The following is a 57671-nucleotide window of genomic DNA, read 5'->3' as shown; positions in this document are numbered from 1 at the left end:
GTTTCAGCCAGGATCACCGAAAACTCCTCGCCGCCGTAGCGGGCTACCAGGTCTGTCGGACGATGGACATTGGCGCCAATGACATCGGCCAGCGAGCGTAATGCCTCGTCGCCTGCCTGGTGGCCATGACGGTCGTTGAAGGCTTTGAAGTGATCGGCATCGATCATCAGCACCGACATCGGCTTGCCGGACCGTTGCGCCCGAAACCACTCGTGGCGCAGGGTCTGGTCGAGGGTTCGGCGGTTGGCCACGCCGGTCAAGGCATCGATGGCGGCCAGTTGCGACAGTTCCTGTTCGGCGCTGTAGCGCAGGCGCAGTGCGCGGCAGAGCAACCAGGTCAGCCATAGCAGCGCGATGCACAGGACGCCGGTGGCGCCGCTGATCACAATCGCTGTGCGCTGCCAGGTGGCGAACACTTCGTCGCTGGAAAGGGCCACGATGACCGTCAACGGCAGGTTGCCGACCCGGCTGAAGGTGTATAGGCGCTGCTGGCGGTCAACGCTCGACACGCCGTCAAAGCTGCCGCTGCCCTCGCGCAGCATGCGCACGACGTTGGGCCGGTCGGCGAAGCTTTTGCCGACTGTGTTGTCTTGCAGAAACGGTTTCTGCGCCAAGAGCACGCCGTCGTCGTTGATGATGGCCAGTGTGCCGCCGGTCCCGATGTCGAGGCTGTTGAATAACTGATCGAAGTACGCCAGGCGCATCGAGGCCACCGCGACACCCAGAAACTCCCCGGTAGTCGAAGAAATGCGCCGGCTGAAGCTGATTTGCCATTCGTCGGTGTAGTCGCAGTCACAGTGAGGCTTGAAGGGGCGGCTGATGAACATGCCGGAGTCACGATTGAACGCATGGGCGAGGAAATAATCGCGGTCGGCGAAGTTGCCCGGTTTAGGCTCGATCAATGTCGAGTCGGCAAGCACTTCACCCCGCTGATCCAGCAGCAGGATGTCGCTCTTGTAGCGGGCTGTGGTGGAACGGTCGAACAGCACCAGATGACGGATTTGCGCAGAAACCTGCTTCAAGTCATCCCGTTGCGCCGCGGCAATCAGACCTTGCAGGGTCAGGTCGTAGAGCTCCACCGTGCGCAACACGTCGGCATCGATCAATTGCGCAATGGTGGTCGCGCCTCGTGTGGCTGCCTGCTGGGCGTTGGTATGTTCGCGGATCAGGAGAAAAGTGACGATGCTGAGTATCGCAATGACCGTCAGGCTGCTGCCGAGGATCACCAGAATCTCGGGCCGTCCGGCGCTGCCTGAACGATTGGGAGTGCGGCTTCCGATCATGGGGGTTGATGTCTGCTTGGATGACTGGGTAAGCGTAGTTCCATAAACGTAGCAGCCAGGAAAAAGGCCGGTTAAATGAACCAACACAGGTCTGCCAGGGTGAACAGCACTGTGGGAGCAGGCTCGCTCCCGCAGGTTGTACGGCAGGTGTCAGAGTGATCAGAACACATTGATTGGATAGTCGATGATCACCCGGTATTCATCAGTGTCCTGATCCAGTACTCCGTAACCATGGCCGCCACGGTTGGTCGCCCATTGCAGGCGCAGTACCAGATCCTTGGCTTTACCGCTCTTAATCACGTATTTCAGGTCTACGTCACGCTCCCAGTGCTTGGCATTCTTGCCATCGGCGCTGTACCACGCGCTATAGCCTGGGCTGTCAGGATCGACCTGGGTCAGGTCCAGTTTTCCTCGTGAGTACGACACGGCTGATGTCAGGCCCGGTAAACCAAGTCCGACAAAGTCGTAGGCGTATTTGAGTTTCCACGAGCGTTCGTTCGGGCCGTTGAAGTCCGAATACTGCTGGGAGTTGTCGAGGAAAATGCTGTCGCCCTGGCTGATGTAGTCAAACGGGGTGTTGCCGTTGACCCGCTGGTAAGCGGCAGTGACGCTGTGATTACCCACGCCGACGGTGAAATGCAGGCTGTACGTGTTGTTGTCGATATCGCCCAGCAGCGCATCACCGGTGTCCTGCGTGTGATAGACGTGCAGGCCTGGGTTGAGGCTGATCAGGTCATTGACCGTGTAGGTGTAGTCCAGGTCGTAGTAGTACTGGTTCCAGATGTCCTTGAGTTCGGCGGCATACAGGCTGCTGGTCAGTCCCGGGAGGCCGCTCCAGGCCATACCGGTCCAGTTCAGGTGCTGGCTGTCCTGACCATCGGGCAGACTGCCGTAGGATGTGCCGATGCGGGTATGGCCGCTCTGGTTGTACGGTTTGGTGAAGCTGGCCTGGCCGCCTTCGATCATCACACCGTCGATGCTGTGGTTGGTCAGGCTGACGCCGCGAAAAGTCTGGGGCAGCATGCGGGTTTCGCCTCCGGCAATCACCGGGTTGGCCAGAAACAGGTCGCCGGCCTTCAACTCGGTATCGAAAACGCGCATTTTCAAGGTGCCGCCGGCGGTCGAAAACGACCCCGGCGCTTTGCCGTTGCCATCGCCGACCGGCAGGATGCTCGAATTGTCTGTGCCGCCACCGCCGTCGAGCTTGAGACCGAGCATGGCGTGGGTATCGACGCCAAAGCCGAGCTTGCCCTCGGTGTAGCCCGACTCGAAGACACCCAGAAAACCTTGCCCCCATTCAATGTTGTCGTCGGCCTGCTGCAGGCGATTACGGTGCATGTAGTAGTTGCGGGCGTTGAGGTTGAGGCTCGAGCCTTCGACGAATCCTGCGGCAGACGAATCATCGGCGGCCTGGGCGCCGGTGGCCATCGTTGCAGTGATTGCAATGAACAACGGTGTGGAACGGAATGGGAAACGCACGTGCGGTAAAGCTCCTTGGATCAACTTGGAACGTCACTGTTTGGGAAGTCTGAGATGTTTTTTTCAGGGGATGGCGAAGCAAACGGGCTTGGACCCACAACGAAAAAAAGCCGCTGATAGCAGCGGCTTTGAAGACAACTTTTCAAGGGGAAGAGCCGATGAAAAGTGTCGAGGGAAACAGGAGCGATGCGCGTCGATCAGCTGTCTTTCTCGGCCTGTGGCTGGGCCTGAATGCCCGATGCTTGCGGGGCCTGGGTGCCTTCCTGTGCTTTGGCCGTCATCTCGATCTGGTGTTCTTGGTAAGCGGCGGCGCGTGCGGCGTTTTGAGCGACGAAAGCCTGCGACTCTTCAGCCATGGCCAATGGCGTCACGAACAAAGAGGACAAAACGAAAGCGCTGGCAATACCCATACTGTTGGACATCTTTAAAACCTTCTTGCTTGGCAAGTGCTGTTTGGTGCGGGCAAAGATAAGGATGTCGGTCGATGGGAAAAAGAGCGGATTCATGAAAGGACTGTTGCGCAAAAGGCAACAGTTGGATGTTCACACGTTTGTGGTCAACCCGAAACCACTGTGGGAGCGAGCCTGCTCGCGAAAGCGGTTGAGCATTCAACACGTGTGTTGACTGACACACCGCATTCGCGAGCAGGCTCGCTCCCACAAGGGTAGGGGGTCAGACCGGCAGGTGAATACCGAAGGTGTTCATGCCGTGATCGCTGCGCACGAACACATCTCCGCCATGCATCAGCGCGATCGCCTTGACGATCGCCAGTCCCAATCCGTGGTTGTTGCCGCTGTTGCTGCGCGAGGCGTCGACGCGGTAGAAACGTTCGAACAGGCGCGGCAGATGTTCGTTGGCAATCGGCGAACCGGGGTTGGCGACACCGATACTGACTTGATGCTCCTTGGCTTCGATCCGTACCTCAATCACTTGTCCGGGTTCGGTGTGCTGCACCGCGTTGCTCAGCAGGTTGATCAGCGCCCGCCTCAGGTGCGCGATCTCGATCCGCACTTGCGCATCGCCGCTGACCTGCACCTGGACCTGAGCATCTTCGAGGATGAAATCCAGGTATTCCAAGGTTGTCGCCACTTCATCGGCCAACGACGTGGAGGTCAGTTTGGTGGCCTTGCTGCCCTGGTCCGCACTGGCGAGGAACAGCATGTCGTTGATGATTGACCGCAGGCGCTCGAGCTCTTCAAGGTTCGATTGCAGGACTTCGAGATAATGCTCCGCCGAGCGTCCACGGGTCAGCGCCACCTGAGTCTGGCCGATCAGGTTGGTCAGCGGCGAGCGCAGTTCATGGGCGACATCGGCGTTGAACGATTCCAGTCGCGAGTACGCCTGTTCGACACGCTCGAGCGTGGAGTTGAACGAATTGACGAACTGGTTCAACTCCGGTGGCAGTGATGACATGCGCAAACGCCCGGAGCGCAATGGCGGGGCCAGACGCTGGGCCTCTTGAGACAGCTTGATCAGTGGCTTGAGGCCGATCCGCGCCACCCAGTAACCCAGTGCCGAGGCCAGCAGCACGCCGACAATCGCCAGGCTGATCAGGGCGATCAGCAACTGGTGTTGAGTGTGGTAGAACGTTTCGGTATCGATGCCGATCATGAATCGCAGTGGTGGCCGTTGATCCTTGGCCGGGAACTGGCTGACCAGCACCTTGAACGGGTAAGGCTGATTCGGCAACGTCATGTCGCGCATGCCCAGCGGTCCCTGGGCAAACTCACGGATCCGGGGTGTCAGGTTGCCGTATTCGTAGTGTGGGTCGCCGCTGATGATCCAGAAGCTGATGCGCCTGTCTTCTTCACCCAGCAGCTTGAGCTTGTTGTTGATCTTCACCCAATGCTCGGGCGTGCCGTAACGGCCAACGGTGGATTCGAGCACGCTGTAGCGCGCATCCAGTTCGGCTTCAGGCAGCAAATCCAGGCCTTTGTCGACCTGTTGATACAGCGCCCAGCCGATCACCAGGAACACCAATAGCGCCACCAACGTGAACATGCCGCTCAAACGCAAGGCAATCGAATTACTGGACACCACGGCTCTCCAGCACATAACCCATGCCACGGATCGTATGCAGCAGTTTCTCATCGAACGGCCCGTCGATCTTGGCCCGCAAGCGTTTGATCGCGACTTCGACGACGTTGGCGTCGCTGTCGAAATTGATGTCCCAGACCATTTCCGCGATGGCGGTTTTCGAGAGGATTTCGCCCTGACGCCGGGCCAGCACACTGAGCAGCGAAAACTCCTTGGCGGTCAGGTCCAGGCGCGTGCCGGCGCGGGTGGCCTTGCGGCTGATCAAATCTATCCACAGATCGGCGATGCTCACTTGCACTGGTTCATGGCCACCGCTGCGGCGGGTCAACGCTTGCAGGCGAGCCACCAGTTCGAGGAAGGAAAACGGTTTGCCCAGGTAGTCGTCGGCACCATCGCGCAGGCCCTTGATGCGGTCTTCGACACGCTCGCGGGCGGTGAGCATGATCACCGGAGTTTGCTTTCGCGCACGCAAGGCGCGCAGCACGCCGAAGCCGTCGAGGCCCGGCAGCATGACGTCGAGGACGATCACCGCGTAGTCGCTTTCCAGCGCCAGGTGCAGGCCTTCCACGCCATCGCGGGCCAGGTCCACGGTGTAACCCTGTTCCGTCAGGCCGCGGTGCAGATAGTCCGCGGTTTTTTCCTCGTCTTCGATAATCAGAACGCGCATGACTCAGCCTCAGTCTGTGGTCGCCAGCGCCGGCAGCGCTGTTGGTTTAGGCCGATGGAAAAGCCGCTCCAGCCATAAGTATATGACCGGTGTGGTGAACAGCGTCAGCGCCTGGCTCACCAGCAAGCCGCCGACCACCGCGATGCCCAAGGGCTGGCGCAGCTCGGCACCGGTGCCATAGCCGAGCATCAGCGGCAGGGCGCCGAGCAGGGCGGCAAGGGTGGTCATGATGATCGGCCGAAACCGCGTCAGGCAGGCCTGGAAGATCGCTTCTTCCGGAGGCAGGCCGCCTTTGCGCTGCGCTTCGAGGGCGAAGTCGATCATCAGGATGCCGTTTTTCTTCACGATACCGATCAGCAGCACCAGGCCGATCAGCGCCATGATCGAAAAGTCCTGCCCACAGATCCACAGCATGATTACCGCGCCGAGCCCCGCGGCGGGCAGCGTCGAGATGATGGTCAGCGGATGGACGAAGCTCTCGTAGAGCACGCCGAGAATGATGTACACCGCCACCAGCGCCGCCAGGATCAACCAGGGCTGGCTGGCCAGCGAACTCTGGAACGCTTGCGCTGCGCCCTGAAAATTGCCGCTGATCGCCACAGGCATGCCGATCTCGGCCTTGGCCTGGTTGAGCATGATCACCGCATCGCCCAACGCCACACCGGGTGCGAGGTTGAACGACATGTTGGCGGCCGGGAACATGCCGTCATGGGCAATGGACAACGGGCCGATGGTGGGCGCATCGAACCGGGCCAGCGCCGACAGCGGCACCATCTCACCGCTCAAGGGCGAACGCAGGTAGAAATAGTTCAGGCTTTCCGCCTTGCCGCGCTGTTTGGTGTCCAGTTCCAGGATCACGTTGTACTGGTTGATCTGGGTCTGGAATTCGTTGATCTGACGCTGGCCGAAGGCGTCGTACAACGCTTCGTCGACATCGCTGGCGGTCAGGCCGAAGCGTGCCGCCGCGCTGCGGTCGATGCTGATGTGGGTGATGCTGCCGCCCAGTTGCAGATCGTTGGAAACATCGCGGAAGGCCGGGTTGCTGCGCAGTTTTTCCGTCAGGCGCTGGGTCCAGGTGCTCAGCACCGCACCGTCGTTGCTCTTGAGTACGTACTGGTACTGGGCCCGGCTCGGGCCGGAACTGAGGTTAATATCCTGGCCAGCGCGCAGGTACAGGACGATGCCCGGGACTTTCATCAGTTGCGGGCGAATCCGGTCGATGAACTCGCTGGCCGAAACATCGCGGTCACCGCGTTTTTTCAGGGCGATCCAGAATCGGCCGTTGGCGATGGTCTGGTTGCTGCCCGATACGCCGACCGAGTGAGAAAAGGTCTGTACGGCCGGATCTGCAGCGACGATTTCGGCCATCGCCAGGTGTTTTTTCACCATGTCGCCGTAGGAAATGTCCGCAGCCGCTTCAGTGGTACCGAGGACAAAACCGGTGTCCTGTACCGGGAAGAAACCTTTCGGAATGAAGATGTAACCGCCGACGGCCAACGCCACTGACAGACCGAAAACACCGATCATCAGCTTCTGATGGGCGAGAGCGCGGCGCAGGCCTTTTTCATAGAGGTCCAACAGGCGCTCGCCGAAACCTTTCTTGCCGTGGGCATCGTGCACCGGGGCGCGCATGAACAGCGCCGCCAGGGTCGGCGCCAGGGTCAGGGACACCACCACCGAAATCAGGATGGTCGAGGTGGCGGTCAGGGCGAATTCCTTGAACAGCCGCCCGACCACGCCGCCCATGAACAGCAGCGGAATGAACGCCGCCACCAGCGAGAAGCTGATCGACACCACGGTGAAGCCGATTTCCCCGGCACCTTTGATCGCGGCCTCGCGCATGCCCTCGCCGGCCTCCAGATGACGGTGAATGTTCTCCACCACCACAATCGCATCGTCGACCACAAACCCCACGGCCACCACGATCGCCACCAGCGTCAGGTTGTTCAGGCTGAAACCCATGAGGTACATCAGGGCGAAACTGGCGATCAGCGACACGCCGAGCACCGCCGACACAATCAGGGTCGCCGACAACTGGCGCAAGAACAGCGCCATCACCGCCACCACCAGCATGATCGCGATCAGCAAGGTGATTTCCACCTCATGCAGCGAGGCCCGGATGGTCTGGGTGCGGTCGATCAGCGTCTTGACCTGTACCGACGCCGGAAGCATGGCTTCCAGGCCCGGCAGCGCTGCCTGGATGCGGTCCACGGTCTCGACGATATTGGCCCCCGGCTGGCGGAAGATCACCAGGTTGACCCCCGGTTGCGTGCCGGCCCAGGCCTGGACGTAGGCATCCTCCGAACCGTTGACGACTTTGGCCACATCCTTGAGATGAACCGGTGCACCGTCCTTGTAGGAAACAATCAACTGGCTGTAGTCATCAGGATGGAATAACTGGTCGTTGGTGGACAGGGTCGAGATGCTCGATTCCCCGTACAGTGCACCTTTGGCCAGGTTGAGGCTGGTCTGCTGGATGGCCAGGCGGATGTCCGCCAGCGTCAGGCCGATAGCCGCCAATTTGTCCGCCGACACCTGGACACGGATCGCCGGACGTTGCTGACCGGTGATGGCGACCTGGCCTACACCGTCGATCTGGCTGATCTGACGGGACAGCAAGGTTTCCGTCAGGTCGCTGAGTTCGGGGCCGGGCATCAACGATGAGTTGACGCTGAGGATCAACACCGGACTGTCGGCCGGGTTGACCTTGCGCCAGGTCGGCAGGTTGGGCATGTCCTTGGGCAGCTTGCCGGCGGCGGTATTGATTGCGGCCTGCACTTCCTGGGCGGCGGTGTCGATGCTTTTGTCGAGGGTGAATTGCAGGGTCAGGATGGTCGAGCCGAGGGCGCTACTCGACGTCATCTGAGTCACGCCGGGGATGGCGCTGAACTGCACTTCAAGAGGCGTGGCCACCGAAGACGCCATGGTTTCCGGGCTGGCGCCGGGCAATTGTGCCGCCACCTGGATGGTCGGGAATTCCGCCTCGGGCAGGGGAGCCACCGGCAGGCGCGGAAAGGCGATGGCGCCCAGCAGCACCAGGGCGAACGTCAGCAGAACCGTCGCCACCGGATGGTCGATGCACCAGGCGGATATCGAGCCGTGGCCTTTCATTGCGCAGCCTCCGATTGCACCACCTGCGGCGGGTCGGTCAGCACTTGCACCGTGACACCGGGCTTGAGCCGCGACTGGCCATCACTGACCAGCACGTCACCCGGTGCCACGCCTTTGATGATGTTCTGGCCGCTGCCCTGGAAGACCATTTGCACCGGCACGGTTTCGACCTTGTCGCCCTTGAGCCGGTAAACGAAAGGCTGGTCCAGACCGCGCTGTACGACGGTGGGCGGAACCACCAGCGCGTCTTTGTCCAAGGCTGTCTGAATCTTTACCGTCACCAGCAGGCCTGGCCAGAGTTTCTGCGCGGCATTGTTGAATTCGGCCTTGGCGCGAATGGTCCCGGTGTTGGCGTTGATCTGGTTGTCGATCAGGGTCAGGTGGCCTTCACCCAGCAGGTTGCCGGTTTCGCCGTCGGTGTCGGCGCCGATGTAGGCCTTGACCCGGGCATGTTGCGGATCGCTGATCAGGCCTTGCAGGGTCGGCAGCATGTGTTGTGGCAGGGAGAACTCCACGGCAATCGGGTCGATCTGGGTGACGGTGAACAGGCCTTGGGTGTCGGTCATGCGCAGGAAGTTGCCTTCGTCCACGGTGCGAATACCGACGCGGCCGCTGACCGGGGAGCGAATTTGTGTGTAGGACAGTTGAACCTGCGCCGCATCAATCGAGGCCTGATTACCCTGAGCGGTAGCCTTGAGCTGATTGACCAGCGCCTGTTGCTGGTCGTAAGTCTGTTTCGATACGCCGTCGTCGACGCTCAGCAGCTTGTAGCGTTTAAGGTTGACCTGCGCCACTTGCAGTTGCGCCTGGCTTTCACCCAGCTGCGCCCGGGCCTGGTCGAGACTGGCGCGGATCGAGCGGTCGTCGATGGTGGCCAGCAAGTCACCTTTGCTCACCAGCTGGCCTTCCTTGACCAGGATTTTGGTAAGAATGCCGTCGATTTGCGGACGCACCACGACGCTGTGCAGCGACAGCACCGAGCCGATGCCGCTGACGTAGCGAGGGACGTCTTTTTCGACGACGCTGACCACGCGCACGGGAATGGCGCTGGGCGCCGCGAGCTTTGCCTTGGCGGGTTTGGTGGCATACCACAGGCCCAGCGCTGCCAGGAGGATCAGAAGGGCGACGAGCAGGGCGGGTTTTTGCTGGATTCGCATGCGAGTGAGGCGCCAGGGCTGGATGATCGACAGGTTGGTATGTTCCTTTATAAACCTGTTTGACGGTCAGGAAAGTGACTGCTAACTGACGGCGTTGTCAGTTTTGGCCTTGGCTTGGCGGCCTTATAGCCGACCATGCTGTGGATGGGGGTGTACATATCCGTTGCTGCGGTAACGGCGGCTTATGGTTTCGCCCTTACGGCGAGTCCCTTTTGTCAAACGACACAAAAGGAACCAAAAAGTCTCGCCCCGAGCGTCCGGCCCCTCGCTGGGGCTCGGGGTTCCTTCGCTCCGGCATTCATCCGGGGGCATCGCCCTCCGGTTGGCTTCGCTGGCACCTACATGCGATGGGTTCGACTGCGTCGAACGGCGCTGCGCGCCCATCCCCGGATGAACGCCTGCGCTCAGCCTGCCGAAGGGGCGGGTGGATCAAAATCAAAAGCTTAAGGCGAGCTAACGCTCGGCCTGATGAGTGGTGAAAAGCGGGTGTACACCAGTTTGCTTTTGCTTTTGCCTTTGTAGGAGCAAGGCTTGCCCGCGAAGGCGGCCTGACAGACAACCAATCCCTCACAGATATACCCAATCCAACTGTGGGAGCGAGCCTGCTCGCGAAGGCGATCTACCTGATTGCATAGATGTTGAATGTGAAATCGCCTTCGCGACAGGCTCGTTCCCACAAGGGCTCAGACAATCAATTCGCCACCCGCGCCCCCGCCAGGCTCCCGCTCAGTTCATAAGCCGCCAGTTCCGCCTGATGCGCGGCCAACAGCTCCGGCAGCGATCCACGCAGGTACTCCACCCACGTCTTGATCTTCGCATCAAGGTATTGCCGCGAGGGGTAGATCGCGTACAGGTTCAGCTCCTGCGAGCGGTATTTGGGCATGACGCGCACCAGCGAACCGTTGCGCAGGCCGTCAATCGCCGCATACAGCGGCAGTACGCCAACGCCCATGCCGCTGGTGATCGCGGTTTTCATCGCGTCGGCCGAGTTCACCAGGAACGGCGAGCTGTTGATGGTGACCATTTCCTGGCCGTCGGGGCCGTCGAAGGCCCATTTTTCCAGGGGGATGACCGGGCTGACCAGGCGCAGGCAGGCGTGGTTGAGCAGGTCGCTGGGTTTTTGTGCGCAGCCATTGGCTTTGACGTAGGCGGGGGAGGCGCAAACGATGCTGTAGGTGATGCCCAGGCGTTGGGAAACGAAGCCTGAGTCGGGCAGCTCGCGGGCGAGCACGATGGAAACGTCATAACCCTCGTCCAGCAGGTCCGGCACGCGGTTGGCCATGGTCAGGTCGAAGGTCACATCCGGATGGGTCTTGCGGTAGCGGGCGATGGCGTCGATCACGAAGTGCTGGCCGATACCGGTCATGGTGTGCACTTTCAGCTGGCCGGCCGGGCGCGCATGGGCTTCGCTGGCTTCGGCCTCGGCCTCTTCGACGTAGGACAGGATTTGCTCGCAACGCAGCAGGTAGCGTTTGCCGGCTTCGGTCAGGGCAATGCGTCGAGTCGTTCGGTTGAGCAGACGGGTTTGCAGGTGGGCTTCCAGGTTGGATACCGCGCGCGAGACGTTGGCCGTGGTGGTGTCCAGTTGCACGGCGGCAGCGGTGAAGCTGCCGGCCTCGGCCACGTAACTGAAGGCGCGCATGTTTTGCAAAGTGTCCATGGGGTGCTCTCGGGTTCGATGGCAAATTGTGACACGAAGTTTCAGGATCTGAGACCCCAGACTTAAGGATTATCTCGTTAACGGTAACAAAGATTCACAGGAATCCCAGCTTATCGCCATTCCGGTCGCCCCATAGAATTGCGCCGATCGTTGTACCTCCCCTCCTCAGGAATCTTCAGCAGTGCCGCGTCGCATCAGTAGAGCGCTTGAGTCGCTCAGTATTCTGGCTTTAACCCTGGCAATCAGCGGCTGCATCGGAACCGGAGGTATTGCCCCGCAGGGCAAGACGCTGGAGGCCAATTCCCTGGCCACCGACGAGGCCATCCAGAGCGCCGCTCAGGATGCTCACTGGCCCACCGCCCAATGGTGGCAGGCCTATGGCGACCCGCAACTGAACCATTGGGTCGAACTCGCCGTGCAAGGCAGCCCGTCCCTGGCCATGGCCGCTGCTCGGGTAAGGCAGGCCAAGGCCATGGCCGGGGTCGCCGAAGCGGCCGAATCGTTGCAGATCAACGGTCAGTCCACGCTCAAGCGTCACAACTGGCCCACCGATCAGTTCTACGGCCCCGGCGATCTGGCCAACAGCACCACCTGGGATAACAACGCCGCGCTGGGTTTCAGTTACGCCCTCGATCTCTGGGGGCGCGAAAGCAACACCACCGAACGCGCCGTGGACATGGCCCATATGACCGTGGCCGAAGCGCGCCAGGCGCAGCTCGAATTGCAGAACAACATCGTGCGGGTCTACATCGAGCTCTCGCTGCATTACGCGCAGCGGGACATTGTCCAAGCGACACTCAAGCAGCAACAGCAAATCCTCGATCTGGCGCAAAAACGCCTCAATGGTGGAATCGGCACCCATTTCGAGGTCAGCCAGGCCGAAACGCCGCTACCGGAAACCCACCGGCAGATCGATGCACTGGACGAAGAAATCGCCTTGAGCCGCAATCAGCTGGCTGCGCTTGCGGGCAAGGGACCGGGGGAGGGCGCGCAATTGCAGCGGCCGACGCTGTCGCTGGGCTCGGCGCTGAAGCTGCCGTCGTCGTTGCCGGCGCAGTTGCTCGGTCAACGTCCGGACGTGGTCGCCAGCCGTTGGCAAGTGGCGGCCCAGGCTCGGGGCATCGATGTGGCGCATGCCGGTTTCTACCCCAACGTCGATCTGGTCGGCAGCCTGGGCTATATGGCCACCGGCGGCGGGGCATTGGAGTTTTTGACCGGCAGGAAACTCAACTACAGCGTGGGCCCCGCGATTTCCTTGCCGATTTTCGACGGCGGGCGATTGCGCGCGCAGCTGGGTGAAGCCTCGGCCGGTTATGACATCGCGGTGGCCAGGTACAACCAGACCCTGATCGATGCGCTGAAAAACATCTCCGATCAGTTGATCCGTCGCCAGTCCATGGACAAGCAGCAAACCTTCGCTGCCGAGTCGGTGGCGACCGCGCAGAAAACCTATGACATCGCGATGATCGCCTACCAGCGCGGGCTCACCGATTACCTCAACGTACTCAACGCCCAGACCTTGCTGTTCAAGCAGCAGCAAGTTCAGCAGCAGGTTCAGGCCGCGCGGCTGAGTGCCCATGCCGGGCTGGTGACGGCGCTCGGTGGCGGGCTCGGTGCAGGCTACGACGTGCCCGAAGACCGCCAGACCGCACCACCGAAAACCCCGGTTCTTTTACGTTGAACACAATCCCTGTGGGAGCGAGCCTGCTCGCGAAGAGGTCTTATCAGTCAATGATGAAGTCGTCCGGCACGCCGCTTTCGCGAGCAGGCTCGCTCCCACAAGGTTCAATTCGTCGCACACTTTTTCGGCCAATGAGCAAAATTTCATGACGCCCTTGCCCGCACCTTTGCGCTGGCTGTATTCCCTTGAATGGCGCCGGGGTTTCTTCGACTGGGCGCGCAGCGACGGCGTGACCTGGGTGTACATTTTCAAGGTGCTGATCGCGGCGTTCCTCACGCTCTGGCTGGCCATGCGCCTGGAGTTGCCGCAACCGCGCACGGCGATGATTACGGTGTTTATCGTCATGCAGCCGCAAAGCGGTCAGGTGTTCGCCAAGAGTTTTTATCGCTTCCTTGGCACCCTGGCCGGCTCAGCGGTGATGGTGGCGCTGATTGCCTTGTTCGCGCAGAACACCGAACTGTTTCTCGGCTCGCTGGCGATCTGGGTCGGCATTTGCTCGGCCGGCGCGGCGCGCAGTCGCAACTTCCGCGCCTACGGTTTTGTGTTGGCCGGTTACACCGCGGCGATGGTCGGATTGCCGGCGCTGGCGCATCCCGATGGCGCGTTCATGATGGCGGTCTGGCGGGTGCTGGAAATCTCCCTGGGGATTCTCTGCTCGACCCTGGTCAGCGCCGCGATCCTGCCACAAACCGCCAGTGCCGCGATGCGCAACGCTTTGTATCAGCGCTTCGGGGTGTTCGCCTTGTTCGTCACCGACGGCTTGCGCGGCCGCAGTAAACGCGAGGCATTCGAAGCCAGCAACGTGCGCTTCATCGCTGAGTCGGTGGGGCTGGAAGGCTTGCGCAGTGTCACCGTGTTTGAAGACCCGCACATGCGTCGACGCAACGGTCGGCTCAGTCGCCTCAACAGCGAGTTCATGGGCATCACCACCCGTTTCAATGCCCTGCATCAGTTGCTCGAGCGCCTGCGCAGCAATGGTCCCGATCACGTGGAGGTGGCGATCAAACCGGGTTTGCAGGATCTGGCCGAGTTGCTCGACGGCTACAGCGGTCGTGCCCTTACCAGCGCCGATGCAGCACGACTGGTCACGGCCCTGACGGCCTACAAGCAAGGCTTGCCGGCGCGGGTGCGTAGTCTGCGGGCAGTTTTCCAGGAGAGTAATCCGAGCGACACCGAGCAACTGGATTTCCACACTGCGTATGAACTGCTCTATCGCTTCGTCGATGACCTGCACAGTTATGCACAGACCCACGCGTCCCTGGCAGATCACAGTCATGAGCGCGAGCGTTGGGACGAGCCCTTCACCCCGCAAACCAATTGGCTGGCGGCCACGGCGTCGGGGATTCGTGCGTCGTTCATTCTTTTGGTGCTGGGCAGCTACTGGGTGGCCACGGCATGGCCGAGCGGGGCGACCATGACCCTGATCGCCGCCGCCACCGTGGGCCTGTCCGCCGCGACGCCGAATCCCAAGCGCATGGCGTTCCAGATGGCGTGCGGCACCTTGCTCGGGGCCGTGATCGGTTTCGTCGAGATGTTCTTCATCTTCCCGTGGATCGACGGCTTCCCCTTGCTGTGCGTGATGCTCGCGCCGGTCTTCGTGCTCGGCGCGTTTCTCGCATCGCGCCCGCAATACGCCGGGGTCGGGGTAGGCTTGCTGATCTTCTTCAGCATCGGTTCGGTGCCGGACAATCTCACGGTCTACAACCCCTACACCTTTATCAACGACTACATCGCCATGGTGCTAGGCATGTTGGTGTGCGCGGCGGCGGGGGCGATCATTCTGCCGCCCAACAGCCGCTGGTTATGGCGGCGACTGGCACAGGACCTGCGCGGCCAGGTGGTGTATGCCATCAGCGGCAAACTCAAGGGTCTGGCGTCGAGTTTCGAAAGCCGCACCCGTGACCTGGTACATCAGGCCTACGGCTTCGCGGCCGGTCAGCCGCAGGTGCAGCGCGATCTGCTGCGCTGGATGTTCGTGGTGCTGGAAGTCGGCCACGCCATTATCGAGTTGCGCAAGGAGCAGGCGATCCTGCCGGTCCACCCGGCGTATGCCGAATCCCAGCCATGGCGCCAGGCGATCCGCGTCATGGGCCGCGCGCTGGTGCGGCTGTTTCTGCAACCGGGGCAGAGCAATCTGGAGCGTGCCCTGATCGCGGTCGACCACGCGATCAGTCGCGTGCAGGCCACCGACGAACCCTTTGCCCCGCACTTCGATACTTCGGCATTGCGTCGGGTGAAAAGCTATCTGCACTTCATCCGCACCTCGCTGCTGGACCCGCAGTCGCCACTGTCCAGCTATGCCCCCGTCACCGCCAAGCCCCAAGGACTTGACCATGCCCCGTGAAATCGCCTTCCACGGCGTGTACATGCCAACCATGACCCTGATGTTTCTGATAGCCGCGGCACTGGCCTGGGCGCTTGACCGGTTTCTCTCCGGGTTCGACCTGTACCGCTACTTCTGGCACCCGGCGCTGCTGCGCCTGAGTCTGTTTACCTGTCTGTTCGGCGCTTTGGCGCTGACGGTCTACCTCTGAGAATGCCCTGATGAAAAAGCTTTTCAGCCTGCTCGCCACCCTGCTGGTATTGGCCCTGGCGATATGGATCGGCCGCACCCTCTGGGTGCATTACATGCAGACACCGTGGACCCGCGACGGTCGGGTACGCGCCGATATCATCAACGTCGCCGCCGACGTCACCGGCGAAGTGGTAAACGTGCCGGTGCGTGACAACCAGTTGGTGAAGAAGGGCGACCTGTTGATGCAGATCGACCCTGAGCACTACCGCCTCGCAGTCAAACAGGCACAGTCACTGGTGGCCTCGCGCAAGGCCACGTGGGAGATGCGCAAGGTCAACGCCCATCGCCGCGCGGACCTGGACAATCTGGTGATTTCCAAAGAAAACCGCGACGACGCCAGCAACATCGCCGACGCGGCCCTGGCCGATTACCAGCAGGCCCAGGCGCAACTCGAAGCCGCCGAACTCAACCTCAAACGCACCGAAGTCCGTGCGGCGGTCGACGGTTATGTGACCAACCTCAACGTCCATCGCGGCGACTACGCACGCATCGGCGAGGCGAAAATGGCCGTGGTCGACATGAACTCGTTCTGGGTCTACGGCTTCTTCGAAGAAACCAAACTGCCTCACGTGCGCGTCGGCGACGAGGCTGACATGCAACTGATGAGCGGCGAAGTGCTCAGGGGGCATGTGGAAAGCATTTCACGGGGGATCTACGACCGTGACAATCCGGAAAGCCGCGAGCTGATTGCCGACGTGAACCCGACCTTCAATTGGGTGCGCCTGGCGCAGCGGGTGCCGGTGCGGATTCACATTGATGAAGTGCCGGAAGGCGTGCTCCTGGCGGCGGGGATCACATGTACGGTGGTGGTCAAGGCTGCGGCTGGCGAGTAGAGATCGCGCTTGACTGTCCACGTCAACAGACACCCCTATCCGGGCGGATAGAGGTGTTTTTTGTGGGGGGTCAGCGTGGATAGGCTACGAGATTCGGAAGGGTGCGCAATGCGGGGTCCTGCCCCGCTGCCAACGGATAGAGAAGTTGAATGGAGACATTCAAATCCTTGCCTGGCTCCAGCAGATACCGGTCACCTGCTGGTGTGTGCAGTTCCACCACGCCTTCGGAACCGTCATGCGCCACCTCCAGCCAGGGATTGGCATGAATTTTCGTGCCCAACGGCAAGCCAGCGCAGGAAAACTTCCACTGAGTGAACGGATGTCTGGTTGCCCTGAGGACAACGTCATAACTGTAAATCCAGGCTCCGGTCAGCTGATCCTGCCACTCACCATTGAACACCTGGGAGGCTTGAATATCCTGCTCATCAATGTTCATTGCCAGGACCGGGCAGTAGAAGTCTTCCTCATGGGTGGGCTGGTAATAAACAATCCCGCATAAATCTGCGATGGATGATCCGGGCAGGTTTTTATCGGACGTCAATGTCACCGTACGTTCAGGATTCCATCCCTGTGTTTGTGCCTGCGTAATTGTCAGGGTGCTGAACCCTGAATGGGGGGGCTTGATCATTTGTGCTCCACTGACCGGCATGGAGGCGTGCAGCAGGGTTACATCCGTATAGGCCCGGAATTGGAGGCGTGATCCCACGGGGGGGGGAGCGCCATCGGTTTCAAGGGTGAAGCCTAGCGTCACGGGCACACCTTTTTTGATCCCGTTTACAACGTTGTGCATTTGGATATTCAGAAGTTTCGTCATTTCAAATTCCTTTTGAAAAAGAACTGATCCATGTTCGCTGCCGGGGCCGATCAACCCCGATAGCCATAAACATGGCCGACCGCACCACCCACTCCCAGCGTGTTGCCTGCCAGCAGTACCCGTCCATTGGCCTGTATCTGAAGTTGGGCCGGAGTCGTGATCAGTGCAGTGTCTTCCACGATGGCGCCGTATTGGCCGAAACTGCGGTCGATCAAACCGTCGGCCTGATAGCGTGCGGCGTAGAGGCGATTGGAGCCTCCGGCAGCGAGAATTTTTCCGTCAACCTGCCGTTGGCCACAGACCCATTCGTTACCATGTTCAGGGTCGAATAACGTCAGCACTGGCCGGCCACTATTGAATGCCGGGTGTGGGTTTCCAGTGGATTCCAGACCCACCAACAGTCCCCAGTTTTTTTGTGCGGTGCTGGCCTGGCCAACGCCGACGACTTTGCCTTCGCCAGTGTCGATCAGATCATGAACGATCACCGTGCCAGTCGGAATTGTCAGTGTCGAGAAACCTGGAGTCTCCAGGCTGCCGTAGTTGCTATCCAGTTCGCCTGTGTGCGAGTAACGTGCGATATAACCAAGTGTTTCGCAAGTGACTGAGCGTGCGCTTCCTGCGACCAGAATAGCGTCCTGTTGCACTAACAGAGCGTTGGCTGAAGTCTCGGAAAAAGAAGGGTGTTTAATTTGCAGCCTGCCACTTTCGTTGAAGCTTTTATCGAGGTTGCCCTTGCTATCCACGAGTATTATCTCGCCGGTTGAAGTCTCTCCATTGTGGTAAGTGGCGCTGACAAGAATTTTACCGTCCTCGAGTAATTGCAGGTTACTGGAGTCGCTGACCAGATCGCCCAGGGAACTGTTGTCGATAATTACGCATCCCTGCCCGCCAAAGCTTGGGTCAATCGCGCCCTGCTGATCGAAGCGGGTGATCACCAGGCGTTTTGGGCTGAAGACGTCTGCTTTTCGCGACCAACCCAGCATCAGGATGGATCCGTCGGCCTGTACGGCCAGCTTGCCGCCGGCTGAGTCGTAGCCATCGGGGAAGTTGCCATGTACCAGACCGTTGCCTGCGAAGGAGCTGTCCAGGCTGCCATCAGGGTTGAATCGTGCCAGGCCATAAAGCCCCTTCAAGTCACGGGCGAGCCATGCACCGACCAGTATTTTGTCGTCTGCGAGCACATGAATGCCTTTTACATGCCGATCATGGTCCAGTTCGTGCTCAAGTTTATATAAGTTGATGACACCGTTTTCGCCAAACGCTGGGTCACGATCTCCAGGCACTGAAAAAGAGAATTGGTTGTGAGTGATAACGTCCATATTGTTGCCTTTCTATAATTTGGTTGTCAGAAAGTTCCAGCCCATTTCTTTATGGGCTGGCAGGCAAGTTATAGGGCAGGTAATGGCTTGGCGAGAGGCGGGTGGGCATTGAATATTTGAGCATGTTTCTATTGCCCTGTAAGGGAGCGACATACAAAGTTGAACTTACAGGGCAGGGAAAATTTTAAAGGTTGGCGGCTTTGGGGGCGGGGACATTCAGCTGCAGAAAGTCTCCTGCAAATGCCGCCAAAGCACCTTGCCATCCGCCTGCTTTTCGAACACCACGGTCGAGCGGCGGTCCGAATGCAACCCTGTGGCGTCGGTCTGTTGTTCCCGATAACTGACCGTCGCGCCGCCGTTGTGCAATGCAAGGCCACGTAACTCGCTGAGTTGGATGCGAAACCCGAGCTTCTTGCCGCCGGCCAGCACGAACAGCTGTTCAAGCGCGTCGAAGTCCAGCACCCGGCCCAAGGGCGAGACCATGGAAAACTGCGGCGAAAAACGGGTCAGCAGGCACTCGAGTTCGGACGCATCCTGCTCCTCGGCCAGCCATTTTTCGATGGCTACGTGGGCCTGGATTACTTCGTCGAAGTAGTCGGTGAAGTCGGTCATGTTGGGTCCTCAAATTCTGTGGGGCTGTACTGACACCTTCGCGAGCAGGCTCGCGAAGGTGTCGACTCGGTCTCAAAGTTGCCCTCGCAACCCGAACCGCCTCATCAACGCCGATTCCAGCAATCCCTTGGGCAACAACCCCGCCATTAACGGCAACGCCCGACTGCCATTACCCAACCGCACCAGCCGCGGCGGCTTGCTCTGCTGCACGGCCTTGAGCAGTGCGGCGGCGAACTCGCTGGCCGGGGTCGGGTTGTCCTGGGACGCCTTGGCCCGCGCGCGAATGCCTTCACGCAGCGCAAACCACGGCGACTGTTCGCTGATCAGCTGCTCGGCCTCAAAGCCGGCGTTCTTGGCGAAACTGGAGGCAATCGCGCCGGGCTGAACTTCCATGACCCGCACGCCAAACGGCGCCAGTTCCATGCGCAAGGCATCGCTCAAGGCATGCACGGCGGCTTTGGACGCGCAGTAGGCGCCAGCGAACGGAGTGACCAGCACCCCCGACACGCTGCCGATGTTCACCACGATCCCTTTTGCCCGACGCAACACCGGAAACAACGCACGGGTCACGCCAACGATGGAAAAGACATTGGTTTCGAACTGGCGCTGCATCGCCTGCACACCGCCATCGAGCAACGGCCCCATGGCGCCGTAACCGGCGTTATTGATCAGCACATCGAGGCCGCCAAGCTGCTGGTTGATCCGTTCGCTCAACTGTTCAAGGGCCTGGCCGTCGTTGACGTCGAGTTGCACGGCGGTGAAGCCGGCAGCGCTCAGCACCGCCACGTCTTCAGCCTTGCGTGCAGTGGCCCAGACTTCGAATCCGGCGCTTTTGAACGCATCGGCGAGGGCGCGGCCGATGCCGCTGGAACATCCGGTAATCAACGCAACGGGCATGGCGCGGTCCTTGTGCAATCAGTGGGGGAAAGCTGGTTGGGGAAAGCTCAGTCAGAAAAACTACCCTGTAAACGCTCGGCCCGAAACTCCAGGGTTTCCGGGCGGTAGCCCGGGCGTAGCGGTGGCAGCGGCAAGCAGTCTTCCCAGCTGCCACCTGCCAGCAATTCGCCCGGGCCACGGTAGCGGGGGGCAGCGTATTGATTGTCGGCCAGGTTGACCGTATCGCCGGGCGCATAAGCGGCTACCCGCCAACGCAGTTCGGTCAGCGGTACGTCGTTGCCGTTGGTCATGGTCAATTGCAGCGGTCGGTCGGCGGGGCAGTGTTGCGGCGCGTAGCTGATACGCAGCTCCAGGCGTTGGAGTTGCTTGAGTTCGCGGTGGTCCATCCAGATGACCCAGGTGGCGACGATGCCCAGCCCCACGGCGGCGGCCATGGACACGGGCAAGGCCTTGGCCGGATAGCGCAGCAACAGGATCAGCCAGGTGATGACCAGCAGGACGCCGATGAACATGACGCGCAAACCTCGGGAATGGAAGGACCATCGTACCTAAGCGTGGGGTACGTTGGCGATGGGCGAGAGTTTTGTGGCGAATGTTATGGCCCCTTCGCGAGCCGGCTCGCGAAGGGGCCAGCCGAAGCAACACAAAATTCAGACAAAAAAAGCCCCCGACCACCCCACTGCGGATAGGGGACGCAGTGGACTGGGCGGGGGCTTTTGTCGTGCTTGAGGCTTACTGCGCGATGGTCTTCACCGAAACTCCACGCTCGATCGGCGTCGTACGCCCGTAGATATCCTCGAACCGCTCGATATCGTCCTCGCCCAGATAGCTGCCCGATTGCACTTCGATGATCTCGAGTGGAATCTTGCCCGGGTTACGCAAACGGTGAACCGAAGCAATCGGAATGTAGGTCGACTGGTTTTCGGTCAGCAGGAACACGTTCTCGTCGCAGGTCACTTCGGCGGTGCCGCTGACGACGATCCAGTGCTCGGCGCGGTGGTGGTGCATCTGCAGCGACAGGCACGCGCCCGGTTTGACCGAGATGTGCTTGACCTGGAAACGACCGCCCATGTCTACCGAGTCGTAGGAGCCCCACGGACGATAGACTTCGCAGTGGTTCTGGGTTTCGCTGCGGCCCTGTTCGTTGAGGGTGTTGACCATCTGCTTGACGCCTTGGACCTTGTCCTTGTGCGCGATCATCATGGCGTCCTTGGTTTCGACGACCACGATGTTTTCCAGGCCGATCACCGATACCAGTTTGCCGTTGCCATGGATCATGCAGTTGCGGCTGTCCTGGATCACCACATCGCCTTTGGTGACGTTACCGTTGGCGTCTTTTTCGTTGACTTCCCACAGCGACGACCAGCAGCCGACATCGCTCCAACCCGCGGTCAGCGGCACTACGCAGGCGCGTTGGGTTTTTTCCATCACCGAATAGTCGATGGAGTTGTCCGGGCAGCAGGCGAAGGTGGCTTCGTCGAAGGTGATGCTGTCGGCGTCTTGCTGGCTGCGCTCGAGGGTCAGCAGGCAGGTGTCGTAGATGTCCGGATCGTGCTTTTTCAGTTCTTCGAGGAAGCGACTGGCGCGGAACAGGAACATGCCGCTGTTCCAGAAATAACCGCCCGACTGGACGAATTCGGTGGCACGTTTCACGTCAGGTTTTTCGACGAAGTGCGAGACACGGCTGACGCCTTCGGGCAGCAGCGAATCGTTGGTCGATTTGATGTAACCGTAACCGGTTTCCGGTTTGGTGGCCGGTACGCCGAACAGCACCATTTCGCCGTTTTCGGCGGCAACGGTGGCCAGGGCCAAGGCGCGTTGCAGGGCCTTCTGGTCCTCCAGCACGTGATCGGCTGGCAGCACCAGCATCAGTTCGTCGCGACCTTCATTGACCAGCATCATCGCGGTCAGGGCCACGGCCGGCGCGGTGTTGCGGCCGAACGGTTCCATCAGGATGCGCTGGGTTTCCAGCTTGCGAGCGGTCAGTTGCTCGTTGACGATGAAACGGTGGTCCTTGTTGCAGACCACGATCGGGGTGTCCATGCCTTCGAATACCAGGCGCTCCAGGGTTTGCTGGAACAGCGTGTGCTCGCCGGTCAGGGCCAGGAACTGTTTAGGAAACTGCTTACGGGAAAGCGGCCAAAGACGTGAGCCGCTACCACCTGACAAGATCACCGGAATCATGTTGTTACTCCTCGAAAATCGTTTGGTTTGGCTTGTGTGGGCGCTAGCCTGCTGGCGATGGCATCATCTCGGTACATCAACAAAGCCGAGTTGCCTGCATCGCCGGCAGGCCGGCTCCCACAAAGAGCCGGGTCAGTTCGGAAAATTCTTTAGCGCGTCGACACCGGGCGTTTCACCCAGACTGGCGACAGGCTGCTGCCGTTACCGGTGACGTACAGCACCGCCGCTTCACCGCGCTCCAGGGCGACCGGCTTCACGTCGCCGACTTTCTTGTCGCCATCGTATAGCGCCAGGCTGACTTTGACCGGGTTGATTTCACGCTCGCCACGGCCCTTGGCGGCCACGTTCGGCACTACGTCGGTCTTGCCATCGGCGGTTTTCAGGGTCAGTGCCTTGTCGCTGAGGTTCTGTACGCGCACCAGGGATTTCTGTTTGTTCTTGAACGGCGGCTCTTCGATCAGTTGCGGCGCGCCGCCAGCATTGTTGACCAGGGTGTAATAGTGATCGCCGGCCAGTTTCACCGGCAGGGTCTGGCTGCCGACCTTGGCGCTGTAATCGCCGCCCGGCATGAAGCTGAAGTCAGTGCTGGACAGTGGCGCGACGTCGCTCAGGTTGGTGCTGCCGACGGTGGCGCTGACTTCAGCGTTGGCGGCGTTGTAGACACGCACGAAGGTCGAGCCTTTCGGGGCGGTCGGGCCGTACAGCGCGGAGTCGCCAGCGGCGAAGGCCTGCATCGAGAGCACACTCATACCAGCAACCAGTGCAAAGGTCTTGGCGAGACGACGAGGAGTAGTAGTGAAAGTCATGGTAGTACCTCTCTCTTTCAGTTTTGCGCCCGGTCGGGCGTCTCGGATTTAGTGTTTGCGGCTACGTTTTGTTGGCGGGCGCCGGCTTGTTTGAGCTCTGCGACCCACTGCGGGTCGGCGTCGCCGATTTCGTTGTTCACAGGCAGATAGCGTTCAGGAAACTCCCAGATCAGCACCTGTGGCGGGCTGTTCTTGAAAGCGTCGCTTTTGAGGTAGCTGAGCATCGGCAGAACCGGGCCGTGGCCGTCTTCGGCGTAACTGACCACGTCGCTGCGCAGGGCTTGTTTCAGCGCGCCCACAAAATTCCAGTTGGGGTTGGCGCTGTAGCTGGTGCCAATCAGCGCAACCGGCACTTCGGTGTTGGCGAACAGCGCGTCGTCACCGGCAGGCTGATCGCCAGCGGCTACGGTGTTGCGCTTTTGCAGTGGCTCTTGCGCCGGCATCAGGTTTTCGAACAGCGGGTCCAGCGGCAGGAACAGCCGCAGGTCGCCCTTGTGGGTGATTTTTTCCGCAGGCTCGGTGACGAAGTCTTGCGGATCGCCGCTCAAGGGAAATTTGTCGGCAATGGTTTTGGCCAGGCGGTTGGCGGCGATCTCGGCACCTTCCGGGGTCCAGTGGGTATCGGTACGCAGGAACACTTGCTTGCCGTCGTTCTTGGCGGCTTGCAACGGGCCGAGCAAGTCCGGTGCCGGAATCCGGTCGGCGGCCAGGCGCTGGTGGAAATCCTTGTAGAGGTTGGCGTGGATGCTGGCCGGTTTCACCTCACCCAGGTGTTCCGGGTACAGGCGTACCTTGGCCGGCACCACCGCCATCACCAGTTGCACGCCTTGCTTTTTCAAGGTCTGGCGCACGCCTTCGACCAGCGCGTAGTTGCCTTGCAGGTTCAGCTCTTCGTTGACGATCGGGTGGAACTCTTCATCGCTGTACAACCATTGGTCGCGACCGAGCACCACGCCCGGACGACCTTCGTTGAACAGCTTGAAGTCCAGCGCCGCCCAGAGGTTGGTGCCCAGGCGCTTGATCGGGAACTCGTCGTCGTAGTGCGTCTCCACGGCCTTGGTCCAGCGTCCGTTGAGCACCGTCGCATCGGCGTTGGTACTGAAGCCCAGGAAGCTGCGAACCGACCACAGGCCCAGGGCCAGCAGGGTCACCAGGAACAGGGCGATGTAGAAGATGCGTAATGAGCGGGTCATGGTCAGATCCCTCAGAACTGGAAGTAAAGGAACGGCGAGAAGCTTTGCGCCGAGAGTTTGAGAATCGAAGCGATGAACAGCAGCAGGACCAGGGCGCGCATCACGTAGCGCGACCAGTCAGCGGTCCAGTAGGCCGGTTGCACCTGGGCTTCGACGCCGACGGTGTAGCCAGGCTGGTGGATGCTGGCCGGGTTATCCCCAGGCACGGCCTTGATCGTTCCGGCTGTTGCGGCAGCCGGGCCATCCGCATCGACATTCACCGCAGGCTTGGTCTTCGCTGGCTGTTGATTGCTGTAGAAGTCGCGCAGGCCGAAGAACGCCAGGGTTACGTAGGCCACGATCAGCGTCGCCACTTGCAGGCCGGTGAGGCTGGCCTGGTTGAGTTCCGATAGCGACCAGTCGCCGAAGCTGAACATCGCGCCGTACATGCGACCGGCCACGTGCAGGTTTTCCGCACGGAAAATCACCCAGCCCATGACCACCAGCAGGAAGGTCAGCGCCCAGCGGATCGGGTTGAAACTGCGCGGCGAAGTGTTCAGACCGATGGCTTTTTCAATGGCCAGCCACATGCCGTGCCAAGCACCCCAGACGATGTAGGTGATGTTCGCGCCATGCCACAGACCGCCGAGCAGCATGGTCAGGAACAGGTTGCGATAGGTCGTCAGTGTGCCTTTGCGGTTGCCGCCCAGGGTGATGTACAGGTAGTCACGCAGCCAGGTCGACAGGCTGATGTGCCAGCGCCGCCAGAACTCGGTAATCGACTGGCTGATGTAAGGCTGCTTGAAGTTTTCCATGAAGCGGAAACCCATCATCAGACCCAAGCCGATGGCCATGTCGCTGTAGCCGGAGAAGTCGAAGTACAGCTGCGCGGTGTACGCCAGTGCGCCAAGCCAGGCATCGCCCGTGGTCGGGTTTTGCAGGGCGAAGCAATGGTCGGCCACCACCGCCAGGGTGTCGGCGATGAACACCTTCTTGATGAAACCTTGCATGAACCGCGTGCAGCCCTCCGAGAATTTGTCGAGGGTGTGGGTACGGTTGTTGAACTGATCGGCGAGGTCGCGAAAACGCAACACGGGACCGGCGATCAGGTGCGGGAAGATCGCCACGAACGCTGCGAAATCGATCAGGTTGCGGGTCGCCGGAGTATCGCCACGGTAGACGTCGATGATGTAGCTGATGGACTCGAAAATGTAGAACGAGATCCCGATCGGCAACAGTACGTGGGTCAGGATGAACGGCTCCAGGCCCACCGAGGTCATCATGGCGTTGATGCTGTCGACGCCGAAGTTGGCGTACTTGAAGTAGCCGAGGATGCACAGGTCGACGACCACGCCGAGCAGCAACCAGCGCTGTGCCGGTTTGGTCCTGACCCCGGCGGCGCCCACTTTCAGGCCGATCCAGTAGTTCCACAGCGTAACGGCGGCGAACAGCGCCAGGAAGTCCACACGCCACCAGGCGTAGAACATGTAGCTGGCGATCAGCAGCAGCAAATTGCGATAGCGTTGCCCGCTCAGGTAGTACAAGCCGAGAAAGATCGGCAAGAACAAAAACAGGAACACGTTGGACGAAAAAACCATCCCGATCTCTCCTTGTTTGAATCAACAGTCAAGGGCCAACGGCCCCCCCAAACCCCCCACAGTAATCTGGAGGGCAAACATCACTTCACTGTGGGAGCGAGCCTGCTCGCGAAAGCGTTGTGCCAGTCGACATTTTTGGTGAATGACAGACCGCATTCGCGAGCAGGCTCGCTCCCACAAGGGATTGCATTTGTCTTACGAGCCTTTGCCTTTTTCGTTTGCCGGGTCGTAGACCTTGGTCAGGTCCCCCCCGAGGCGGAAGGTCTTGAACGGTTGCATCTTGTGTTTCTTCTCCAGCACATCCGGGGAGCAGGTGTAGAGCGTGCAGAACGGTTCGAGCCAGGCGAATTTCGAGTCGACTTTCAGGTCGGTCATGTCCTGTTCCTTGCCGTTTTTCTCTTCGAATTCGTCAGGATCTTTCACCCCGGCGAGCACGCGATCACCCAGGCGCTTGAGGGCGCCATTGTTTTCCTGACGCAGATCCACACCGTTGACCTGGGCGAAACTGGCGATCATCGCGAGCGGCGGCAGGGCGTAGTTGTGGTAGGCGAGGGCGCGTTGCTGACGCTTGAGTTCGTTGGGCAAGAAGCCCTGGGCGTCGACCTGATTGACGCCGACCTTGTATTCCTTCACCGCCCAATCGAACAGGTCGCGGCGGTTGGTGGCGATGGACGTTGCCATCACCGACCAGGCAGCCCAGTACGAATGGTTGTTGGTTTTTTCCAGCGGCAGGTTGTCCCAGTCGCTGACCACCTGATCGGCCATTTTGCTGAACCAGGCTTCAATCAGCTGCGCCTCCTGCTGATGGTTGGCCAGCGGATGGGAGTCGGAGAACTTCAGGCGAATGTACGACGAAGCCATGCTGCCCAACGCCCATTTGCGCATGGACTTGCCGGTGTGGTTGAAGTCCTTGGACATCAACGCATCGGCCTTGGCCCAGGCGGTCAACCCATTCAAGGTGCACTCCAGCTGCTCCGGACGACCGTCACGCATGAACTGCATCACGCGCTTACTGGTGTCGCGCTCGATTTTGGTGATGTCGGCGGTGCTGTCACGGAAGGCCTTTTCCGATTGCACGTTCAGTGTCGAACGGGCCTTGTCCGAGCCTTCGTACTTGCTGCGAAATTGCAGCGAGCCGGTGTACGGCGTCGGCATGGCGTCACAGCCTTCGCTCTTGTCACCGGTTTTGACTTTCTCGATCGGCGCGAAGTAGCCCTGAGGCGGACGCAATGGCGCGGCCGCTTGAGTCGCGCCGGCGAACATCGCCAGGCTCAAAAGCGTCAGTGTTGCAAGTTTCGGATTTCGCATAGCAGACCTCATTGCCCGGCTGAAGCGGTACGTTGCTCAGCGCCCGGGAATACGTTGCGTTTGCAGATTTTCGCTTCGACTTTCTGTGGTGCGGCGCCCGCTTTTTCAGGCCCCTGGATTTCAACGGCCAGCAGATTCTGCGAGGCCCAGTCTTCGTCCGTGCGCAACTCGAAAGCGAAACGCCCGTCGGTGTCGGAGGTTTCCGGTTTCTCGATCTTGATGTCCTCGTGGCGCCCGTTCATGTACCAGAGGGTGGCTTGCAAGGTTTTCACCGAGGTGTCGGCGAAGCGGATGTCGACCTGGTGACTGCTGTTACGCAGGTCGAGGTTTTTGCTGTTGACCATCAGTTCGTTTTTGCCTGGTTTCAACGTGGTGCTGCCGGACATCTGTGCCGCCTTGCCTTCGCAGCCGTTGTCCAGCAGCGCCATCATCTGGCGGTAGATGGTTTCCTGATCGAGGCGATAAAGCGGCGAGAATTCCCAGATGAGAATCTTCGGCGGGTTCTTCTGGAACTCGTCGCTGCCCAGGTATTGCAGCATCGAACCTTCCAGACCACCGCCGGGGAATGCCACGTTGAGAATGTCGGCGCCGATGGCCTCTTCGAGGAAACCGGAGAAGTTGTAGTTCTTACCGCTATGGCTGGTGCCGACCAGCGTGATTTCCGGATTGCCGGAATCGCCGAACAGATCGCCATCGCCCGCTTCGCCTTTGGGCTCGGTGGTGAATTGATCCATGTACTGGATCGCGTAGCTGGTGCCACAGAGTTGACCGGCCATGTTGTGCAATGTTCCGGTCTTGCCCATGCGACCCGACTTATGGGTCTCGAATTCGCGCTTGGGAATGTCGGCGAAAGCCGGGATCTGCTTGACCTTTTCGGCGACGATTTTCGCCGTGCGCTGGGCACCATACGGGGTCCAGTGCTGGTCGCCACGGAAGTAGAAGTCGTGGGCGGGCAGGGTCTCTGGCAGTTGCTCGTTGGTCAGTGGCGACAGGTCCGGCACCACGTAACCCATCTGCGCGAAACGGCCGAGCATGGTCTTGTAGTTCTTCAGTGCCTTGTCGAAATCAAAGCTGGCTTTCTCGGCCGGGTTGAGCTTGTTGCGATTCACCAGGCCACGGGTCGGCTGGTAGACGATCACCAGCTCCACGCCTTTGCTCTTGAACGCATCGTGCAATTGCTTCATGCGTTTGTAGCCGGCGGGAGTGGTGTCGAACTCGGTGCGCAAGTCTTCCTGGGTACGGAACAGCCAGTCACCCTGGGCCTGCACCAGCGTGGTGAAGTTCTGCTGGTAGCGGGTGGTGTAATTCTTCGGGTCGTGGGCGGCCGGGCACAGGCTGCAGCACGGCTCGGCCGAGAATTTTGGCGCCTGGGGTTCATCGGCACGCGCGCCGGTGCTGGCGGCGAGAATGCCGGCCGTCAGGGCCGACAGGCTGAGTAATTTGATCAAGTGTGGGTGCATAAAATTATCCTCAGTCCCGCATTTCGGTCTGGCGTTCGACAGGGTCGATCAGCACGGCTTTCTGCTGGCGCACCAGCAGGTCGAGAATTTCATCCTGGCGCTCGCCGAGAATTCCCGAAAAGCTGATGCCGCTGGATTTGGTCGGGGCAAGCATGGACACGCGATACAGCTCGACACTCAGTGGTGAGTCGATGGACAGCGGGCCGCTGCCGTTGGCCGCCAGTTCACCACCGACCACGATCAGCGACACCTGGGCGTCGAACGGGTCGAGCTTGATGTCACGGTCGGTGTTGGTCAGGTCTTTGATGTGCCCGTAGACACCGGTCAGACCGTTGGCCATGGCGACGTTTTCGTAGAGGCGGATGTTCACGCTGTTACGAATACGGATACCGTGGCGACGGTTGCTGAGCACCTTGTTGCCCCACAACAGGTTGTCGGCACTCTCGTAGAGGGTGATGCCGTCGGTGTGGTTCTGGTAGATCTCGTTGTAGGCAATGATGTTGTTGACGCTGTTACGGTCGATCACGATGCCGGACAACTTGTTGTCGTAGCTGCGGTTGTTGAAGATGAAGCTGTCGTTGACCTCACGGGAAATAATGATCCCGTGTTTCTTCTTGGTACCAAACACCGTGTTGTCGGCGATGATCAGACCGTGGGAACGGTCGTGTGGGTCGATGCCGTAGACGATGTTGTCTTTGTAGGTGTTGCCCTTGACCACGAAGTCGCGGGTTTCGTAGCAGTAGAAGCCGTACCACATGTCCGAGAACTCGGAACCGACGATCCAGCCAGTCGGTTCAGGGCGCTTGAGCACCTTGGCCATGTTGGGCGTGTACTGGGAGATACTCACGCCATAGGACTTACTGTTGGCGTAGCCGAAGCTGGCCATTCTGCTATTGACGATGTAGGTCTCGGTGCCGCCCCAGGCCAGCAGGAACGGGCGAAACTCCTTCGGCGAACGGAAGGTTGCGGGACCATTGTCTTTCTCGCGCCAGCCGGTGATTTTGGTGTCGCGCACAAACAACTGGCCATCGTTGACCAGAAATGAACCGGCCTCTTGGGACAGGCGCAGTTCCTGGGTCTGCTTGTCGATTTCCAGGATGCCTTTCTCACCCACTACGATCGGCAACTTCGCCAGGAACACACCCGGCGAGGTTTCGCTGAAATACTGCTTGGGCAGCTTTTTCGCCAGGTCCTTGAGGTTCATGTAGCCGTCGTCGATGAAGATCGCCTGCGGGATACCGTGCTGACGCACCACCCACTCGGCCATCTTGTTGTCGCCGCCGATGAAGTCCTTCAGGGCGTTCTCTTGCATCATCCGGCGCACGCTGATTTTGCCGGCCTTGCTGCGCACGATTTTCGCGGCGACGGCCTCGGCGGTGTAGCCCGAGACGTCTGGCAGTTTCGGCTGCGCCAGCTCCAGCGGCGCGGTCGGTGCGCTGCTGACGGTGTAGGTTTTGGCTTGTTGCAGTTCCTTGGCCATGGTTGCAGGCTTGGCCGGCTCCACATTGGCGAAGGCAGCCGCACTGGCCAGCAACATCGCGCCGGCCAACAGGCTGATCGAGCCTTTTCGGGCTTGATGATTCATCTGGGAGACTCCCTTCGCAATGTGCATCAGAAGCGCCAGATCACGTCGATGAACGCGCGGTGCATATACGAATCGACTTCCTTGCCGTAGGCGTCGCCCGGCTTGAACACGCCGCCACGCAAGCGCACCAGGGCCGAAGGCTCGTCGATCGACTGGCTCAATCCTGCCGGCAAGAGGCCTTGCTTGAAGTACTTGGTGACCACCAGGTCCATTTCCTGACCCATGTCTTTTTCGCCATCGGCCAGCGGCAGCGAGGTGCTGGACAGCACGGCACCGGTGATGTCGTCGGTGTCGTTCTGCACGGCATCGATGCCGTTGCTGCCGACCGGCTTGTTGCCGTCGACGCGCCAGAATTTGTGGTAGATCAGGCTGGCGTCGTATTCGTCGTTGAGCATCCACGAACCGAACAAGGTCGCGGTTTGCAAGTTGTTCATTTCGCCGCGGAAGGCCTCGCCGAAACGGTGTACCCGCGAGCGAGTACCGGTGAAGTTCGAGCGGTTGCTTTCCAGGCCGTTCTGTTCGTAATCGGCGCTGGCACGGGCGTAGGCCGCACCGACTTGCCATTGCGGATCGAGACGCAGGCGCACACCCAGGTCAGTGGCCCAGCCGTCGACATCACCGCTGCGCTTGGCTTGGGCGGGTGCGGTGCCATCGGCGTTCAGCGGGTTGACCGTGTCAAGGTCGCCGCTCATGCCGGTGATGCTGCCCCAGTAATTGACGGTGTTGGTGTTGCGCCAGTTGTAGGCATCGCTGTTGGCCTGCAAGCCCAGCCAACTGATGTCGCCATTCTGTTTTTTGTCCAGCGAATCGCCAGGTACGCCCGGTTCCGGATAGTCGAGCTTGCCGTCATCGTGGGTGTGATGACCGCGAATGCCGGCCCAGTGACCCGGTGTCCATTGGTATTCGGCATCGGCGTAAGCGTGCAGGCGATCCTTGTCCTTGGGGGCCAGTTCTTTGAGGTCGGTGCGGTACTCGCTGAAGCGTTCGGCGATACCGACATTGGCGCGCAACAGGGTGGTGTCGAAGGTCCAGTTCAGGGCTTCGATGTTGGTGTCGCGCCATTGGCCGTCGTTGTTGTGCAGGCGCTGGCGACCGAACTTCAGGATCTCGCCGGGGTAGGGCGTGAAGCCGCTGTAGCCGACCCAGAACTCGCGCATCGCCAGGTAGTTTTTCTTGGTCTTGCGATCACCGTTGTCGGTGGTCTGGGTACCGTCGTTGTCGGACTCTTGAAGCGTGTCGGTCTCGATGATGTCGGTGGACGTCACGGCCTGACCCATGGCGTAGGCACTCCACGCGCCGCTCTCGCCATAGACCCACGGACGCAGGTCGAGACCCAGGCCATTGACGTCGCCACCGCTCTGGGTACCCAGGTCGCGGTCGTCTTCGGACTGGCCGGTGATTTTCACGTCCAGGCCGTAGTTCTTGGTTTTCTCAGTCATCGCCGCCAGTGTCGGGCACGACCAGATCAGCGCGAACGTCAGGCCGATGCCGGCCTTCATGAATGGATTCAATTTCATAGGGATTCCTCGCCGTCTTCTTGCAGGGCCTGCAGTTGCGGTGTGTTCTGGCTCAGGGCACCACGGGTTGCCTGTTCCTGTTTCAACAGGCGCTGGGCCTCGGCCAGCTGCGCAGGCGGCAGTTGGGCTTCGAGTGTTTGCGCAAGCTCGGTGGCTTGCGGGGTGTTCTGGGCTTTGGCGAGCTGGCTGAACACATACGCATTGAGCGGGTCAGGCTTGGTGCCTTTGCCTTGGGAAAATAGTTGGGCGATGGCGAAATCGGCGCTGTTCTGGCCGTTACGCGCAGCGGTCAGCAGATGGTCGAGAGCCTTCTGTGGATAGACCTTGCCCAGATACCCACGGCGATAGATCTGGCCGAGGTAGTAATCGGCGGCGACTTCGCGGCCAACGGCTTTCTGGAAATGTTCTTCGGCGACCTTGGCGTCGGCCGGAACCATCTTGCCTTCGTAGTACAGCTTGCCCAGCAACAGCTCCGCGCGCGGCTGGTCGGCGGCGCGGCCGTTGTCCAGGTACTTCATCATCTGGTCGACGTCGCCCAGTTCGGGGAAGTCGTAGATCAGCTGTGCGAGGGTGACCCACGACGCCGGGTAACCCGGGGCGATGGGTTCGAGCAGCGACTGCGCGGTTTTTTCGTCGGTCTGACCCAAGGTCGAATCGGCCAGCACGCGGGCGACGCTGTCGACTCGCTGAGCCGAGACGGCGCCGCGACTGTGCGCCGCCTGCATCTGCTTGATCAGCGCGGCCTGTTGCTCCGGCTGGGCCTTTTTCTGATAGACCGTGGCCAGTTCGACGTAGCAGATGTCGGTGGTGTTGAGCGCGGCCTTGCAGACCTTTTCCACGTCATCCAGATGCTGGTCGTAGGTGCCCTGGGTGCGATACAGCAGCACTTGTGCCAGACCCGCTTCCGGCTTGCCTTCGGCGCGCCATTGGCTGATCTGCTGTTGCGCGTTGACGTTGGGGAAGCTGTGCGGGTATTGCAGGTACAGCATCGCCAACGGGATCAAGGTGTTGCCTTCGCCGGCGGCGGAGGCTTTTTTCAGCAGGCCTTCGGCTTCCTGATGTTCGGCTTCAGTGGCGCCGGGTTTGGCCACCAACAGACGACCGAGACGCGCCTGGGCGCGAGGCGAAACACTGGCCGCCGCACGGTAGGTGGCTTCGGCCTGTTTCATCTGCGCCGGGTCGCGGCTGTCGACCTGAAGGTCGGCCAGACCAACCTGGGCTTCGCTGTAGCCCAGGTCCGCCAGTTGCTGATAGTTCGCCGCGGCGGTGGCGGTGTCACCACGCTTGAGCGCTTCGTTGGCCAGGCGTTGATCGGGCAGGCCGGCGCAACCGGCGAGGCTGACTGCCAATGCCACTGCACACAGAGATCCCATGTGGGAGCGAGCCTGCTCGCGGAGCAGGCGGCGCGGTGCATCAGACAAACCGAGTTGACCGCTTCGCGAGCAGGCTCGCTCCCACAGGGTCGGCGGTGTATTGAGGGTGGGAATACTCACAGGCATGTCCTCCGGTTACAGACCAGCTGCCATGGCTTTTTCGATCAGCCAGTTCAGGTTCGGACCACGGTCGCTGTTCACTTCCACTGGACGGCCGGCCAGGCCGCTGTCCAGTGCTTCGTCCGGCTGAATCAGCACGCGGATATCGGACGACAGGTCGGCGCTTTTCAGGCTGGTGCTGCTGACGATCTTGCCGGTGCGGGTCTTGTCTTCACCGGCGATCTGGAAGCGCACCGGGGTGCCTGGCAGTACGTCGCCGAACTGACGGTAGGAGAAGCGGGCTTCGACATTGGCTTCGGTGTTGCGCGGCACCAACTGGAAGATCACGTCGCCCTTGCTGGCGTATTGGCCGTTGGCAACCATTTGCTGCGCGACGGTGCAATCGCATGGCGAAGTCAGGGTGCCGGTCATTTGCTTGCCGAACAATTCTTCAACCTTGGCCGGTGCCAGTTGGTCGTCTTCCAGGTGGCCCTTGAGCACGTCGAGCATGCTGGTACTGAAGGTCGCCAGCGGAGCGCCTTTGGCGGCCACGCCATCGGCTTTCACCAGGCTTTGCACTGTGCCGTCACGGGGCATGGTGATGTTCACGCCCGGCACACTGACCAGGCCGGCCTGGGCGTGGCTGACGAAGTACATGCCGTACACCGACTTGAAAATGAACCCGAATGCGGCCAGGCCGACGACGAAAATACCCAGGCTGAAGGTCACGGCTTTCATGCGCCCGAACGCGGTCATGCCATGGCCGCCGTCCTTCATCTTGCGCGCCTTGGTGAAGTTGTCGCGCTGCAGGGTCGCCAGCACTTCGCCGATGCTGACGATGTCGCCGGCCAGGTGCGAAGTGATCAGGTGACGCAGGGTCGAAATGTCTCGTGGTTCCAGGTTCTGGAACTGGCAACCGGTACGGCCGGTCTCGCGATCGTAGGAACGCACTTGCAGTTCCACATCCATGGCCAGGCCGAGGTTGTCGATGACGAATTGCAGGCGGGCCTTGTACTTGTCGCCGATGTTCAGTGGCAGCTGCCCGGCATTGAAGGCCAGGCCTCCGGCGGAAAGGTCGATCACTCGCGCTTCGACCGGTGTACGGTCGGGGCCGAAGAAACGCAGCTTGGCCGGGATTTTCACGCGGGCGTGCTGGCGCTGGGCTTCGGATTCATGCACTACGTTGGCGTTGACGGCGGTATTCATAAGGGCGGTTTCCTAGTTAATTCAGGCGAGTTCGGTCAGACCATCATCAACAGCACGGCGACGAAAATGCTGCCGGCGGAGAAGGTCATGGTCCGAGACGACCAGGTGTTGAACCAACGTTGAAAGCTGGCGAGATCACGGGATAGAGACGTGGGTTGGCGAGTCCAGGACTGTTGGTCGAGGCGGAAGAACACGTAGATCTTCACCAGTGCGCCGACGATCTGGTTGTAATAGAGAATCGCCGGGTAAGCCGGGCCGATCCGGTGGCCGGAGCAGGACAGCAACAGGGTCAGGATCAGGCGGGTAATGCCGATCCACAGCAGGTACACCAGGATGAACGCGGTGCCGTACTTGAAGGTGGCGATCAACGCCACGGTCAGGCCCAGCAGGGAGGTCCACATCGACACGCGTTGATCGAACAGCACCACCGAGGTGAACGCACCGAGGCGTTTGATCCCCAGGCCCAGGGCACGGGAGTTCTGCCGCAGGTTGTTGCCGTACCAGCGGAACATCAGCTTGCGACTGGCCTTGATGAAGCTCTTTTCCGGTGGATGCTCGACGGTGTTGATCGCTGCATCGGGCACGTAGAAGGTGTCATAGCCCAGACGCATCAGGCTGAACCAGCTCGACTTGTCGTCGCCGGTGAGAAACTTGAAACGACCCAGGCGCCAGTGCTGCAGCGAGTCGCTTTCCACGTCGGCGATGAATTCAGGGTTGGTGACCACAGTGGCACGGAACACCGACATCCGCCCGGTCATGGTCAGCACGCGCTTGGACAGGGCCATCGAGCACATGTTGATGTGACGCTGGGCGAAACGCAGCTTGTGCCATTCGCTCATGATGTAGCCGCCGCGCACTTCGCAGAATTCGTTGGTGGTCAGGCCGCCAACGTTGCCGAACAGTTGGAACCAAGGCACGGTCTTGCGCACAACGCCTTCGCCAAGCACGGTGTCGCCATCGATCACCGCCACCACGGCGCGGTCATCCGGCAGGTGACGGGAGATGGCACGGAAGCCGTAGGCCAGGCCATCGCGCTTGCCGGTGCCGGGGATGCGCACGAAGTCCAGCTTCACCCGTGCAGGTGGATTCATCCGGCTCCACAGGCTTTTCACCAGCAGTTCATCGGACATTTCCACGATGGAGCAGACCACGGTGGTCGGCAGCTCACAATCGATCGCTTCACGGATCACCGAGCTGTAGACCTGCGCAGTGGTCAGCGCGTCGATACGGAAACTGGTGACCATCAAAAAAACGTGGGACGGGTCCGCCGCCTTACCCAGCTTGCGCACTTTGCGTCGCAGGTGCGGGTAGACCACGTACAGAAACAGCATGCCGCGCAGAAAGTGCGTGGCACCCATCGAGTAACGCCAGATACCGACGATACCGATCAGAAAAATGAAGTCCTTCGACTCGGAGTCGAACGTGGACGCAGGCAACACCATGGCGATGCCCATCAGTAAACTTAAGTAAAACAGCCAACCGGCGGCCTGGAGTAGGCCGTGCTTTAGCCTGTGCATAATCGGAATCCTGAAGTCAGTTGCCTGAAGGCAGCTGCTAGCTTCAAGCCGCAAGCTGCAAGTGAAGAGCGGTTTACTTGCAGCTTGAAGCTTGAAGTTCGGAGCTTGTTGCTGTGTTACCAGCAGATACCTTCAGCCCGGACAGCCGGGCTGGTGGCCTTGGACATGAAGCCCACCAGGTCGATCACCTGCTTGCCGTGTGGAACGTCCTTGACCAGAGCGCGGAATTTCTCGTCACGGTTGCCGAGGATGATCACGTCGGAGTTGTTGATCACCGCGTCAAAGTCGGAATCGAGCAAGGACGAGACGTGCGGGATCTTCGACTCGATGTAGTCTTTGTTCGCGCCGTGGACACGGGCGTATTCGACGTTGCTGTCGTAGATTTTCAGGTCGAAACCCTTGCCGATCAGCATTTCCGCCAGATCAACCAGCGGGCTTTCGCGCAGGTCATCGGTACCGGCCTTGAAGCTCAGGCCCAGCAGGGCGACTTTGCGTTTGTCGTGGCTGGAGACGATGTCGAAAGCGTTCTGCACCTGGGACTCGTTGCTGCGCATCAGCGAGTTGAGCAGCGGCGCTTCCACGTCCAGGGAACTGGCGCGATAGGTCAGGGCACGTACGTCTTTAGGCAGGCAGGAACCGCCAAAGGCGAAGCCAGGGCGCATGTAGTACTGGGACAGGTTCAGGGTCTTGTCCTGGCAGACCACGTCCATCACTTCACGACCGTCGACGCCGACCGCCTTGGCGATGTTGCCGATTTCGTTGGCGAAGGTCACCTTGGTGGCATGCCACACGTTGCAGGTGTACTTGATCATCTCGGCGACAGCGATGTCCTTGCGGATGATCGGTGCGTCGAGCTCTTCGTACAGCGATTGCAGAACATCGCCCGATGCCTTGTCGAACTCGCCGATGACCGTCATCGGTGGCTGGTCGTAGTCGGCGATGGCAGTACTTTCGCGCAGGAACTCAGGGTTTACGGCAACACCGAAATCGACACCGGCCTTCTTGCCGGAGCAGTCTTCGAGAATCGGGATGACAACGTTTGCGACAGTGCCTGGCAGAACGGTACTGCGCACCACGATGGTGTGGCGGGTGGTCTTGTCACGCAGGACAAAACCGATCTCGCGGCACACCGCTTCGATGTAGTTCAGTTCAAGGTCGCCGTTCTTTTTGCTCGGCGTGCCGACACAGATCATCGACAAATCGGTGTCGCGGATCGCCTCGGCGAAGTTGGTGGTGCCGCGCAGGCGGCCCGTCTGAATACCTTGCGCCAGAAGTTCGCCCAGGCCCGGTTCAACGATTGGCGATTTGCCTGCGTTGATCATATCGATCTTGTCTTTGGCAACATCAACGCCAACGACGTCATGGCCCCGTGCAGACAGGCAACCGGCACATACAGCGCCAACGTAACCCAAACCAAATATGCTGATGCGCATCGCAAATTACCTCTGTGTTTATCAAGCCATTAGATGGCCGGAGTTAATGGTGTTCAGCGGTGATAGTGCACTCGCAAGTGCGCCTGATAGGCGCAGCAATACCTTGTGCTGGCATTAAAGTTCCGAGTGTCTAAATAAATGCACTCAAAGTGTGCGCAACTTGGGCTTGTTGTTATGACTTGCCCTGTTATGCAGCCGATCCTCTGTTCCGAAGATATTCGTGCAATGTTCCTGCGCGCCCGATCTCAGGCCGTAAGCCCGTGGATCAAGCGGTTGGGTGCTCGGGTGAGCACGTTATAGGGGCGCTGCCTTGGCCCTGTAGGGGATAGATCTCATCAGTTATCTCCTGTCCTTACTATGTTGCCCAAATCAGGGATTAGTCCGCGAAAGTTGATGTGACAACTTCGCTACTTGGATCTCTGCTCTGCGTAAGTCATCTCCTACAAGATCTGTGAGAATCGTTACCGGTGGTATGAGCGGTGCATTCGGACGAAGTTCCAGTCCGCCCATCGCGAATTCTGAAATTTCTTGAAATATTGAAAAAGATGGCACTGCTCTCATATTGATAGCACTTGCCGTTTCGCCCTTTATATATAGGCGGATTATTGGAAGGGATAGTTTTTTGCCACTATCGATAAAAATTTTCAGTGCCACTACTGAAAAAAAAGATCAAAGTCGAATGAAACTAAAGTTAAAAAAACGAATGATGTATTTCTGGCGCCATAAAAATGGCGATTAGGGCGGGAAACGCGGCGTCAATCAATAGTCGGCGCAGGCGGGATTTGCATGCCATGCGCCGACCGGATGGATCACTCGGGGGCGTGATCGCGCAGGAACACCAGATTGTCCGGTTTAGACTGCTCGGCGCTGTAGCGATAGCCCTGGACGTCGAACTGTTTCAGGGCAGCAGGATCGTTGATGCGCTCCTCGATGACGAAGCGACTCATCATGCCCCGGGCCTTTTTCGCGTAGAAGCTGATGATCTTGTACTGACCGTTCTTCAGGTCCTTGAACTCGGTATTGATGATGCGCGCGTTCAGGGCATTGCGCTTGACCGCCGAGAAATACTCGTTGGAGGCCAGGTTCAGCAGCACGTCATCGCCCTGATCGGCCAGGGCTTCGTTCAGCCATTCGCTGATGCGCGAGCCCCAGAACGCATACAGGTCCTTGCCCCGCGCGTTGGCCAGTTTGGTGCCCATTTCCAGGCGGTAGGGTTGCATCAGGTCCAGCGGTCGCAGCAGACCGTAGAGGCCCGAGAGCATGCGCAAGTGTTGCTGGGCGTAATCGAAATCGGCTTCGCTGAAGGTTTGCGCGTTCAGCCCGGTGTACACGTCACCCTTGAATGCCAGCAATGCCTGTTTGGCGTTTTCCGGAGTGAATGCTGGGGTCCAGCTACCGAAGCGCGCGGCATTGAGCCCGCCGATCTTGTCGGAAACGTGCATCAACTCACTGATCTGTGCCGGCGTCAGGTCACGCAATTGCAGGATCAGCTCCTGGGAATGGTCGAGGTACTGCGGCTGGGTAAAGCGCTGGGTCGCCGGCGGTGTTTCGTAATCGAGGGTCTTGGCGGGTGAAATCACCATCAGCATGAAGTCGTCTCCTTTAATCGTGGGGGCGATTCTAGGGGGTTGTCCGTGTTGACTCCAGCTATAGGGGTAATAGGTGATCGGTGGCTATCCTCGCTCCCACAGGACTTTGGTGCGGCTGCGGTAATAGGAGGTGGATCGGCTATAGTGCCGCGCGGGTTTTGTTATGGAGACATCCCATTGCGTATCGTTCTTCTGTTCTCGGTGTGGTTTCTGAGCTTTGGCGCCATGGCGGCGCCGGGCGATGTGGCGACGCTTGATCGCGGCACCTGGCCGGAAAAGCTCAACAACCCGACGCTGTTCGACGTGGCATCACGCGCTGAAATTCTCATGTTCGCCCGAGGGCTGCTGGCCAGCGAATCCCTGGATGAACCTGCGCTGGCTCAGCGCCTGGGTCTGCGCACGGTCAATATCGAATCGGTCAACCGCGTTCGCCAGCGCATGTGGCAACGTTTGCTGGCCAACTTCGAATTCGCCCAACAAAGTTGCGATCAGGATGCGTCCTTCTGTTTTCTGGTAGAGGACATGCCTACCCTGCGTGAGCAGGCCGGAAAATTCCAGATCAGCGAGGACAGCTACTACATCAAGTGGGCAGAACCGAGTCGCCTGTTTCATGCCCGGTACCTGGACGAGCAGTTGCGCAAGGCTGCGCTGTTTGCGCAAACCAGCAGCGAAGTCGATCATTTTGGCGACTACGAACGCAATGGCGACACCATGCATGACCGGCTGTTTCTGCTGACCTTCGACAGCGCCGCCAATGCCGCCCCTGACAACACGGCCTGGGTCGCCGAGTACCTGCGCAGGGCGAGCATGAACGGCACCTTCTTCGTCCTTGGCAAGGACATCCAGGCGCGACTGGCACAGGGCGCGGTCGCCAGCTTGCAATCAACCTATTCAAGCCAGTGTGTCGGCGTGCAAGGCTGGGAGTTCCGCTCCCACAGCCACTGGCAGGACTGGCAGGATTCGGTACGGCGCAGCGTCGATCTGGTCAAAAGCAAATTACCGGAAAACTACGTGCCGTTGTTCCGCCCACCCGATGGCCAGCGACGGTCGGATGCCGAAGCCTTTTTCAAGTCCCAGGGCTTGCAGGTGGCGCTGTGGGACATCGATGCCCAGGACGGCGCCGGCAAGCTCAAGGCCAGCCAGAGCGCGCAACGTGTGCTGACCCTGATGCTGCTGTGGCGTCATGGCGTGATCAATTTCAATGTGAAGCAGGAGGGGATAAAAACGGCGCTGCCTTGGCTGATGTCGCAAACATCACAGAGCGGAATCGGTTGGGAGGACTGTCAGAACGGTTTTCGATGAAAAGCGCCGAAAGCCCATGAACGTTGGGCGAAGAGCAATTTTTGGAGGTTTTTTGCTGCAGGTTGATCTCCGACTGTAAACGGGTGATGGCAGTCCGCCAAGGGCTTTTCGTCACTCTGCAAAATAAACTTCAAAAAAGCGTCAAAGTACTTTTTTCTGTCACACGTTTTGGAGTATTAGGAAGACAGACCGCCGAAACCTGCAACACAGGTGGCGTCTTCCAAGACCCGTTTGTTTGCAGTCACTTAAGTCTCCGTAGGTGAGATCGGCGGCCACTTCGAGGCGCAGCACCGCCAAGGTATTGCGTCCACTGGCTCTGACAAAGGTGACCGAGTATGGATGATCACGGACGTAGCTCTTCTTCCAACCAGCCAATCCTTTATGTACTCGATACCAACGTATTGATTCACGATCCAAACGCGCTGCTCAACTTCGAAGAACACCACGTCGCCATCCCGATGACCGTGCTGGAAGAGCTCGACAAGCTCAAGAGCGGGCATCACAGCGTTGCCGCCGAATGTCGTCAGGCCATTCGCCTGATCGACAATACCCTGGGCGATGCCTCACCCGAGGATGTCGAACAGGGTGTGCCGATCCAGCGCGGCAAGAGTGGGCCGAAAGGTTTGCTGTCAATTTTGATGAGCAAGCAGGCCGAGCCTCACCTCGTTCTGCCCGAACACCTGAACGACAACAAAATCATCAATCAATTGATCGACCTGCACACTCGCGATCCGAAGAAGCCTGTCGTGCTGGTCACCAAAGACATCAACATGCGCCTCAAGGCCCGCGCTTGTGGGATCGCGGCCGAGGACTACAGCACCGACCAACTGGTTGATGACGTTTCGCTGCTGCCCAATGGTTATCACGAGATGAGCGGCTCCTTCTGGGACCGCGTCAGCAAGGTCGAAACCCGCCAGGGTCATGGTCGCACCTGGCATCAGGTGCAATTGATCGACAACCTGCCGGCGGTGCATATCAACGAGTTCATTATCGACGAGCAGGGGTTTGTCGGCTGGATCAAAGAGATCGAGAACGACCAGCTGCTGATCCTCGACCTGCACCAGGAACCGCTGCTGCACCAGGAAGCCTGGGGTCTGAAACCCCGTGACATCTATCAGAGCCTGGCGTTGTTTGCCTTGCTCGATCCAGACATCCACCTGGTCAACCTCTCCGGTGCCGCCGGCTCCGGTAAAACCATCCTGGCCCTGGCGGCGGCCATCGAACAAACCATGGTCAGCAAACGCTACCGGCGGATCATCGCGACCCGCAGCGTGCAGGGCCTGGATCAGGAAATCGGCTTCCTGCCCGGCACTGAAGCGGAAAAAATGGAGCCTTGGCTGGGCGCCATCACCGACAACCTCGAAGCCTTGCATATGGATGACGAAAGCACCCATGGCAGCGTCGACTACATCCTCAGCAAAGTGCCGTTGCAGTTCAAATCCCTCAACTACATCCGGGGCCGCAGCTTCCAGCAGAGCCTCATCCTGATCGATGAATGCCAGAACCTGACACCGCACCAGATGAAAACCATCATCACCCGTGCCGGCGCTGGCTCCAAAGTGGTGTGCCTGGGCAACCTGGCACAGATCGACACCCCTTACCTGTCCGCGACCAGTTCCGGGCTGACGTACCTGACCGAACGCTTCAAGGATTTCCCCAACGGCGTGCACATCACCCTGCAAGGGGTTCCACGCTCGATTCTGGCCGAATACGCCGAATCGCATCTGTAAACCTTCACCCAAACCGGGCGGCCTCAAAACCACCCGGTTTTTTCATGCCTGACCCTTAACCCCCTGTGGAAGCGAGCAGGCTCGCTTCCACAGGGGAATGTGCTGATCGGATAATCTTGCGTGCGGAAAATTGACCCGCAGGTTTACAATCGACGCTCCTGATCAGGAGTAATCCCGTGCTGACTCATCTCGATTCCCTAGGTCGCGCCAACATGGTCGACGTCACCGAAAAAGCCGTGACGTTTCGTGAGGCGACGGCCCAAGCGCTGGTGCGCATGCTGCCCGAAACCCTGCAGATGATTGTCAGCGGCGGTCACCCCAAGGGTGATGTGTTTGCCGTGGCGCGCATTGCCGGCATTCAGGCGGCGAAGAAAACCAGTGATCTGATTCCGCTGTGCCATCCGCTGATGCTCACGGGTGTCAAGGTCGAACTCAGTGCCGAAGGCGATGACAGCGTTCGCATTGTGGCTCGCTGCAAATTGTCCGGGCAGACCGGCGTGGAAATGGAAGCGCTGACCGCTGCCAGTGTCGCCGCGCTGACCATCTACGACATGTGCAAGGCGGTTGATCGCGGCATGACCATTGAAAGCGTACGGCTGTTGGAGAAGGTCGGCGGCAAAAGCGGTCATTTCCAGGCGGATCAACCATGAATGTCACCGTAAAGTTTTTTGCCCGCTATCGTGAAGCGCTGGGTGTGGATTCGCTGAGGGTCGAAGGCCAATTCGCCACCGTCGACGACGTGCGGGCGTTGCTGGCGCAACGTGAGGGGGCTGACGTGCTCCGCGAACAGAACCTGATGTGCGCGCGCAACGAAGACCTGTGCCAACTCGACGAGCCGGTGAGCGATGGCGATGAAGTGGCGTTTTTTCCGACGGTGACCGGGGGCTGATCATGGCGATTCGGGTGCAGTCCACCGCGTTCGATCCGGGTGCCGAAGTCAACGCCATGCACGCTGCCAATGTCGGCGTCGGCGCGGTGGTGAGTTTTGTCGGCTACGTGCGTGATTTCAATGACGGGCTCGACGTGGCCGGGATGTTCCTCGAACACTATCCGGGCATGACCGAAAAGGCTCTCGGCAAAATTGCCACCGAGGCCGAGCAGCGCTGGCCGCTGCTCAAGCTGGAAGTGTTGCATCGCATTGGTGCACTGGAACCCGGTGAGCCAATCGTCTTCGTCGGCGCCGCCAGCGCCCACCGCCAGGCAGCGTTCGATGCCTGCGCCTTTGTCATGGATTACCTGAAAACCCGCGCACCGTTCTGGAAAAAGGAAAATACCGCCGATGGCCCGCGCTGGGTCGAGGGACGGGACAGCGATCATGCGGCGGCGGATCGCTGGAAGCAGTAGGTCCTGCATCGTTCTCAAGTAAGTCTTCGCGAGCAGTCTCGCTCCCACAGTTGATTGCATTCCCCTGTGGGAGCGAGCCTGCTCGCGAAGGCGTCATATGCACTACTAAAAATCCTGATGATTCACCACCCGACCATCGGCCGGCACGGGCTGCATTTGCCCGATTGACGCTTCATACATAAAAGTCCAGTATGGAATTATAAGTACAAAAAAAGGCTTTCCTCCGTTTCTGCTTTTTCTTCTGTCTTGCCAAACCAACAACAAACCCGCGAGAGAACGAATATGAAGAAGTTCCCCCTCATCACCGGTCTGGCCCTGAGCCTGTTGGCGTGCAGTAGCCTGTTTGCCGCCGAGAAAACCCTGCGCATCGGTATCGAAGCGGCTTATCCGCCGTTTGCCTCAAAAACCGACAAGGGCGAGATCGCCGGTTTCGACTATGACATCGGCAACGCTCTGTGCGCGCAGATGCAAGTCAAGTGCGTGTGGGTCGAAAGTGAATTCGACGGTCTGATTCCTTCCCTGAAAGTGAAGAAAATTGACATGGCGCTGTCGTCCATGACGATCAACGAAGACCGCAAGAAGTCGGTGGATTTTACCCACAAATACTACTTCACCTCGTCGCGCCTGGTGATGAAGGAAGGCGCGGTGGTGGATGACCAGTACGCCAGCCTCAAGGGCAAGAACATCGGCGTGCAGCGTGCGACCACCACCGACCGTTATGCCACTGAGGTGTTCGAACCCAAGGGTATCAACGTCAAGCGTTACGGTAACAATGAAGAGATCTACATGGACCTGGCGGCCGGTCGCCTGGACGCGATTTTTGCCGACACCATTCCGCTCAATGACTTCCTGTCGATGCCGCGCGGCAAAGGCTACGCGTTTGTCGGGCCGGAATTGAAGGATCCGAAATACGTGGGCGAGGGTGCCGGGATCGCCGTGCGCAAAGGCAACACCGAGTTGGTCAGCCAGTTGAATTCAGCCATCGATGGCATTCGTGCCAGTGGTGAGTACCAGAAGATTTCCGAGAAGTACTTCAAGTCGGACATCTACGGCGACTGATAGCCCGCCTTCGCGAGCAGGCTCGCTCCCACAGGGGAATGCATTCAACTGTGGGAGCGAGCCTGCTCGCGAAGAGGCCGGATCAGCCAATGCACATCTGAAGGCTCAGCCCTTCAACTCCTTCAAATGCTTGTACACCGTCGCCCGCCCCATGTTCAGTACATTGGCCACATAGTTCGATGCGCTCTTGCCCTTGAATGCGCCCTCGGCGTGCAGCGCCAACACCAGTTCGCGTTTGTGATCGCGTGTCAGCAGGTTCAGGCTCAGTTGGCGCTCGCGCAGCCAGGCGTGGAGGAAGGTGTTGATCCGCTCCTGCCAGTCATCGCGGAACAGTGAATCCGGTTGCGGGATCAATTTGGTTGGCGACAGGAACAGGTCCAGCGCAGCCTTGGCATTCTCGAATAGCGAAATATTCAGATTGATGCACAGCACACCCAGCGGATGACCTCCGCTGTCGCGCAGCACGGTGCTTACGCTACGAATATTCTGACCATCCCAATTGAGTTTTTCGTACGGCCCGATATTTCGTTCGCTGACCTCTTCGCTGAGCATGTCTTCCAGCGACGAGTCATCGCCGATCTCCCGTTTCGACAGGTTGTTGGCAATGTAGTCGACCTTTTGCGTGCGCAGGTCGTGCAGCACCACTTCGGCGTGAGGGAAGAACAGCGTAGCGATGGCATCGGCGATCGCCCGAAAGTTATCCAGGGCGGCATCGTTTTGGGCCGGGTCTTTTTCGGGGGCATTCATGCAGTGGGCTCCGGGCGGCTTCAGTGCCCCGTAGAACGGGGCTCTGAAAGTGTGACGCAATCGTGGAGGCGCGTCACCTGAAGACAATGTCAGCCCAGGCGGGCAGGGGAGAGCATGTCGGCGCTCAGGCCGAAGCGGGTGAGTTGCTCGGGCAGGATTTCACCACGTACCAGGGCAGCGCTGGCCTGACCCATGGCCGGCGATGTCTGGATGCCGTAGCCGCCCTGTGCCGCAACCCAGAACAGTCCCGGCACCTGTGGATCGAAACCGGACAACAAGTCGCCGTCGCTGACGAAACTGCGCAGGCCGGCCCAGGTGCGGGTCGGGCGGCGGATGGTCAGGGTCGTGGCTTCTTCGATCTGGTAAATGCCCATGGCGATGTCCAGCTCTTCGGGCTGCACGTCGTGGGGTTCCACCGGGTCGGCGTTGGCGGGCGAGCCGAGGAACATCCCGGCGTCGGGTTTCATGTAGAAGGATTCGTCGAGGCTGACCAGCATTGGCCAATGATGGATGTCCACGCCTTCGGGGCCGGCGAAGATGAAGGCCGCGCGACGCTTGGGTTGCAGGCCCAGCGGCTTGGCGCCGGCAAGCGTACCGATCTTGTCGGCCCAGGCGCCCGCGGCATTGATGACGACCGGCGCACTGAAGGTTTGGGTGTTGGTCTGTACCTGCCAGATACCTTCGGCGTCACGGCTCAGGCCCTGTACTTCGCAGTCGGTGTGCACTTCGCCTTTATTGCGGCGGATGCCTCGCAGATAGCCCTGGTGCAGGGCGTCGGTATCGATGTCGCTGGCGGTCGGGTCGTAGATCGCACCGTGGACTTTCTCCCGGCGCAGGATAGGCAGGCGTGCGCAGGCTTCTTCGGCGCTGAGCAGTTGCATCTCTGGCACTGTGGCTTTCGCGCTCAGGTACTGGTTGTTCAGTTCGGCTGGATCACCGGTGAAGTCCACGGTCATCTCGCCGCGCGGGGTCAGCAGCGGGTGTTCGCAGAATCCACTTGGCGGGGCGTCAAAAAAATCCCGGCTGGCCTGGGTCAGGGCGCGAACCTGCGCAGTGCCATAGGCGGCGGTGAACAGCGCGGCTGAGCGTCCGGTGGAGTGATAGGCCGGATGGGATTCGCGTTCGAGCACGATCACGCGCCCATGCTGCGACAGCCAGAAGCCGGTGGAAGCGCCGGCAATCCCGCCGCCGATGATGATGAAGTCTGCCTGGCTCATGAACGTCTCCTGATCAAGCGTAAAATGCCAATGTCGTAGAGATTTTCTGTGGGAGCGAACCTGCTCGCGAAAGCGTCGGATCAGTCACTATCTAGGTTGAATGAACGATCGTATTCGAGAGCAGGCTCGTACCCACAGGTGAATTGGGGTGTCAGTGCTGCAGGCGGTAGATGGCATTGGCCAGCGCAATGTCTTCCAGGCCCAGGCCGATGGAGCGGAAGAACACGTGGCGGTCGTAGTCGGGGCGCGGCACCTTGTTGCTGAGCAGGTCCGGCAGGTCGCCGACGATCGCGTTTTTATTCCAGCCATGTTGTTCGCCAGCGATCAGCATTTCGCCGGCCGAGCCCGGGGTGGTCAGGCGATAATCGCAGAACACCCGCATGTCGTTGAGACTCTGCGGCGGCACTTCATGGGCGCGCGGTGCGTTGGTGCTGATGGAGGTGATCAGCGCTGGTTTGCTCAAGTCAGACGGGTCGATCACGGGACCTGCGGACGAGGTGCAGAGCATGATCACGTCGGCGTCCTGGATCGCGGCATCACGAGTGTCGGCGATGGTCAGGCGCGAATCGAACTGTTTGAGCCGCGCCAGTTCTTCAGGATTCTTGTCGCTCAGGCTGGGCGAATACAGGCTGATGCTCTGCCAGGCCCGCAGGTTTTTCACGTAATGCAAGTGCGCCTGGGCCACTTTGCCGCTGCCGATGATCGCCAGACGAGCCGCTTTCAGCGGTGCGAGGGCATCGACGGCCACGGCGGTGGTCGCGGCAGTGCGTGCCGTTGTCAGCTCACTGGCATCACAGAGCAGCAGCGGTTGGCCAGTCTGCATCGACATCAGCAAAGTCCAGGCGGTCACCAGCGGCCCCTGTTCGCGCACGATATACGGCGAAGTCTTGACCCCGTACACGCCATCTTCGGCCAGCACACCCAGATAGTTGATGAAGTCGCCGGCACCCTGTGGAAACTCCACCAGCTGCTGCGCCGGTTGCACCGCTCGCCCGGCAGCCAGGTCGCGGAACAGTTTGCGCAGAACCTGCGGCACGTCGACTTGCGTCAGCAGTTCGCGAGCCTGGGGTTGGGTGATCACGTAAGGGGTGCTGGACATGGTCGGCTCCGGGAACGGCAATTAAACTAATTTGTCCATTATGGACTTTTAAATATGCCTAGCAAGCTCTTCACGACGAAAAGACAGACGAAAAAAAAGCGCAGTCCGTTTCCGGCTGCGCCTTTTTCTGCACATCGTCAGTTAGTGACGTTTGCGCTCTACCGCCCGCAATAGATGCGTTGGTGGTGTTTCGCAGCTGATTTTGCGACCCAGCAGTGCCTCAATGGACGGTAGCTGATAGGAGTCGTCTTCGCCGGCAAAACTGATGGACACACCATCGGCACCGGCGCGACCGGTACGACCAATGCGGTGCACGTAATCGTCCGGGACTTCAGGCAAGGTGAAGTTGATCACATGGCTGATGCCGTCGATGTGGATGCCGCGACCGGCCACATCGGTGGCCACCAGCACGCGGATCTTGCCTTCGCGGAAACCTTCCAGTGTCTTGATGCGCTTGTGCTGCGGGACATCGCCGGACAGCTGCGCGGCGTTGATGCCATCGCGCACCAGGCGTTCTTCGATGCGTCGCACTTCATCCTTGCGGTTGGCAAAGACGATGACCCGCTCCCACCCGTTGTCGTTGACCAGGTTGTAGAGCAGTTTGTATTTGTCGGCACCGGCCACCGCGTAGATGTGCTGCTCGACGTTTTCGCTGGCCACGTTGGTGACTTCGATTTCGACGATCGCCGGGTCAGTGGTCCACTGCTTGGCCAGGTTCATCACGTCTTCGGTGAAAGTCGCGGAAAACAGTAGCGTTTGACGCTCGCTCTTGGGTGGGGTCTGGCGAATGATCTGGCGCACCTGCGGGATGAATCCCATGTCGAGCATGCGGTCGGCTTCGTCCAGCACCATGACTTCGACCATGTCCAGGTGCACGTCGCCGCGCTGGTTGAAGTCCAGCAGGCGGCCGGGGGTGGCCACGAGGATGTCACAGTGACGGGCTTCGAGGTGCTTGAGCTGCTTGTCGAAGTCCATGCCGCCCACGAACGTCATGACGTTGAGGCCGGTGTATTTGGTCAGGTCCGCCGCATCCTTGGCGATCTGCACCACCAGCTCGCGGGTCGGCGCGATGATCAATGCCCGGGGCTCGCCCATGTAGCGCTCTTTCGGCGGCGGGGTTTGCAGCAACTGGGTGATGATCGAAATCAGGAACGCCGCGGTTTTGCCGGTGCCGGTCTGGGCGCGGCCGATGGCGTCTTTGCCGGCGAGGGTGAAGCCCAGCACCTGCGCCTGGATCGGCGTGCAATACGGAAAGCCCAAGTCCTGGATGGCGTGCATCAGTTCCGGAGCGAGTTTGAAATCGTGGAAACGGGTTTTGCCTTCCTGAGGTTCGACGACGAAATCTTCGAGCTTCCATGGAATGACCGGCGCCTTGGGCTTGGGTTCGCGACGCGGTTTGGCGGGTTTGGGTGTTTCACTGCGCACAGGATCGGCAACGGTAACGGCGGCGGAAACAGGTTTGGGTTCATGTTTCGGTGCGGCTGCGGGAACGTGGCGGTCGGCCGGGCTGGCGTCGCTGCGATGGCCGTGGGAGTGCGACGGCGCGCTGGGGACTGGCGCGAGTTGCTCAGTCTCGCTTTTACCGAACATTTTCTTGAGTGCTTTGAGCACGGTCATCTCATTAATTGGTTAAGGAATATACGCCGGCCAGTGTAATGCAAGAATCGGGCGCGGCGTAGAGGGATGGATCAAAGGGCGCTTTTAAACAAAAAGAGCAACATAAAGGCTTAACGCAAACGTTCGGCCAGCCAGACCCCGATGTCGCGAATTTCCTCGGGTAACACTTCGTGGCCCATTGGGTATTCCTGCCATGTCACGGTGACACCATGCTGCTTCAGATACTCATAGGCGGTACGGCCCATCGAATTCTGCACCACGTCATCGTACTGGCCATGCAACGACAGCACGGGAATGCGCTGCTGGCTGGCGGACAATTCAAGCTCATCGCTGAAGGTCGGTGCATAGGTAGAGAGGGCAAGTACGCCACCCAACGGTCCCTGCCATTTCACAAAAGCGGCGTGTAGAGCCACTGCGCCGCCCTGGGAAAAACCTGCCAGGAAAATCCGCGAGGCGTCTATTCCAACGGTTCGCTGCACATCGATCAAATGAGTGATCCTCTGTGCCGACTCTTCCAGTTGGTCGCGGTTGATCGCGCGCGCCGGGCTCATGGCCAATATGTCGTACCAGCTGGGCATCTCGTAGCCACCGTTGATGGTAACGGCGCAGGTCGGAGCCTGAGGCAGAACGAAGCGGGTGGACAGCAGCGTTTCCTGCAGCGCCTCGGCGACCGGCAGGAAGTCATATCGATCGGCGCCGAGGCCATGCAGCCAGATGACGCAGGCGTCTGCGGGCTTGACGGGTTCTAGAATCAGGGGCTCGGTCATGGCTGCTCCAAATGTGTGCGTGCGCTCTCATTGAGTGCGGGGCGTGAGTGCGCGTCTGGTTGATCAGTTACGAAGATGTCGCAAGGTTACAAGTTTTGCTATTGACCTGTCGCTTAACCGCTTTAGCGGCCGGTGTGGTACGGGCTTTGCTATAGGGAAGCTGGTACGAAAATCCCACATCTGTCGGTAACACTATCAGGCCATTTTTGGCAGTGGGATAGCAAAAAATCCGGTGATGGATGTTCGCCAGTGGCCGCTACGGGCTTCGCGAACTTGAAAGGGCTACAGCCCGTTCGGCCGATTGGTGAGAAGTGAGTTGTCCATTTTGTGGATTTTCTCTTACTAGACTCATAGCTACGGTCTCTACGTCGGTTGACCCTAAAACAAGCCAACTCGGGTCGACAACGCCTCAAAAGGGTGCGACAGGACTCACGCTCCGACACAACAAGAGCAAAACTGGAGGTTTGAATGAAGATGTTGAAATCCACTCTGGCGATCGTGACTGCAGCCGCAGTACTCGGTGTCAGCGGGTTCGCTCAGGCGGGTGCAACCCTGGATGCAGTGAAGAAGAAAGGTTTCGTGCAGTGTGGCGTCAGCGATGGCCTGCCAGGTTTCTCGGTTCCGGACTCCACCGGCAAGATCGTGGGCATCGATGCTGACTTCTGCCGCGCTGTGGCCGCTGCCGTGTTCGGCGACGCGACCAAGGTCAAGTTCAGTCAGTTGAACGCCAAGGAGCGTTTCACCGCTCTGCAGTCGGGCGAAATCGACATCCTGTCGCGCAACACCACCATGACCAGCTCCCGTGACGCCGGCATGGGTCTCAAGTTCCCGGGCTTCATCACTTACTACGATGGCATCGGCTTCCTGGTAAACAACAAGCTCGGCGTGAAAAGCGCCAAAGAACTGGATGGCGCGACCATCTGCATCCAGGCCGGTACCACCACCGAGCTGAACGTTTCCGACTACTTCCGCGGTAACGGTCTGAAATACACCCCGATCACTTTCGACACCTCCGATGAAAGCGCCAAGTCGCTCGAATCCGGTCGTTGCGACGTGCTGACCTCCGACAAGTCCCAACTGTTCGCCCAGCGCAGCAAGCTGGCTTCGCCGAAGGACTACGTGGTTCTGCCGGAAACCATTTCCAAGGAGCCACTGGGCCCTGTCGTGCGTAACGGCGACGACGAGTGGCTGGCCGTGGTGCGCTGGACTGGCTACGCGCTGCTTAACACCGAAGAAGCGGGTATCAGCTCGAAGAACGTCGAAGCCGAAGCCAAGGCCACCAAAAACCCGGATGTCGCTCGTATGCTCGGCGCTGACGGTGAATACGGCAAGGACCTGAAACTGCCGAAAGACTGGGTCGTTCAGATCGTCAAGCAAGTCGGTAACTACGGCGAAATCTTCGAGAAAAACCTCGGCAAGAGCACTCCGCTGGAAATCGACCGCGGGCTGAACGCTCTGTGGAACGCTGGCGGCATTCAATACGCACCACCAGTGCGCTGATGGTTCTATCACCCGGCAGGCCAACTGCCGGGTGATGTTCTGTTCCATTATTTGCGGGGCACTTCATGCAAAATTCAATCGGCGCACCAAAGCAGAGGCTCAGCCTCAGCGATCCAAAAGTGCGTGCGTGGCTCTTCCAGATCATCACCATTGTCGCGGTGGTCTCGATGGGCTGGTACTTGTTCGATAACACCCAGACCAACCTTCAGCACCGGGGCATTACCTCCGGTTTCGACTTTCTGGAGCGCAGTGCCGGTTTCGGCATCGCTCAACACCTGATCTCCTACACCGAAGCGGACAGTTATGCCCGTGTGTTCGTGATCGGCCTGCTCAACACGTTGCTGGTGACCTTCATCGGCGTGATCCTGGCGACCATCCTCGGCTTCATCGTCGGCGTGGCCCGACTGTCGAAGAACTGGATCATTGCCAAACTGGCGACGGTGTACGTGGAGGTTTTCCGTAACATCCCGCCGCTGTTGCAGATCCTGTTCTGGTACTTCGCGGTGTTCCTGACCATGCCGGGGCCGCGCAACAGCCATAACTTCGGCGACACCTTCTTCGTCAGCAGCCGTGGCCTGAACATGCCGGCCGCGCTGATGGCCGATGGTTTCTGGCCGTTTGTGATCAGCATCGTCGTGGCCATCGTCGCCATCGTGCTGATGACCCGCTGGGCCAACAAGCGTTTTGAAGAAACCGGCGAGCCGTTCCACAAGTTCTGGGTCGGCCTGGCGTTGTTCCTGGTGATCCCGGCGCTGTGCGCCTTGATCTTCGGTGCTCCTGTGCACTGGGAAATGCCGCAGCTCAAGGGCTTCAACTTCGTCGGTGGCTGGGTACTGATCCCGGAACTGCTGGCCTTGACCCTGGCACTGACGGTGTACACCGCGGCGTTCATCGCCGAGATCGTGCGTTCGGGCATCAAGTCGGTCAGCCACGGCCAGACCGAAGCGGCTCACTCGCTCGGCCTGCGCAACGGCCCGACCCTGCGCAAGGTGATCATCCCGCAAGCTCTGCGCGTGATCATTCCACCGCTGACCAGCCAATACCTGAACCTGGCGAAAAACTCGTCGCTGGCGGCCGGTATCGGTTACCCGGAAATGGTTTCGTTGTTTGCAGGCACCGTGCTGAACCAGACCGGGCAGGCGATCGAAGTGATTGCCATCACCATGAGCGTGTACCTGGCGATCAGTATCAGCATTTCCCTGCTGATGAACTGGTACAACAAGCGCATTGCGCTGATCGAGCGGTAAGGAAAAGCGCATGAGTACTCATACTTTCAAACCTGACATGCCTCCACCGAGCCGCAGCATCGGTGCCGTGGCGTGGATGCGCGCGAACATGTTCTCCAGCTGGCTCAACACCCTGCTGACCCTGTTTGCGTTCTACCTCATCTATCTGGTGGTTCCGCCGATCCTGCAGTGGGCGATCCTCGACGCCAACTGGGTCGGCACCTCCCAGGCCGATTGCACCAAGGATGGCGCTTGCTGGGTGTTCATCCAGCAGCGTTTCGGCCAGTTCATGTACGGTTACTACCCGCCGGAACTGCGCTGGCGCGTGGACCTGACCGTGTGGCTGGCGGTCATTGGTGTGGCACCCTTGTTCATCTCGCGCTTCCCGCGCAAAGCCGTTTACGGGCTGAGCTTCCTGGTGCTGTACCCGATCATTGCCTGGTGCCTGCTGCATGGCGGCGTTTTCGGCCTGACCCAGGTGGCAACCAGCCAATGGGGCGGCCTGATGCTGACCCTGGTGATCGCCACCGTCGGTATTGCCGGTGCGCTGCCGCTGGGGATCGTCCTGGCCCTGGGCCGTCGTTCGAACATGCCGGCGATTCGTGTGGTCTGCGTGACCTTCATCGAATTCTGGCGCGGCGTGCCGTTGATCACGGTGCTGTTCATGTCCTCGGTAATGCTGCCGCTGTTCCTGCCTGAAGGCATGAACTTCGACAAGCTGCTGCGGGCGCTGATCGGTGTGATCCTGTTCCAGTCGGCCTACGTGGCTGAAGTGGTGCGCGGTGGTCTGCAAGCGATTCCCAAAGGTCAGTACGAAGCGGCTGCCGCCATGGGCCTGGGTTACTGGCGCAGCATGGGCCTGGTGATTCTGCCGCAAGCCCTGAAGCTGGTGATCCCCGGCATCGTCAACACCTTCATCGCGTTGTTCAAGGACACGAGCCTGGTGATCATCATCGGCCTGTTCGACTTGCTCAACAGCGTCAAGCAAGCCGCTGCCGACCCGAAATGGCTGGGCATGGCCACCGAAGGCTATGTGTTCGCGGCCCTGGTGTTCTGGATTTTCTGTTTTGGTATGTCCCGCTATTCCATGCATTTGGAACGCAAGCTGGACACAGGCCACAAGCGCTAAGTCGCTACCTAATTTAGGAAGTTCTCTGATGAGCGAAGCAATCAAACAGCCTGTGAGCCCTGAAGGCATTATTCAGATGCAGGGCGTGAACAAGTGGTACGGCCAGTTCCACGTGCTGAAAGACATCAACCTGAACGTCAAGCAGGGCGAGCGTATCGTGCTGTGCGGCCCGTCGGGTTCCGGCAAGTCCACCACCATTCGTTGCCTCAACCGTCTGGAAGAACACCAGCAGGGCCGCATTGTGGTCGATGGCGTGGAGCTGACCAACGACCTCAAGCAGATCGAAGCGATCCGCCGTGAAGTCGGCATGGTGTTCCAGCACTTCAACCTGTTCCCGCACCTGACCATCTTGCAGAACTGCACCCTGGCGCCGATGTGGGTGCGCAAGATGCCCAAGCGCAAGGCCGAGGAAATCGCCATGCATTACCTGGAGCGCGTACGCATTCCAGAGCAGGCGCACAAGTACCCGGGGCAACTGTCCGGTGGTCAGCAACAGCGTGTGGCGATTGCCCGCGCGCTGTGCATGAAGCCGAAAATCATGCTGTTCGACGAACCGACGTCGGCACTCGACCCGGAGATGGTGAAAGAAGTACTCGACACCATGATCGGCCTGGCCGAAGACGGCATGACCATGCTCTGCGTGACCCACGAAATGGGCTTCGCGCGCACCGTGGCCAACCGCGTGATCTTCATGGACAAGGGTGAAATCGTCGAACAGGCTGCGCCGAACGACTTCTTCGACAACCCGCAGAATGATCGGACCAAGTTGTTTTTGAGCCAGATTTTGCATTGATCGGCATTTGGCGTTGAAATAAACCCGGACGTGTTCCGGGTTTATTTTTGCCTGATTTCCGCGTCAGGCCTTCACGGTTTCCTGTTCGGGGAAGCGTTCGGCTAACAAACGCTTCAAATCAGTTCCTTCGTTCAGTGCTTGTACTTCTGCCAGTAAATGAGGGTGACGATCCAGCAGGCGCATCAATGTGAACAGCGGTTGTGGTGGGGCGAGTTCGCCGCGTTCGTAACGGGAAATGGCATTGTGCCCGCCGCCTGAAAGCAATCTGACGGCGTCTTTTTGTGTGAGGTGCAGTTTGCGGCGGATGCGTTTCATCTCGGAGCCCATGACCTGGAAGCAGTCTTCAAGCAGCTTGTCGCTTGCATCGGAATAGCGATCAGCGCTGTCAGTGTCGTGATCGAATTCGATTTCACCACAGACCTGGCACTCCCATCCGGCAATATCATGTATTAACCGTGCAACCTGCTTATAGTCGATAGTAAAAGTGCGGCCAACAAAGTGATGCATTCCCTTGTGGGTGCCGCAGTTAACGCATTGCTGTGTTTTCATGGGTGCCTCTCCTTGAAGGAGATTACCGGATGCCCACCGCCGGCGCGGTAAGTCACTTTGATGTAGATGTCCCGATCCTGAAAAGTCGTGTGATACACGTCTTGCCATACTCGATGATCAGCGTAGGTGGTCATCGATTTGTGCAGCATTTTGTACTCCAGCAAGCAAACGGTTCGTAGCATCTGAGTAATGCTTAAGGACATTTTTCGACCCCCCTCTCGGGCGGTCATTGTGAATGCTTTGCTTCCCAGCCTGATGACCTCCGCCTTGATTACCGCCAAGTCATAATGGGGGGGGGGCTCTTCTCCATAAGAAACCCTATCCCTTAAATTACCCTTTAAGGGTAATTTTGACTAATCGAAAATCCCGCTTCTTTTCCCTCCCTCTGACCGTAGGCGGTTGCCGTCCTACGTGAAGCTGACTAAGATGTCAGAAAATTCATCCTATGATTGGATGAAAGGGCGAATCCTATGTCAGACATTTCTCCATTAGTGAAACGATCCCTGGTCGATCAGGCCCTGGATCAGTTGCGTCAGCGCATTAACCAGGGCGTGTGGGCGGTTGGCCAGCGCTTGCCTACCGAACCCGAGCTGTCCGCCGAGCTGGGCATCAGCCGCAACACCGTGCGTGAAGCCATGCGGGTACTGGCGTTCTCTGGCTTGATCGAGATCCGTCAGGGCGATGGCAGTTATCTGCGGGCGGTGGTCGATCCGCTGGACACCCTGAAGGTGTTGTCGCAGTGCTCCCTTGAACAGGCCCGCGAAACCCGTCACATCCTCGAGGTTGAGGCCATTGGCCTGGCCGCTTTGCGCCGTACCGATGAAGACCTGGTGGTTTTGCGCGAGGCATTGGGTGTCAGCGCCAGCCACTATCATGGCGACCTCGACACCTATATCGCTTGCGATCTGGTGTTCCACCGCCGCCTGGTGGACGCCGCGCACAACCCGACCCTCAGCGAGTTGTATCGCTATTTCTCCAGTGTCGTCGGCGCTCAGTTGCGGCACTGCCTGAATATCACCCCGCGCCGCCAGGAAGTGTTTGACCTGCATATCGAACTGCTTCATGCGGTCGAGCAGCGCGACCCTGAACGGGCCAAAGCTATATCGAGGCAGTTGATCAATGAACCTTGAAACCGAGAACGCCAGCCGTCACCTTCCACAACCCAAGCGCGCGGCGGAGCTTGAAGAGCTGCTGATCGATGCCGAGGCCGATGACGAACAGGTCCAGCAAAGCCATCCCATCCTGCGCCGTCCATGGTTGCTGTTGCTGGGCCTGATTCTGGTCGCGCTGAACCTTCGTCCGGCATTATCGAGCATGGCGCCAATGCTCAGCGAGGTGTCGAAAAGCCTCGGATTATCGGCGTCACAGGCCGGGTTGCTGACGACTCTGCCTGTACTTTGCCTTGGTTTGTTTGCGCCGCTGGCGCCGATTCTGGCGCGGCGCTTCGGTGCCGAGCGAGTAGTACTGGGCATCCTGCTGACACTGGCGGGCGGGATCATCCTGCGCAGCTCATTCGGTGAGATTGGCCTGTTCGCCGGCAGTGTGCTGGCCGGTGCCAGCATCGGTGTGATCGGTGTGTTGCTGCCGGGGATCGTCAAACGCGACTTTCCGAAACAGGCCGGCACCATGACCGGCGTCTACACCATGGCTCTGTGTCTGGGCGCGGCGATGGCGGCGGGTGCGACCGTGCCGTTGAGCGAACACTTCGACAAGCGCTGGGCATTGGGCCTCGGTTTCTGGGTGATTCCGGCGCTGGTCGCGGCGCTATTGTGGCTGCCACAAGTCGGTCAGAAACATGGCGCGCATAACGTCGCCTATCGCGTCCGGGGATTGCTGCGCGACCCATTGGCCTGGCAAGTGACCTTGTACATGGGCCTGCAGTCTTCGCTGGCCTACATCGTCTTCGGCTGGCTGCCTTCGATCCTGATCGGTCGTGGACTGACCCCGACTCAGGCGGGCCTGGTGCTGTCGGGTTCGGTGATCGTTCAATTGATCAGTTCCCTGGCTGCACCCTGGCTAGCCACCCGTGGCAAGGATCAGCGCCCGGCGATCGTGATCGTCATGGTGATGACCCTCGGCGGTCTGTTCGGTTGCCTCTATGCCCCGATTGAAGGCCTTTGGGGCTGGGCGATCCTGCTCGGTCTGGGGCAGGGCGCGACCTTCAGCCTGGCGCTGACCCTGATCGTACTGCGCTCGCGGGATTCGCACGTTGCGGCCAACCTGTCGAGCATGGCCCAGGGTTTCGGTTACACCCTGGCGTCGATGGGGCCGTTCGCGGTGGGCATCGTGCACGACTTGACCGGCGGCTGGACCGCCGTGGGCTGGATCTTCGGCGTGATTGGCCTCGGCGCCATTGTTGCCGGCCTCGGTGCAGGACGTTCGCTGTACGTTCAGGTGCAAAGCGAAAAAATCTGAATCCTCGTACCACTGGCATTCGGCCCACGAATGCCGGTGGTCTTGTGTGCATTTGCAGACTATCGTGCAGGCATTCTTTCGATGCCGATTTGCACAACAGGGAGTCTGCCCATGAGTGAAGCCCACAGCGCCTTGATCACCCGGTTCTACCAGGCCTTCCAGCGGCTCGATGCCGAGGCCATGAGCGCTTGCTATACCGATGACG

General features: G+C 59.6%; 50 protein-coding genes (2 of these 50 cut by a window edge). 17 read left to right on the top strand and 33 right to left on the bottom strand.

The genetic code is table 11. The features are described 5' to 3' along the window. The 8 genes from AC07ZE_RS24510 to AC07ZE_RS24475 all read right to left on the bottom strand — a co-directional run. Positions 1-1283 carry the 5' portion of a sensor domain-containing diguanylate cyclase gene (locus AC07ZE_RS24510; protein ID WP_207266988.1) on the bottom strand. The gene continues 217 nt to the left of window position 1, outside the view, so only the first 1283 of its 1500 coding nucleotides appear in the window; the start codon lies at positions 1281-1283; the stop codon falls past the left edge of the window. 159 nt (positions 1284-1442) lie between these two features. Then, positions 1443-2762, bottom strand: a complete 1320-nt coding sequence (locus tag AC07ZE_RS24505) for an OprD family porin (RefSeq protein WP_207266987.1) — start codon at positions 2760-2762, stop codon at positions 1443-1445. Between the two features lie 197 nt (positions 2763-2959). Beyond that, a complete protein-coding gene (locus AC07ZE_RS24500; protein ID WP_207267883.1) occupies positions 2960-3184 on the bottom strand; it encodes a hypothetical protein in 225 nt (74 codons plus the stop codon). Between the two features lie 250 nt (positions 3185-3434). Then, positions 3435-4799, bottom strand: a complete 1365-nt coding sequence (locus AC07ZE_RS24495) for a heavy metal sensor histidine kinase (protein WP_207266986.1) — start codon at positions 4797-4799, stop codon at positions 3435-3437. After that, on the bottom strand, positions 4789-5466 hold the full coding sequence (locus AC07ZE_RS24490) for a heavy metal response regulator transcription factor (protein WP_207266985.1): 678 nt from the start codon (positions 5464-5466) through the stop codon (positions 4789-4791). Before AC07ZE_RS24490 ends, AC07ZE_RS24495 begins: the two co-directional genes overlap by 11 nt. Positions 5467-5475: 9 nt before the next feature. Further along, on the bottom strand, positions 5476-8577 hold the full coding sequence (locus AC07ZE_RS24485; RefSeq protein ID WP_207266984.1) for a multidrug efflux RND transporter permease subunit: 3102 nt from the start codon (positions 8575-8577) through the stop codon (positions 5476-5478). After that, the gene (locus AC07ZE_RS24480; RefSeq protein ID WP_207266983.1) at positions 8574-9734 is read right to left on the bottom strand and encodes an efflux RND transporter periplasmic adaptor subunit; all 1161 of its coding nucleotides are present in this window, start codon (positions 9732-9734) and stop codon (positions 8574-8576) included. The genes AC07ZE_RS24485 and AC07ZE_RS24480 overlap by 4 nt, the downstream gene beginning before the upstream one ends. A gap of 691 nt (positions 9735-10425) precedes the next feature. Beyond that, positions 10426-11394, bottom strand: a complete 969-nt coding sequence (locus AC07ZE_RS24475) for a LysR family transcriptional regulator (protein WP_207266982.1) — start codon at positions 11392-11394, stop codon at positions 10426-10428. A gap of 181 nt (positions 11395-11575) precedes the next feature. Here AC07ZE_RS24475 and AC07ZE_RS24470 point away from each other — a divergent pair, with 181 nt between their 5' ends. The 4 genes from AC07ZE_RS24470 to AC07ZE_RS24455 all read left to right on the top strand — a co-directional run bounded on the left by AC07ZE_RS24470 (position 11576) and on the right by AC07ZE_RS24455 (position 16483). After that, positions 11576-13075, top strand: coding sequence for an efflux transporter outer membrane subunit (locus AC07ZE_RS24470; protein ID WP_207266981.1), 1500 nt, complete (start codon positions 11576-11578; stop codon positions 13073-13075). 145 nt (positions 13076-13220) lie between these two features. After that, entirely contained in the window at positions 13221-15419 is a 2199-nt protein-coding gene (locus AC07ZE_RS24465) for an FUSC family protein (protein ID WP_207266980.1), read from the top strand. After that, positions 15409-15609 carry a DUF1656 domain-containing protein gene (locus AC07ZE_RS24460; protein WP_207266979.1) on the top strand — a complete coding sequence of 67 codons (201 nt, stop codon included), beginning with the start codon at positions 15409-15411 and terminating at the stop codon, positions 15607-15609. Before AC07ZE_RS24465 ends, AC07ZE_RS24460 begins: the two co-directional genes overlap by 11 nt. Positions 15610-15619: 10 nt before the next feature. After that, entirely contained in the window at positions 15620-16483 is an 864-nt protein-coding gene (locus tag AC07ZE_RS24455; RefSeq protein WP_207266978.1) for an efflux RND transporter periplasmic adaptor subunit, read from the top strand. A 70-nt stretch (positions 16484-16553) separates the two neighbouring features. On the opposite strand, the gene AC07ZE_RS24450 is transcribed toward AC07ZE_RS24455, so the two are convergent. The 18 genes from AC07ZE_RS24450 to yaaA form a co-directional block, all read right to left on the bottom strand. Next, positions 16554-17297, bottom strand: coding sequence for a hypothetical protein (locus AC07ZE_RS24450; protein ID WP_207266977.1), 744 nt, complete (start codon positions 17295-17297; stop codon positions 16554-16556). Between the two features lie 50 nt (positions 17298-17347). Beyond that, a complete protein-coding gene (locus AC07ZE_RS24445) occupies positions 17348-18616 on the bottom strand; it encodes a delta-60 repeat domain-containing protein (RefSeq protein ID WP_207266976.1) in 1269 nt (422 codons plus the stop codon). 216 nt (positions 18617-18832) lie between these two features. Beyond that, complete coding sequence (locus AC07ZE_RS24440; RefSeq protein WP_207266975.1) at positions 18833-19228, bottom strand: DUF4440 domain-containing protein; 396 nt, start codon at positions 19226-19228, stop codon at positions 18833-18835. 72 nt (positions 19229-19300) lie between these two features. After that, positions 19301-20125, bottom strand: coding sequence for an SDR family oxidoreductase (locus AC07ZE_RS24435; protein WP_207266974.1), 825 nt, complete (start codon positions 20123-20125; stop codon positions 19301-19303). Between the two features lie 47 nt (positions 20126-20172). After that, positions 20173-20637, bottom strand: a complete 465-nt coding sequence (locus tag AC07ZE_RS24430; protein ID WP_207266973.1) for a multidrug transporter — start codon at positions 20635-20637, stop codon at positions 20173-20175. A gap of 220 nt (positions 20638-20857) precedes the next feature. After that, positions 20858-22309 carry a mannose-1-phosphate guanylyltransferase/mannose-6-phosphate isomerase gene (locus AC07ZE_RS24425; RefSeq protein ID WP_207266972.1) on the bottom strand — a complete coding sequence of 484 codons (1452 nt, stop codon included), beginning with the start codon at positions 22307-22309 and terminating at the stop codon, positions 20858-20860. A gap of 149 nt (positions 22310-22458) precedes the next feature. Then, a complete protein-coding gene (locus AC07ZE_RS24420) occupies positions 22459-23115 on the bottom strand; it encodes an alginate O-acetyltransferase AlgF (protein WP_207266971.1) in 657 nt (218 codons plus the stop codon). Between the two features lie 17 nt (positions 23116-23132). Further along, a complete protein-coding gene (locus AC07ZE_RS24415) occupies positions 23133-24308 on the bottom strand; it encodes an alginate O-acetyltransferase (protein ID WP_207266970.1) in 1176 nt (391 codons plus the stop codon). Positions 24309-24319: 11 nt separating this feature from the next. Further along, positions 24320-25885 (bottom strand): MBOAT family O-acyltransferase, encoded by a 1566-nt coding sequence (locus tag AC07ZE_RS24410; protein WP_207266969.1) that lies wholly within the window; start codon positions 25883-25885, stop codon positions 24320-24322. Between the two features lie 195 nt (positions 25886-26080). Beyond that, complete coding sequence (locus AC07ZE_RS24405; protein ID WP_207266968.1) at positions 26081-27193, bottom strand: mannuronate-specific alginate lyase; 1113 nt, start codon at positions 27191-27193, stop codon at positions 26081-26083. An 8-nt stretch (positions 27194-27201) separates the two neighbouring features. Beyond that, the gene (locus tag AC07ZE_RS24400) at positions 27202-28653 is read right to left on the bottom strand and encodes an alginate O-acetyltransferase (RefSeq protein ID WP_207266967.1); all 1452 of its coding nucleotides are present in this window, start codon (positions 28651-28653) and stop codon (positions 27202-27204) included. 10 nt (positions 28654-28663) lie between these two features. Next, complete coding sequence (algG, locus tag AC07ZE_RS24395) at positions 28664-30238, bottom strand: mannuronan 5-epimerase AlgG (RefSeq protein WP_207266966.1); 1575 nt, start codon at positions 30236-30238, stop codon at positions 28664-28666. Positions 30239-30264: 26 nt separating this feature from the next. Continuing rightward, entirely contained in the window at positions 30265-31755 is a 1491-nt protein-coding gene (locus AC07ZE_RS24390; protein ID WP_207266965.1) for an alginate export family protein, read from the bottom strand. Beyond that, positions 31752-33254: an alginate biosynthesis TPR repeat lipoprotein AlgK gene (gene algK, locus AC07ZE_RS24385; protein ID WP_219739432.1), complete on the bottom strand. Its 1503-nt coding sequence runs from the start codon at positions 33252-33254 to the stop codon at positions 31752-31754. Before algK ends, AC07ZE_RS24390 begins: the two co-directional genes overlap by 4 nt. Before the next feature lie 9 nt (positions 33255-33263). After that, a complete protein-coding gene (locus AC07ZE_RS24380) occupies positions 33264-34433 on the bottom strand; it encodes an alginate biosynthesis protein Alg44 (RefSeq protein ID WP_207266963.1) in 1170 nt (389 codons plus the stop codon). A gap of 35 nt (positions 34434-34468) precedes the next feature. Next, positions 34469-35950, bottom strand: coding sequence for a glycosyltransferase family 2 protein (alg8, locus tag AC07ZE_RS24375; protein ID WP_219739431.1), 1482 nt, complete (start codon positions 35948-35950; stop codon positions 34469-34471). A 116-nt stretch (positions 35951-36066) separates the two neighbouring features. After that, a complete protein-coding gene (locus tag AC07ZE_RS24370) occupies positions 36067-37383 on the bottom strand; it encodes a nucleotide sugar dehydrogenase (RefSeq protein WP_207266962.1) in 1317 nt (438 codons plus the stop codon). An 809-nt stretch (positions 37384-38192) separates the two neighbouring features. Continuing rightward, entirely contained in the window at positions 38193-38972 is a 780-nt protein-coding gene (yaaA, locus tag AC07ZE_RS24365; protein WP_095193029.1) for a peroxide stress protein YaaA, read from the bottom strand. Between the two features lie 177 nt (positions 38973-39149). On the opposite strand from yaaA, the gene AC07ZE_RS24360 reads away from it, so the two are divergent. The 6 genes from AC07ZE_RS24360 to AC07ZE_RS24335 all read left to right on the top strand — a co-directional run bounded on the left by AC07ZE_RS24360 (position 39150) and on the right by AC07ZE_RS24335 (position 44407). Next, positions 39150-40274 (top strand): polysaccharide deacetylase family protein, encoded by a 1125-nt coding sequence (locus AC07ZE_RS24360; RefSeq protein ID WP_207266961.1) that lies wholly within the window; start codon positions 39150-39152, stop codon positions 40272-40274. Positions 40275-40609: 335 nt separating this feature from the next. Further along, positions 40610-42004 carry a PhoH family protein gene (locus AC07ZE_RS24355; protein ID WP_137803827.1) on the top strand — a complete coding sequence of 465 codons (1395 nt, stop codon included), beginning with the start codon at positions 40610-40612 and terminating at the stop codon, positions 42002-42004. A gap of 176 nt (positions 42005-42180) precedes the next feature. Then, positions 42181-42654 carry a cyclic pyranopterin monophosphate synthase MoaC gene (moaC, locus tag AC07ZE_RS24350; RefSeq protein ID WP_207266960.1) on the top strand — a complete coding sequence of 158 codons (474 nt, stop codon included), beginning with the start codon at positions 42181-42183 and terminating at the stop codon, positions 42652-42654. Continuing rightward, positions 42651-42893: a molybdopterin converting factor subunit 1 gene (moaD, locus tag AC07ZE_RS24345; RefSeq protein WP_207266959.1), complete on the top strand. Its 243-nt coding sequence runs from the start codon at positions 42651-42653 to the stop codon at positions 42891-42893. Before moaC ends, moaD begins: the two co-directional genes overlap by 4 nt. A 2-nt stretch (positions 42894-42895) precedes the next feature. Next, a complete protein-coding gene (gene moaE / locus AC07ZE_RS24340; RefSeq protein WP_095193032.1) occupies positions 42896-43348 on the top strand; it encodes a molybdopterin synthase catalytic subunit MoaE in 453 nt (150 codons plus the stop codon). Positions 43349-43630: 282 nt separating this feature from the next. Continuing rightward, entirely contained in the window at positions 43631-44407 is a 777-nt protein-coding gene (locus AC07ZE_RS24335; protein ID WP_207266958.1) for an ABC transporter substrate-binding protein, read from the top strand. Between the two features lie 105 nt (positions 44408-44512). Here the strand turns inward: AC07ZE_RS24335 and AC07ZE_RS24330 are convergent, their stop codons facing one another. The 5 genes from AC07ZE_RS24330 to AC07ZE_RS24310 all read right to left on the bottom strand — a co-directional run bounded on the left by AC07ZE_RS24330 (position 44513) and on the right by AC07ZE_RS24310 (position 49854). Further along, the gene (locus AC07ZE_RS24330) at positions 44513-45154 is read right to left on the bottom strand and encodes a helix-turn-helix transcriptional regulator (RefSeq protein WP_207266957.1); all 642 of its coding nucleotides are present in this window, start codon (positions 45152-45154) and stop codon (positions 44513-44515) included. 89 nt (positions 45155-45243) lie between these two features. Continuing rightward, positions 45244-46371 (bottom strand): NAD(P)/FAD-dependent oxidoreductase, encoded by a 1128-nt coding sequence (locus AC07ZE_RS24325; protein WP_207266956.1) that lies wholly within the window; start codon positions 46369-46371, stop codon positions 45244-45246. Positions 46372-46522: 151 nt separating this feature from the next. Further along, positions 46523-47470 carry an ornithine cyclodeaminase family protein gene (locus AC07ZE_RS24320; RefSeq protein WP_207266955.1) on the bottom strand — a complete coding sequence of 316 codons (948 nt, stop codon included), beginning with the start codon at positions 47468-47470 and terminating at the stop codon, positions 46523-46525. Between the two features lie 141 nt (positions 47471-47611). Beyond that, positions 47612-49087: an ATP-dependent RNA helicase RhlB gene (gene rhlB / locus AC07ZE_RS24315; protein ID WP_207266954.1), complete on the bottom strand. Its 1476-nt coding sequence runs from the start codon at positions 49085-49087 to the stop codon at positions 47612-47614. Between the two features lie 110 nt (positions 49088-49197). Then, positions 49198-49854, bottom strand: coding sequence for an alpha/beta hydrolase (locus AC07ZE_RS24310; RefSeq protein ID WP_207266953.1), 657 nt, complete (start codon positions 49852-49854; stop codon positions 49198-49200). Positions 49855-50322: 468 nt separating this feature from the next. On the opposite strand from AC07ZE_RS24310, the gene AC07ZE_RS24305 reads away from it, so the two are divergent. The 4 genes from AC07ZE_RS24305 to AC07ZE_RS24290 all read left to right on the top strand — a co-directional run bounded on the left by AC07ZE_RS24305 (position 50323) and on the right by AC07ZE_RS24290 (position 54502). Next, complete coding sequence (locus AC07ZE_RS24305) at positions 50323-51354, top strand: amino acid ABC transporter substrate-binding protein (RefSeq protein WP_137803837.1); 1032 nt, start codon at positions 50323-50325, stop codon at positions 51352-51354. Between the two features lie 65 nt (positions 51355-51419). Further along, complete coding sequence (locus AC07ZE_RS24300; protein WP_095193040.1) at positions 51420-52601, top strand: amino acid ABC transporter permease; 1182 nt, start codon at positions 51420-51422, stop codon at positions 52599-52601. A gap of 10 nt (positions 52602-52611) precedes the next feature. Then, positions 52612-53709, top strand: coding sequence for an amino acid ABC transporter permease (locus AC07ZE_RS24295; protein WP_207266952.1), 1098 nt, complete (start codon positions 52612-52614; stop codon positions 53707-53709). Positions 53710-53737: 28 nt separating this feature from the next. Then, positions 53738-54502, top strand: a complete 765-nt coding sequence (locus tag AC07ZE_RS24290; protein WP_003178331.1) for an amino acid ABC transporter ATP-binding protein — start codon at positions 53738-53740, stop codon at positions 54500-54502. A gap of 63 nt (positions 54503-54565) precedes the next feature. Here AC07ZE_RS24290 and AC07ZE_RS24285 read toward each other — a convergent pair whose 3' ends face one another. Beyond that, positions 54566-55051 carry a type II toxin-antitoxin system MqsA family antitoxin gene (locus AC07ZE_RS24285; protein WP_207266951.1) on the bottom strand — a complete coding sequence of 162 codons (486 nt, stop codon included), beginning with the start codon at positions 55049-55051 and terminating at the stop codon, positions 54566-54568. After that, positions 55048-55332: a type II toxin-antitoxin system MqsR family toxin gene (locus tag AC07ZE_RS24280; protein ID WP_207266950.1), complete on the bottom strand. Its 285-nt coding sequence runs from the start codon at positions 55330-55332 to the stop codon at positions 55048-55050. Before AC07ZE_RS24280 ends, AC07ZE_RS24285 begins: the two co-directional genes overlap by 4 nt. A gap of 189 nt (positions 55333-55521) precedes the next feature. On the opposite strand from AC07ZE_RS24280, the gene AC07ZE_RS24275 reads away from it, so the two are divergent. The 3 genes from AC07ZE_RS24275 to AC07ZE_RS24265 all read left to right on the top strand — a co-directional run. Beyond that, complete coding sequence (locus tag AC07ZE_RS24275; RefSeq protein ID WP_207266949.1) at positions 55522-56181, top strand: FadR/GntR family transcriptional regulator; 660 nt, start codon at positions 55522-55524, stop codon at positions 56179-56181. Further along, a complete protein-coding gene (locus tag AC07ZE_RS24270) occupies positions 56171-57466 on the top strand; it encodes a CynX/NimT family MFS transporter (protein WP_207266948.1) in 1296 nt (431 codons plus the stop codon). Before AC07ZE_RS24275 ends, AC07ZE_RS24270 begins: the two co-directional genes overlap by 11 nt. Positions 57467-57577: 111 nt before the next feature. Further along, positions 57578-57671, top strand: partial view of a nuclear transport factor 2 family protein gene (locus AC07ZE_RS24265; protein WP_207266947.1) — the start only. It continues 377 nt past the right edge of the window; 94 of the gene's 471 nt are visible here — the first part of the coding sequence; its start codon is at positions 57578-57580; the stop codon falls past the right edge of the window.

Source organism: Pseudomonas sp. GW101-3H06 (assembly GCF_059424605.1).
Note: the sequence above shows the minus strand (reverse complement) of the source record. Positions and strands in the feature narration are given on the sequence as shown.

Coding starts and splice junctions, on each gene's coding strand:
- AC07ZE_RS24500 (WP_207267883.1), bottom strand. CDS start 3,184: ATGTCCAACAGTATGGGTATTGCCAGCGCTTTCGTTTTGTCCTCTTTG.
- AC07ZE_RS24490 (WP_207266985.1), bottom strand. CDS start 5,466: ATGCGCGTTCTGATTATCGAAGACGAGGAAAAAACCGCGGACTATCTG.
- AC07ZE_RS24485 (WP_207266984.1), bottom strand. CDS start 8,577: ATGAAAGGCCACGGCTCGATATCCGCCTGGTGCATCGACCATCCGGTG.
- AC07ZE_RS24480 (WP_207266983.1), bottom strand. CDS start 9,734: ATGCGAATCCAGCAAAAACCCGCCCTGCTCGTCGCCCTTCTGATCCTC.
- AC07ZE_RS24475 (WP_207266982.1), bottom strand. CDS start 11,394: ATGGACACTTTGCAAAACATGCGCGCCTTCAGTTACGTGGCCGAGGCC.
- AC07ZE_RS24465 (WP_207266980.1), top strand. CDS start 13,221: ATGACGCCCTTGCCCGCACCTTTGCGCTGGCTGTATTCCCTTGAATGG.
- AC07ZE_RS24460 (WP_207266979.1), top strand. CDS start 15,409: ATGCCCCGTGAAATCGCCTTCCACGGCGTGTACATGCCAACCATGACC.
- AC07ZE_RS24455 (WP_207266978.1), top strand. CDS start 15,620: ATGAAAAAGCTTTTCAGCCTGCTCGCCACCCTGCTGGTATTGGCCCTG.
- AC07ZE_RS24450 (WP_207266977.1), bottom strand. CDS start 17,297: ATGACGAAACTTCTGAATATCCAAATGCACAACGTTGTAAACGGGATC.
- AC07ZE_RS24445 (WP_207266976.1), bottom strand. CDS start 18,616: ATGGACGTTATCACTCACAACCAATTCTCTTTTTCAGTGCCTGGAGAT.
- AC07ZE_RS24440 (WP_207266975.1), bottom strand. CDS start 19,228: ATGACCGACTTCACCGACTACTTCGACGAAGTAATCCAGGCCCACGTA.
- AC07ZE_RS24435 (WP_207266974.1), bottom strand. CDS start 20,125: ATGCCCGTTGCGTTGATTACCGGATGTTCCAGCGGCATCGGCCGCGCC.
- AC07ZE_RS24430 (WP_207266973.1), bottom strand. CDS start 20,637: ATGTTCATCGGCGTCCTGCTGGTCATCACCTGGCTGATCCTGTTGCTG.
- AC07ZE_RS24425 (WP_207266972.1), bottom strand. CDS start 22,309: ATGATTCCGGTGATCTTGTCAGGTGGTAGCGGCTCACGTCTTTGGCCG.
- AC07ZE_RS24420 (WP_207266971.1), bottom strand. CDS start 23,115: ATGACTTTCACTACTACTCCTCGTCGTCTCGCCAAGACCTTTGCACTG.
- AC07ZE_RS24415 (WP_207266970.1), bottom strand. CDS start 24,308: ATGACCCGCTCATTACGCATCTTCTACATCGCCCTGTTCCTGGTGACC.
- AC07ZE_RS24410 (WP_207266969.1), bottom strand. CDS start 25,885: ATGGTTTTTTCGTCCAACGTGTTCCTGTTTTTGTTCTTGCCGATCTTT.
- AC07ZE_RS24405 (WP_207266968.1), bottom strand. CDS start 27,193: ATGCGAAATCCGAAACTTGCAACACTGACGCTTTTGAGCCTGGCGATG.
- AC07ZE_RS24400 (WP_207266967.1), bottom strand. CDS start 28,653: ATGCACCCACACTTGATCAAATTACTCAGCCTGTCGGCCCTGACGGCC.
- algG (WP_207266966.1), bottom strand. CDS start 30,238: ATGAATCATCAAGCCCGAAAAGGCTCGATCAGCCTGTTGGCCGGCGCG.
- AC07ZE_RS24390 (WP_207266965.1), bottom strand. CDS start 31,755: ATGAAATTGAATCCATTCATGAAGGCCGGCATCGGCCTGACGTTCGCG.
- algK (WP_219739432.1), bottom strand. CDS start 33,254: ATGCCTGTGAGTATTCCCACCCTCAATACACCGCCGACCCTGTGGGAG.
- AC07ZE_RS24380 (WP_207266963.1), bottom strand. CDS start 34,433: ATGAATACCGCCGTCAACGCCAACGTAGTGCATGAATCCGAAGCCCAG.
- alg8 (WP_219739431.1), bottom strand. CDS start 35,950: ATGCACAGGCTAAAGCACGGCCTACTCCAGGCCGCCGGTTGGCTGTTT.
- AC07ZE_RS24370 (WP_207266962.1), bottom strand. CDS start 37,383: ATGCGCATCAGCATATTTGGTTTGGGTTACGTTGGCGCTGTATGTGCC.
- yaaA (WP_095193029.1), bottom strand. CDS start 38,972: ATGCTGATGGTGATTTCACCCGCCAAGACCCTCGATTACGAAACACCG.
- AC07ZE_RS24355 (WP_137803827.1), top strand. CDS start 40,610: ATGGATGATCACGGACGTAGCTCTTCTTCCAACCAGCCAATCCTTTAT.
- moaD (WP_207266959.1), top strand. CDS start 42,651: ATGAATGTCACCGTAAAGTTTTTTGCCCGCTATCGTGAAGCGCTGGGT.
- moaE (WP_095193032.1), top strand. CDS start 42,896: ATGGCGATTCGGGTGCAGTCCACCGCGTTCGATCCGGGTGCCGAAGTC.
- AC07ZE_RS24335 (WP_207266958.1), top strand. CDS start 43,631: ATGAAGAAGTTCCCCCTCATCACCGGTCTGGCCCTGAGCCTGTTGGCG.
- AC07ZE_RS24330 (WP_207266957.1), bottom strand. CDS start 45,154: ATGAATGCCCCCGAAAAAGACCCGGCCCAAAACGATGCCGCCCTGGAT.
- AC07ZE_RS24325 (WP_207266956.1), bottom strand. CDS start 46,371: ATGAGCCAGGCAGACTTCATCATCATCGGCGGCGGGATTGCCGGCGCT.
- AC07ZE_RS24320 (WP_207266955.1), bottom strand. CDS start 47,470: ATGTCCAGCACCCCTTACGTGATCACCCAACCCCAGGCTCGCGAACTG.
- rhlB (WP_207266954.1), bottom strand. CDS start 49,087: ATGACCGTGCTCAAAGCACTCAAGAAAATGTTCGGTAAAAGCGAGACT.
- AC07ZE_RS24310 (WP_207266953.1), bottom strand. CDS start 49,854: ATGACCGAGCCCCTGATTCTAGAACCCGTCAAGCCCGCAGACGCCTGC.
- AC07ZE_RS24305 (WP_137803837.1), top strand. CDS start 50,323: ATGAAGATGTTGAAATCCACTCTGGCGATCGTGACTGCAGCCGCAGTA.
- AC07ZE_RS24300 (WP_095193040.1), top strand. CDS start 51,420: ATGCAAAATTCAATCGGCGCACCAAAGCAGAGGCTCAGCCTCAGCGAT.
- AC07ZE_RS24295 (WP_207266952.1), top strand. CDS start 52,612: ATGAGTACTCATACTTTCAAACCTGACATGCCTCCACCGAGCCGCAGC.
- AC07ZE_RS24290 (WP_003178331.1), top strand. CDS start 53,738: ATGAGCGAAGCAATCAAACAGCCTGTGAGCCCTGAAGGCATTATTCAG.
- AC07ZE_RS24285 (WP_207266951.1), bottom strand. CDS start 55,051: ATGAAAACACAGCAATGCGTTAACTGCGGCACCCACAAGGGAATGCAT.
- AC07ZE_RS24275 (WP_207266949.1), top strand. CDS start 55,522: ATGTCAGACATTTCTCCATTAGTGAAACGATCCCTGGTCGATCAGGCC.
- AC07ZE_RS24270 (WP_207266948.1), top strand. CDS start 56,171: ATGAACCTTGAAACCGAGAACGCCAGCCGTCACCTTCCACAACCCAAG.